We start from the raw sequence: 54,260 nt of genomic DNA on the forward strand, positions 1-54,260 counted from the left end.
AAGTGGATTCCACTGTTTTCGAAAGGGAAGACGTATTACCAGGAGTTCATGACCTATCGGGAAGATGAAACGGTCGTGCCGACGCCGATATTCATATTGACCTTTGATGCGGTGGTCGCGGATGCGCAGGCTAGGAACCATACCTTCCTGGAAATACTGAAAGCGGCCATCCGCCGAAATTCAAGCCCGCTGAAGGAAGTGGGCGCGCCAAAGCTCAACTAGAAGGGCATGCCACCTGCGGCTGCGGGCGAGATGGCATGGCTCCTTCGGCTCATGCCAGACGTGACACGCCCTTGAGGGTGTCTTCCGCGCGTCATCACTCCCCGATATCGTCCGCCCTCGCGTGACCCTTTCACGCGCTTCAGGGGCTCGTCACCTTGGAACTTCGCAAACTGGTCGCCCCTCTCCTGGCGACCGCGCTCATCGCCGCGGTGGGCGGCGGCATCTGGTACTCCAACGCGCGTCTCGGCCAGGACAAGTCCGCCGCCGTCGCCGCTCAGCAGCAGCGTGACCAGCAGGTCACCCTGCGCGGGCTGATCGGCTCCGAGAAGGAAGCCTTCTTCAACGACCCCCGCGTCCAGCAGGCGCTCGCCGCGCGCGGCATCACGGTCGCCGTCGAGAAAGCCGGCTCCCGCACCATCGCCACCCGCGTCGACGCCGCGAAGTACGACTTCGGCTTCCCCTCCGGCGCCCCCGCAGGCCAGCAGCTCAAGGCCGCCGCCAAGGCGCCCAACGTCTACACGCCCTTCTACACGCCCATCGTCTTCGCCAGCTGGAAGCCGATCGCCGAGATCCTCGTCGCCAACGGCATCGCGCAGCGCGAGGGCGACTTCTATTACATCGTCGACCTGCAGCGCCTCATGACCCTCGTCGAGCAGGGCACCCGCTGGCGCGACCTCAAGAAGAGCGAGGCCTTCGCCACTGGCAAGGCGGTGCTGGTGAACTCCACCGACGTCCGCACCTCCAACTCCGCGGCGATGTACCTCGCGCTCGCGAGCTACCTCGCCAACCAGCAGCAGATCGTCCAGAGCCAGGACGAGGTCGAGAAGGTGCTTCCCCTCGTCGCGCCGCTGTTCCTGCGCCAGGGCTTCCAGGAACAGAGCTCCGCCGGCCCCTTCGAGGACTACCTCGCGCTGGGCATGGGCAAGGCCCCGCTGCTCGCCGCCTACGAGTCCCAGATGGTCGAGTTCTGGCTGCGCAACCCCGAGCGCCTCAAGGGCGACATGGTCGTCCTCTACCCGCGCCCGACCGTGTATTCCAAGCATGTGCTCGTGCCCTACAACGACAAGGGCGCGCGCCTGGGCGAGGCGCTCGACACCGATCCCAGGCTGCGCGAGCTCGCGCATGAATACGGCTTCCGCACCGGCGGCGACGTCAAGGGCCCCGAGACCTGGGCCAAGCGCGGCGTGCAGGTGCCGCCGGTGCTCGTCGACGTCGTCGACCCGCCCAGCTATGAATGGCTGGAACGCATGATCCAGGGCGTCGAGGCCCGCTTCAAGTGACGCTCGGCCCAAGGCTCCCCAGGCTCCCCAAGCTCCCCCAGGAGGACCGCATGACCGCTTCGCAGACCCCGGCCACCACCACCACGGCGACCGCCCCGCTGGACACGCTGCAGCCGCCGCAGGCCTTCACGCTCGAGCCGCCCGCGCCGGTGCAGGCCGTGCCCGCCGAGGCCGCCGCCGGCAAGGTCCGCCTCAAGCCCGAGGAGGTCGCCGAACTTGACGGCCAGGTGCGCCAGTTCATCGACGACATCACCACCCACGACAGCCAGCATCCCGCCTTCAAGCAGGCCGTCGAGCGCATCCACGCGATGGGCAGCAAGGACATCGAGGCCGCCGCCTCCGCGTCCAACCGCATGCTCGACCGCCCCGTCGGCTCGCTCAAGAACGGCCTGCTCGATCAGGGCGCGCAGATCGGCCAGTCGCTGATCGACCTGCGCCGCACCGTCGAGGACCTCGACCCCTCGCGCCAGGGCGACCTGTTCTCCGCGCGCAAGCTGCTGGGCTTCATCCCGATGGGCAACCGGCTCGTCGACTACTTCGACCGCTACCAGTCCTCGCAATCCCACCTCAACGCGATCATCGAGGCGCTCAAGGGCGGCAAGGACGAGCTGATGCGCGACAACGCCGCCATCGAGCAGGAGAAGGTCAACCTCTGGACGCTGATGGAGCGGCTCGAGAAATACATCCACATCGGCAAGACCCTCGATGGCCAGCTCGATGCGAAGGCGCGCGAGCTCGAGCTCGTCGATGGCGAGAAGGCCCGCGTCGTGCGCGAGGAGATGCTCTTCTACACGCGGCAGAAGGTCACGGACCTGCTCACGCAGCAGGCCGTGAACATCCAGGGCTACCTGGCGCTGGACCTGATCCGCAAGAACAACCTCGAGCTGATCAAGGGCGTCGACCGCGCGACCACCACCACCGTCTCGGCGCTGCGCACCGCGGTGATCGTGGCGCAGGCGCTCAACAACCAGAAGCTGGTGCTGGACCAGATCTCGGCGCTGAACACCACCACCGGCAACCTGATCGCCGGCACCAGCGAGCTGCTGCGCGACCAGAGCGCCGCCATCCATCAGCAGGCCGCCTCCAGCACCATCGAGATCGCCAAGCTGCAGCAGGCGTTCACCAACATCTATCAGACGATGGACACGATCGCCGACTTCAAGACCAAGGCGCTCGCGTCCATGCAGACCACCGTGACCGTGCTGTCCGACGAGGTCGCCAAGAGCAAGACCTACCTGGACCGCGTGCGGCGCCAGGAGTCCGCCGCGGCGTTGCAGGCCTCCGGCGAGGTCGCCCTGTGAGGCTCCCGATGCGATGGGCCGCGGCGCTGCTGGCGCCGCTGTTGATGTCGGCGCTGGCGCTGTCCGGCTGCGGCAAGCGCGAGGCCGACACGGCCGCCGCCGCGCCGGCCGGCGATGCCGCGCCGGCCGCGTTCACCGTGCTCGCGGGCTCCGAGGTCAAGGACCTGGAGCCGGCGATCGTCGCCGCCGGCCGCGCCGCAGGCGTGACCGTGACGATGAGCTACGCCGGCACGCTCGACATCGTCGAGCGCATCAACGCCGGCGAGCGCTTCGACGCGATCCTGCCGCCCAACGGCGCCTACCCATCGCTCGCGCTCGCCAAGCCCGCGCTGGCGCGCGAGAAGCTCTTCTACTCGCGCATCGCGCTGGGCGTGAAGGCGGCCAAGGTCGCCCAGCTCGGCTGGGGCCAACGCGCGCCGACCTGGGCTGACATCGCCAAGGCCGCCAGCAGCGGCAAGCTGCATTACGCGATGACCAACGCGGCCAGTTCGAACTCGGGCATGAGCGCGCTGTTCGCGGTCGCCGCGGCGTCGTCGGGCAAGACCGAGGACATGGCCGCCTCCGACGTCGACGAAAAGGTCATCACCGCCTTCCTGTCCGGCCAGCGCCTGACGGCCGGCAGCTCGGGCTGGCTCGCCGACGCCTTCGCCAAGGATCCCGGCCCAATCGACGCGATGGTCAACTACGAGGCCGTCATCCTGCGCGCCAACGAGAAGCTGCCGCCCGGGCAGCAGCTGACGCTGGTCTATCCGCGCGACGGGATGATCTCGGCGGACTACCCGCTGATGCTGCTGCGCGAGGAGCGGCGCGAGCCCTACACGAAGCTGGTCGCGGCGCTCAAGGCCGTGACGTTCCAGCGCGACGCGCTCGGCCCGGCCTTCCTGCGGCCGGCCAACCCGCAGGTCGCCGCCGCGCCCGCGCTGCCGACCGCGGCGATCGCGGAGCTCGCCTTCCCGAACAAGCTCGAGGTCATCGACGCGGTGCTGTCGGCCTACCAGGCGAAGTGGCGCAAGCCGTCGACCTCGATCTTCGTGCTGGACATCAGCGGCTCGATGAAGGGCGAGCGCATCGAGCTGATGCGCGAGGCGCTCAAGGTGCTCAGCGGCGCGTCGCAGTCGACGGCGAGCGCGCGCCTGGCCGCCTTCCAGGGCCGCGAGCGCGTGATCCTGATCCCCTTCGACGACCACGTCGACGATCCGATCCTGGTGTCCTTCGACGCCGGCGACATCGAGGGCTCGCGCGCGCGGCTCGCGGGCGTCGCCGACAGCCTGCGGCCGCGCGGCGGCACGGCGGTGTATTCGGCGCTGACGGCGGCGCTCGAGCTCGCCGCGCGCGAACGCGCCGAGCATCCCGACCGCTTCGTCAGCGTCGCGCTGCTGACCGACGGCGAGAGCAACAAGGGCCTGTCCTTCGCCGCCTTCCGGCTGCGCTACGGGCAGGGCGCGCCGGCGCGCGTGTTCCCCATCCTGTTCGGCGAAGGCAATGTCGACGAGATGAAGCAGATCGCGCAGATGACCGGCGGCCGCGAATTCGATGGCCGCAGCTCGCGCCTGGCGCAGGTCTTCCGCGAGATCCGCGGCTACCAGTGAGGGCAGGGGAGCCATGGCCGGCCAACGATCGCTGAAGCTGCGCGCGCTGCTGTTCCTCTACGGCAGCGGCAACATCCTGGGCTGCGCGCTGGCGCTGATCGGACCGGCGCTGCTGTTCGCCGGCGTCATCGACCGCGGCTGGCTGCTGATCACCGCCGGCCTCTACGCCGCCGGCCTGCTGCTGGGCCGCCGCCAGCCCGAGCTCGAGCGCGCGATCGAGGACAGCCTCACCGCCGAGCAGACGATGCAGCGGCTGGACGAGGTCATCGCCCGCGCCGCGCCGCATCTGCCCGAGGAGGTCAAGCCCAGCCTGGGCTCGATCCGCGGCTCCGTGGCCGAGGTGCTGCCGCGCCTGCGCGACACCGGCCTGCACAGCGAGGACCTGTTCACCGTGCGCCAGACGGTGCTGCGCTACCTGCCGGAGACGCTCGCCAACTACGTCGCGCTGCCGCCGGCCTTTCGCGCCAGCCATGCGTTGAAGGACGGCAAGACGGCGCGGCAATTGCTTGCGGAGCAGCTCGCGCTGCTCGAGGCCAAGATGCGCGAGATCGTCGCCAGCGCCGCGTCCCAGGACGCGCAGGCGCTGGTGGCCAACGGGCATTTCCTCGAAGAGAAGTTCCGCCAGCCCGACTTCCTGGTCCGCTGAGCATCGCGAGGCCCGCATGACCCGCACCATCGTCGACATCCCCGCCGCGCAGCTCGCCGAGATCGACCGGCTGTGCAAGCTGATGGGCATCTCGCGCGCTGAGGCGGTGCGGCGCGCGCTGGCCGCCTTCGCCGACGGCCACGCCGCGGTCACGCCCGAGGCGTTCGGGCTGTGGTCGGCGACGCCTGGCGCGTCGATCGACGAGCGCGACCGGCCTCCGCCCGCGCACGGAGCGCCGCGATGAATGCCGTGCTCGACGAGGGCGTGCTCCTCGACTACCTGAACGGCCTGCCGCAGGCGGCGCGCGCGCTCGAGGCCTGCACCCACCGTTCGATCAGCGTGGTGACCTGGCTGGAGGTGATGGCGCGCAGTCCGGCCGCGCTGATCGAGCCCACGCGCGGCTTCCTGCGCAGCTTCGAGCGGCTCTCGATCAGCGAGGCCATCGCCGATGAGGCGCTGCGCCTGCGGCTCGCGTCGCCGTCGCTCGAGCAGTCGCGCGCGATCGCCTGGGCCACGGCCAACGTCAACCAGCTGGTGTTCGTGACCTCGCGCCGCGAAGGGCTGGAGGTTGCGGGCGAGGGCGGCGCACTGGCGCGCAAGGTCGTGATGGCCTACGACGGCGGACGCTGACCGCGGGGCGGGCTGGAACTCGCGCAAGCGCGGCCTGCTGCTGATCGCGCTGGAGCTTACGCTCGTCAACTTCGCCTGGGCCGGCCGCTTCGACGTGCTCTACCTGCAGGTGATCTGGGCCATCGGCTTCAGCATGCTGGTGCTCGCGACGCGCTGCCTGGCCGCGCTCGCCGTGCTGCGTGGATTCAATCTCCATGGCGAGAACTGCTCGCGGTATTCGGTCCGAATCAGGGGATGCGCCTGGGCGTCGACGCGGAGGGCTTCCCGCTGATCTGGCTGATCTGGATCGCGCTGATGCCGCTGCTGTACCCGCCCGTGAAGGCCTTTGCCGCCTACAAGCGGCGCACGCACCGGGGCCTGGGTGAAGTACTTCTGAGGAAAACCCGGCGGAGGGCGCCCCTATGATCGGCGCCCATATGTCCGAGACCGAGAGCCTCCCTCGTCCCCGCCGCCGCAAGGGCAGCGGCGCCGTCACGCTGCGCGACGTGGCGCAACTCGCGGGCGTGGCGCCGATCACCGCGTCGCGGGCGATCAACACGCCGTCGCAGGTCTCGGCCGAGGTGCGCGAGCGCGTCACCGAGGCGGTGCGCAAGACCGGCTACGTGCCCAACCTGCTGGCGGGCGCGCTGTCGTCGATGAAAAGCCGCATGGTCGGCGTCGCGGTGCCGACGATCGCGGGGCCGGTCTTCCTCGACACCGTGCAGAGCCTCACCGAGGCGCTGTTCGAGGCCGGCTACCAGGTGCTGCTCGGCCAGACCGGCTACGACAACGCCCGCGAGGACGCATGGCTCGACGCGATGATCGGCCGCCGTCCCGATGGGCTGGTGCTCACCGGCACCAGCCATTCCGAACAGGCGCGCACGCGGCTGCGCGCCGCCGGCGTGCCGGTGGTCGAGACCTGGGACCAGAGCGACGATCCGATCGACATGCTGGTGGGCTTCTCGCATGTGGCGGTGGGCCGCCAGGTCGCCGCCTGGCTGCATGAGCGGGGCTATCGCCGGCTGGCCGGCGTCGCCGGCAGCGATGAACGCGCGATGCGCCGCTTTCGCGCGTTCCAGGAACAGGCCGGTGCGCTCGGGCTCGCCGGCGTGCCGGTCGCCAGCGTCGCGACGCCGACGACGCTCGGCGGCGGCAGACGCGGATTGGCCGAACTGCTCGCGCGGCCGGAAGGCATCGACGCGGTGTTCTGCAGTTCCGACTCGCTGGCGCTGGGCGTGCTGATCGAGGCGCAGGCACGCGGGCTGCGCGTGCCGCAGGACCTCGCGATCGTCGGCTTCGGCGACCTGGCGCTGGCGCGCGACCTCGAGCCCGCGCTGACCACCGTGCGCATCGACGGCCTGGCCATCGGCCGCCAGGCCGCGCGCTTCATCCTCGACCGCGCCGGCGGCCCCGTCGAGCGGCGCGCCATCGACATCGGCTTCGAACTCGTCCAGCGCGCCAGCGCCTGAGCGCCCACTAACGCGCCTTCGGGACGCCGGCCGCGCGCCGCGGGACCCGGTGTAATCCCTCATCCGCGCCGTCTTGACGCTCAAGACGGTACCGATACCATCGCCGTCATCACAAAGATGGTATCGGTACCACGCCGACATCGGCGGGGCCGGATGCCGTCATGGATGGAGACAAGCGAGATGAATTCGGTGAAGCGGGGCCGTGTGCGGCTCGTGGCATCCGCCGCGGCGGTGCTGGCGTTCGGATCGATGGCCCTGACGGCGCGGGCCGCCGACAACTGGCCCAGCCAGCCGGTGAAGCTGGTGGTGCCGTTCGCGCCGGGCGGCACGTCGGACGTGCTGGCGCGCGAGATCGCGGCGCGGCTGCAGGTCGCGCTCAAGCAGACCATCGTCGTGGACAACAAGGCGGGCGCGGGCGGCGTGCTCGGCGCGGACAGCGTGGCCAAGGCCGCGCCGGACGGCTACACGATGCTGCTGGGCACCATCGCCACGCATGCGATCAATCCGTCGCTGCTGCCCAAGGTGCCGTACAAGGCCGACAAGGATTTCGCGCCGGTCATTTTGCTGGGCAAGATCTCCAACGTGCTGCTGATCGGGCCGGGCTCGCAGGCCAGGTCCGTCAAGGACATCGTCGCCGCGGCCAAGGCCAGGCCGGGCGACCTGACCTTCGCGTCGGCGGGGCAGGGCACGTCGCAGCACCTGTCGGGCGAGATGTTCCGGCTGCTGACCGGGGCGCAGCTGACGCATGTGCCGTACAAGGGCAGCGCGCCGGCGATCCAGGACGTGATGGGCGGCCAGGTGCCGATGAGCTTCGAGACCGTCACCGTCGCGCTGCCGCAGATCAAGGCCGGCAAGGTGAAGGCGCTGGCGGTGACCTCGGCCAGGCGAAGCGCGCAGCTGCCTGACGTGCCGACGCTGGCCGAATCGGGCGTGCCGGGCTTCGACGTGTCGAGCTGGCAGGCGCTCTACCTGCCGGCGGGCACGCCGGCGGCGATCGTGAACCGGCTCAACGCCGAGGTGCAGAAGGTCGTCGCGCAGCCCGAGGTGAAGGCCAGGATGGAGGCGCTGGGGCTGGAGTACGCGCCCAACTCGCCGGCGCAGTTCGCCGAGTTCCAGAAGGCCGAGCAGGCCAAGTGGGCCAAGGTGATCAAGGACGGCAACGTCAAGCCGGATTGATCCGTCTCCCGCACAGCAAGGGAAATCACTCGGCGGGGCGCTCGCCGGGCGCCTCCTAGAATGGGTTTCAAGACCCTCAGAGGAGACAGCATGGTGACGGCCCGACGCGGGAAGAATGCCCCTGGCAGCGACGATCCCGCGCAGCCGAAGGGGCCGCGGGTGCTGAAGAAGTATCCCAACCGGCGGCTCTACGACACCCAGACCAGCAGCTACATCACCTTGGCGGACGTCAAGAAGATGGTGCTGGAGGGGGAGGTCTTCGAGGTCCGCGACGCCAAGTCGGGCGAGGAGCTGACGCGCTCCATCCTGCTGCAGATCATCCTGGAGGAGGAGATGGGCGGGATGCCCATGTTCTCCACGCCGCTGCTGGCGCAGATCATCCGTTTCTACGGACACGCGATGCAGGGGCTGATGGGGGCCTACCTCGAGAAGAACCTGCATGCGTTCGCGGAGATGCAGGCGCGCTTCGCCGAGCAGAGCAAGGGCGCGGGCTTCGATCCGCAGCTGTGGTCGCAGTTCATGAGCGGCCAGGCGCCGATGATGCAGGGCCTGATGGGCAACTACCTGGAGCAGTCGCAGAAGCTCTTCCTGCAGATGCAGGAGCAATTCAAGAACGCCGGGACGATGTTCCCGGGCATGCCCGGCGTGCCCGGCTTCACGCCGCCGAAGAAATGAGCGCCTGAGCTGGGCCGGCGCGCGCGGCTACAGCCCGTGGCGCCGGTGCCAGTCGGCGAGCGACTCGTCGGGGAAGTGCTCGAAGCGCGCGTCGCCGGGCTTGCCTTCCACCTGGACCCAGGGCGCCTTGGAATCGAGCAGGCCGTGCACGTTCTCGGGCGGCTCGGGCAGCGGCGTGTCGATCGCGCTCGCGTGCGGGTGGATCAAGTCGGGCCAGCGGTCGTCGTACATCCAGAGCGCGGTGCCGCAGTGGCCGCAGAAATGGCGCTGGCCGGGGCTCTCCTTGCCGTCGATGACGGCGTGATAGACCTTCAGGTCGCGTTTGCCCTTGAGCAGCTTGAAGCTGCGATGGTCCGCGCCGATGTTGATCGCGTAGCCGCCGGTGCCGGCGGTCTTGCGGCAGATCGAGCAGTAGCAGCGCAGGTAGGGACAGGGCTCGGTCGACTCGACCGTGAAGCGGACGCGGCCGCAGTGGCAGGATCCTTCGAGGTGCATGGGCGGTACTCCTTCTCGTGATCGGGCGGGCAAGCCGGGTGCCGGGCGGGCTCTGCATGGCCGTGGATGCGTCCGCCGCTTAAAATCGCCGGATGAGCGATACCTCCGTCCTGAGCCCGTCCCAGCCTGCAATGCCCGGCACGGCTCCCAAGATCGGCTTCGTCAGCCTGGGCTGCCCGAAGGCCCTCACCGACTCCGAATTGATCCTCACGCAGCTGCGCGCCGAGGGCTACGAGACCTCCAAGACCTTCGCCGGCGCCGACCTGGTGATCGTCAACACCTGCGGCTTCATCGACGACGCGGTCAAGGAATCGCTGGACACCATCGGCGAGGCGCTGGCCGAGAACGGCAAGGTCATCGTCACCGGCTGCCTCGGCGCCAAGGCCGGCGCCACGACGGACAACATGGTCCGCGAGATCCATCCCAGCGTCCTCGCCGTCACCGGCCCGCATGCGACGCAGGAAGTGATGGACGCCGTCCACACCCACGTGCCCAAGCCGCACGATCCCTTCATCGACCTCGTCCCCGAGGCCCGCGGCGTCGCCGGCATCAAGCTCACGCCCAAGCACTACGCCTACCTGAAGATCTCCGAAGGCTGCAACCACCGCTGCAGCTTCTGCATCATCCCGAGCATGCGCGGCGACCTGGTCTCGCGCCCGATCGGCGACGTGCTCTCCGAAGCCAAGGCGCTGTTCGAATCCGGCGTCAGGGAACTGCTGGTCATCAGCCAGGACACCTCCGCCTACGGCGTCGACGTCAAGTACCGCACCGGCTTCTGGGACGGCAAGCCGGTCAAGACCCGCATGTTCGACCTCGTCGCCCAGCTCGGCGAGATCGCCAAGCCCTATGGCGCCTGGGTCCGCCTGCATTACGTCTACCCGTACCCGCATGTCGACGAGGTGCTGCCGATGATGGCCCAGGGCCTCATCCTTCCGTATCTCGACGTGCCGTTCCAGCACGCTCATCCGGACGTGCTCAAGCGCATGAAGCGGCCCGCCAACGGCGAGAAGAACCTCGAGCGCATCCAGCGCTGGCGCGAGATCTGCCCGGAACTGGTCATCCGCTCGACCTTCATCGCCGGCTTCCCCGGCGAGACCGAGGCCGAGTTCCAGTACCTGCTGGACTTCATGCGCGAGGCTCAGATCGACCGCGCCGGCTGCTTCGCCTACTCGCCGATCGACGGCGCGCCGGCGAATGCGCTCGAGGGCGCGCTGCCCGACGAGGTCCGCGAGGAGCGCCGCGCGCGCTTCATGGCGGTGGCCGAGGAGGTCTCGATCGCCAAGCTGCAGCGCCGCATCGGCGCGACGATGCAGGTGCTGGTCGATGCCGCGCCGGCGCTGGGCCGCAAGGGCGGTGTGGGCCGCTCGTACGCGGACGCGCCGGAGATCGACGGCACGGTCCGCCTGCTGCCGCCCGAGAAGGCGAGCAAGCAGCTGCGCGTCGGCGAGTTCACGCGCGCCCGCATCGTCGGCGCCGAGGGCCACGACCTGATCGCGCTGCCGATCTGAGCGGCCACGGGGGCGGCTCAGGCAGGCGTCGTCGGCAGCACCGCCGTTGCGCCTGATGCCACGGCAGACTCGAGCAGAGGCTGGCGCAGGCGCCTCGCGAGCCGGTTGATCATCGCCCCCAACTCGCCGACGGCTTGCTCCTTCGCGGCTGCCCCGGGATCGCTTTCCAGCCGATACGCCATCCTGTGATCAATCCACGCGGTGAAGTGTGGCCAGATGGCGGGGGCCGCCAACAATGCGCCGAACGCCTCCTTGTCGTTGTCACTGAGCAAGGACGTCGTGCGTTCGAGGACGTCCGCCAAACCGGATGGGGCCGGGCCCTTCGCGGCCTGGAGGGGCAGGGCCAGATGATCGGCCCGGATGGCCGCGTGCGCGAAGAGCCCCACCACCAGTTGCCTGCACGGCATTGCTAGCGCTGGCCCCTCGGCGAGGAGCAGGTTGGTGCGCTTCTCGCAGGCGTTCTCCAGCGAAGTGACCCACTGGGGCAGGACCTGGAGCGCTGCATGCAGGGTGTCGGATGCTTGGGGATCGTCCAGCAGGGGGCGGTCGTCCGTGAGATCCACCCAGGAGGTGGATCGGGCGAGGGGAGTCGTTTCAGTCGGCATGGTTGCGAGGCCGTGTGGAGAAGGGTTGTCAGTCGCAATTCGCGGGCGTTCGAGTTCGGTGATCCGATCGCTGCGAGACAATCCGCGCAGCGTCCTTCCGTCGAACAGGAGACTTCGTGAGCAAGCGCGGCCCGTCCACCGAACTGATCCATCACCCGTTCCGCGCGCCCGAGGGCTGGGACGCCGTGCCGGTGCCCGTGCACAAGGCCTCGACGATGCTCTTCAAGGACACGGCGCAGCTGAACACGCCCAGGGCCCGCGACGGCATCAGCTACCGCTATGGACTGCCCGGCACGCCGACGACCTACACGCTGGCCGCGCGCATCGCGACACTCGAACACGCCGAGCACTGCGTGCTCACGCCCAGCGGCCTGGCCGCGATCACGCTGACCAGCCTCGCGTTCCTGAAGCCCGGCGACGAGGTGCTGCTGCCCGACAACGCCTACGGGCAGAACCGGCACATCTCGGGCGGCCTGCTGCGCCGCCTCGACATCACTCACCGCTTCTACGACCCGCTCGACCTGCCCGCCTTCCAGGCGCTGCTGTCCGAGCGCACGAGGCTCGTGTGGATCGAGGCCGCCGGCTCGGTGACGCTGGAGTTCCCCGATGTCATCGGCCTGCTCAAGGCCTGCCGCGCGCACGGCGGGGTGCGCGTCGCGCTCGACAACACCTGGGGCGCGGGCCTCGCGTTCAACGCCTTCGACCTGCTGCCCGAGGCCGAGCCCGGACTGGGCGTGGACCTGTCGATGCAGGCGCTGACGAAGTACCCCTCCGGCGGCGCCGATGTCCTGATGGGCGCAGTCTGCACGCGCGACGTCGCGTTGCATCGCGAACTCGTCGCGATGCACGAGAACCTGGGCTATGGCCTCGGCCAGAACGACGTCGAGGCCGTGCTGCGCGGCCTGCCGACGATCGCGCTGCGCTATCGCGCGCAAGACGCCGCGACGCGCGAGCTCGCCCGCTGGATGGCCGCCCGGCCGGAGGTTGCGAAGGTGTTCCATCCGGCGCTGCCGGATTCCCCGGGCCACGCCCACTGGCGCGAGGTGAGCCCCAATGGCGCCGCCTGCCTGTTCTCGGCGCTGTTCAAGCCGGCGTTCAGCCCTCAGCGCATCGATGCCTTCGTCGACGCGCTGCAATGCTTCGGGATCGGGTATTCGTGGGCCGGGCCGATGAGCCTGGCCGTGCCGCACGACATGAGCCGCAGCCGCTCGCTGGGCCTGCCGTGGACGGCGCAGGAAGGCGGCACGCTGGTGCGCTTCGCCATCGGGCTGGAGGAGGTCGAGGATCTGCGCGCGGACCTCGCCGGGGCGCTGGAGACGCTGAAGGGCTGATGCCCTGCAGCGCGCGGCGAGGGATCGGCGTCATGCCATCGGCCATCGCCGGGCGCTGCATCAGGTCGAGCGGGCGGGCACCTTTTGGGAGCCGCTCGGCGGCAGTGCTCGCATGAGCTCGGCCGCCCGGGCCTGCGCATGGGCGGAGAATTCCTGCTCCAGCGACGGCGTCGCCCGCGCATTGACATGCTCGAACGTCCAACGCAGACGCTCGGGGGCATGGCGGATTGCCCACTGACTCCAGTCGATGTGCGGCCTGGCCGCGCGCAAGGCGTCGACTTCGGCCGCGCTGGCCGTCTCGGCGCGCTGCCTGAGCCGCGGCAGGAGGCCGGGAGCGTCCAGGGTCTGGAACGACCACCGTCCCCGGGTGTCGCAGCGCTGGGCGGCGCTCCAAAGCGCCACGTCCGTCATCAGTCCCTCCAGCAGGCCGGCGGGGGCGCCAGCCTTCCCGCAGGCCCGGAGCGCTTCCGTGGCCTTCTTCCTGGCGCCATCGCCGATCGCGTCGAGCAGCTGTCTCGGATCGGGCGTTGCATCGAGCCCGGTTGGGGCGCCGCTGGTGATATCCGCCTCCAGCCGTTGTCCTCGCGACGGCTGCTGCAGGGCCGACAACCGCTCGCCCACGCGTTGAAAGGCCGCGACACAGGGGTCGTGGCCCCGGCCATCCCATTCATTGACGTCGGTCGCACAGGCGAGCAGGGCGCTGCTGTGGATCGCGATGCGCGCCGCGGCCACGGTGGGCCAACTGGCGTCATCGAGCACCAACTGCACTCGAGGTGCCAGCGCGATGCAGGTCAAGACGTGGCGTGCGAGGCCGGCATCGATGGCCTTGCCGTCCCGCACGAGCGCGTCGAAGTGGACGAGCATCTCGCACACCTCCATGCCGTCGATCTGCTCGCCCGCGCGCCGATCCCTCCAGCGATCCCACGGGTCCGCGTCCGGAGCGGGGAAGGGGGCGCCGGAAGCAGCGGGATTCAGCCAACTGGGGAACAAGTGCAGCATCGCGGTCTCCTTTCAACGGGTTGTTCGATGAAAGGAGGTGAGTTGCCGCCGGGTTGTCGTCCGCATCCCGGGACGACGTGATTCTTGACGGATCAGTCCTTGGCCGGCCCCGAGACCTTGTGCCGCATCAGGCGGCCCTTCTCGCGTTCCCAGTCGCGCTTCTTCTCGGTCTCGCGCTTGTCGTGCTGCGCCTTGCCCTTGGCCAGCGCGATCTGCGCCTTCACGCGGCCGTTCTTGTAATGCAGGTCCAGCGGCACCAGCGTGAAGCCGCGCTGTTCCACCTTGCCGATCAGCCGCCGGATGTCGGCGCGGCTCATCAAGAGCTTCTTCGTGCGGTCCGCCTGCGGATGGACATGCGTGGACGCCGTGCGCAGCGGGTTGATGCGGCAGCCGATCAGGAACAGCTCCCCCTCGCGGATCATGACGTAGCCGTCCGGCAGCTGGACCTGGCCGGCGCGGATCGCCTTGACCTCCCAGCCTTCCAGGACGATGCCGGCCTCGTACTGCTCTTCGATGTGGTACTCGAATCGGGCCCGGCGGTTTTCTGCGATCGACATGCGCTCTCCTACAATCCCGCCATTCTAAGAACCGCCATGAAGCACGTCCGGAAGACAGTCCTCCTTTGGTACTCGCCGCGCGAGATGTACGACCTGGTCACCCAGGTCGAGCGCTATCCGGAGTTCCTGCCCTGGTGCTCGGCCGCCGACGTGCTGGAGCGCCACGACAACGGCATGACCGCCAGGCTGTCGCTGCACTACGCCGGCCTGCGCCACGCGTTCACCACCCGCAACTCGCATGAACCGGTCGAGCGCGTGCGCATGGAACTGGTCGACGGGCCGTTCTCGATGCTCGATGGCGACTGGCATTTCCTGCCGCTGAACCGGCCCGGCACGCCTCCCGGCGACGAACCCAAGGCCTGCAAGATCGAGTTCGAACTGCGCTACGCGTTCTCGAGCTTCGCGCTCGAGGCGGTGGTGAGCCCGGTGTTCGACCGCATCGCCAACACCTTCGTCGACAGCTTCGTCAAGCGCGCCGAGCAGGTCTATGGCGCCCGCTGAGCTGTCCGTCGAGATCTTCTGGAGTCCCGCGCCCGGCGAACTGCGCGAGCAGCGCCTGACGCTGGACGGCGGCGCTACGCTGCGCGATGCGCTCGTGGCGAGCGGCTGGTTCGCGGCGACGGGGCTCGAGGCGCTCAAGGCCGGCATCTGGGGCCGGATGCAGCCGCTCGACACGCCGCTGCGCGAGCGCGACCGCGTGGAGGTCTACCGGCCGCTGACCGTGGATCCGAAGGAGGCGCGGCGTCAGCGCTATCAGGCCACGGGCCGGCGCATCGTCACGCGGCACCGGCCGCTCGGGCGCAAGGCCTGAGCGGTAGCGCCGCATCCCGCGGCGCCAGGAGCAGGGCAGCCAATCGGCCGCTCACCTGCTCAGTCCCTCACATCACTTGCAGTTCGCTTGCAATTCACTTGCAGTTGGCCGTGATGACCGCCTGCATCTGACGTGTGCGATCGGCCCGCATCGCGTCGGTCATCGGCTGCGACTCGCCGCCGGCGGTACCGGTGCGCAGCCGCACGCCCGACTCCAGGATGCGCATCTGGTTCTGCGCTTCGCGGCAGTTCTCGGCCATCGCGTCGTTGCGCGCCTTGTCTTCCTGCGCCTTGCGCTCCCGCTCGATCTTGTCGCGCGAGGATGCCTCGCTGGCGGGCCGGCCCGGCGCGGACGCGGCCGACGCGGCGGCCGAAGCGCCCGTGGCCATCGGGGTTGCCGCGACGCGCGTCGCGTTGGACGGGCGCTGCAGGATGTCCTTGTCCGCGACGTTGGGCGGCGGCGGGCGATCGCTGTATTGCACGCGGCCGTCCGCGTCCTTCCACTTCCATTGGGCCTGCGCGAGGGGCGTCAGCGCCAGCAACGCCAGCGCGCAGATCACGCCGAGAGGGCGTCGCGGGAGAGGGTGAATCTTCATGGGCGTGGAGTGTACTGCCGGGCTTCTCTATAATGCGCCTTTGCGTCTGGAGCTTCCCTCATGCGCCTACTCGGAAAGGCCCTCACCTTCGACGACGTGTTGCTGGTGCCGGCGTTCTCCCAGGTGTTGCCGCGCGACACCAGTCTGGCCACGCAGTTCACGCGTGGCATCCGCCTGAACCTGCCGCTCGTGTCCGCCGCGATGGACACCGTCACCGAGGCGCGCCTGGCGATCGCCATCGCCCAGGAAGGCGGCATCGGCATCGTCCACAAGAACCTGACCCCGCAGCAGCAGGCCGCGGAAGTGGCCCGGGTCAAGCGTTACGAGTCCGGCGTGCTCCGCGACCCGATCACGATCACGCCCGAAACCACCGTCCGCCAGGTCAAGCAGCTGAGCGAGCACCACGGCGTGTCCGGTTTCCCGGTGCTGGTGGGCGCGAAGGTCGTCGGCATCGTCACCAATCGCGACCTGCGCTTCGAGACCCGCATGGACGTGCCGGTCAGCGAGATCATGACCCCGGCCGAACGCCTGATCACGGTGCCGGAAGGCGCGTCGCTGAACGACGGCAAGGCGCTGATGCACAAGCACAAGCTGGAGCGTGTGCTGGTCCTCAACGACGCGTTCGAACTGCGCGGCCTGATGACCGTCAAGGACATCACCAAGCAGACCAACTTCCCGAACGCCGCGCGTGATGCGCACGGCAAGCTGCGCGTCGGCGCGGCGGTCGGCGTGGGCGAGGGCACCGAGGAGCGTGTCGAGCTGCTGGTCAAGGCCGGTGTCGACGCGATCGTCGTCGACACCGCGCACGGCCACAGCAGTGGCGTCATCGAACGCGTGCGCTGGGTCAAGAAGAACTATCCGAACGTCGAGGTCATCGGCGGCAACATCGCCACCGGCGCCGCGGCGCTGGCGCTGGTGGAAGCCGGCGCGGACGCGGTCAAGGTCGGCATCGGCCCGGGCTCGATCTGCACCACCCGCATCGTGGCGGGCGTCGGCGTGCCGCAGATCGCGGCGATCGACTTCGTCGCCACCGCGCTGAAGGGCACCGGCGTGCCGCTGATCGCGGACGGCGGCATCCGCTACTCGGGCGACATCGCCAAGGCCATCGCCGCCGGCGCGAGCACGGTGATGATGGGCGGCATGTTCGCCGGCACCGAGGAAGCCCCGGGCGAAGTGATCCTGTACCAGGGCCGCAGCTACAAGAGCTACCGCGGCATGGGCTCGATCGGCGCGATGAAGGCCGGCTCGGCGGACCGCTACTTCCAGGAAAACGACGAGACGACCAACCCGAACGCGGACAAGCTGGTGCCGGAAGGCATCGAGGGCCGTGTCCCGTACAAGGGCTCGATGGTCGCGATCGTGCATCAGATGGGCGGCGGGCTGCGGGCCTCGATGGGCTACTGCGGCTGCGCCAGCATCGCCGACATGCACGAGAAGGCCGAGTTCGTCGAGATCACCTCGGCGGGCATCCGTGAGAGCCACGTCCACGACGTGCAGATCACCAAGGAAGCGCCCAACTACCGTCTGGAGTGACGCCCTTGTCCGACCCGGCGCAGCGCGATGGCTCGGCCATCGCAGCCTCGACCTCGCATGGCGGCCGCAAGGCCGCCATGTCGTTCATCCTGATCGCGGTGCTGATCGACATGGTGTCGATCGGCCTGATCATCCCGGTGCTGCCGCCGCTGGTCGGAACCTTCACGCACGGCGAGACCGAGCACACGCTGGCGCAGCTGGCGGTGGCCTTCGCCTTCGGTCTCGCGAATTTCTTCGGCTCGCCCATCCTGGGCGGGCTGTCCGACCGCTTCGGCCGCCGCAAGGTGATGCTGATCGGGTTCAGCGGGCTGGCGCTCAGCTTCTTCGTGACGGCGCTGGCCGACGCGCTGTGGATGCTGGTCGTGGTGCGGCTGTTTTCCGGCGCGATGCAGGCCAACGCCGCGGTCGCCAATGCCTACGTGGCCGACATCACCCCGCCCGCGGAGCGCGCCAAGCGCTTCGGGATGCTGGGCGCGGCCTTCGGCATGGGCTTCATCCTCGGGCCGGTGATGGGCGGGCTGCTGGGCAGCATCGACCTGCACCTGCCGTTCTACGTCGCGGGCACGCTGGCGCTGATGAACTGGCTGTACGGCTTCTTCGTCCTGCCGGAATCGCTGGCGCCGGAGCACCGCCGCCCCTTCGACTGGCGCAAGGCCAATCCGGTCGCGGCGCTGGGCCGGCTGCGCGCGCTGCGCGGCGTCGGCCCGCTGATCTACGTGATCGCCTGCTCGGGGCTGGCGCAGCTCGTGATCCAGACCAGCTGGGTCCTCTACAACCAGCACAAGTTCGGCTGGGGTCCGCGCGAGAACGGCCTGTCGCTGTTCGCGGTCGGCGTGATGTCGGTGCTGGTGCAGGGCATGCTGCTGCAGCCGCTGATGCGCTGGCTGGGGCCGCGGCGGCTGGTGCTGATCGGGCTGGTGACCTCGGTGATCACGAATGTCGTCTGGGGCCTGTCGACCGAGGGCTGGATGATGGTCGGCGCGATCTTCCTGAACATCGCCGGCGTGGCCGCGACCCCGGCGATGCAGAGCCTGATTTCCAACGCCGCCGATGCCCGCACGCAGGGCGAGACGATGGGCGCGGTGGCGGCGATCAACAGCCTGATGGCGGTGATCTCGCCGGTGGCGGGCCTGGGCCTGATGGCGCTGGTGGCCGAGCTGCCCAAGACCGACTGGCGCATCGGCGCCCCGTTCTATCTGTGCGCGCTGCTGCAGCTGGCCTCGCTGGGCTTCGCGTGGCGCCACTTCAACATGGGGCCGCCGGCGCAAGCCGCCGCGGCCAAGGCGTGAGCCTCCAAGAATTCCCAAGCATCGCTAGAAGCTGACCATGCACGACAAAGTCCTCATCCTCGACTTCGGCTCCCAGGTGACCCAGCTGATCGCGCGCCGCGTGCGCGAGGCCCACGTCTACTGCGAGATCCATCCCAACGACGTCAGCGACGATTTCATCCGCTCGTTCGCGCCGAAGGCGATCATCCTGTCGGGCAGCCATGCGTCGACCTACGAGGACCACGAGCTGCGCGCGCCGCAGGCGGTGTGGGACCTGGGCGTGCCGGTGCTGGGCATCTGCTACGGCATGCAGACGATGGCGGTGCAGCTCGGCGGCAAGGTCGAGTGGAGCGACCACCGCGAGTTCGGCTACGCCGAGGTCCGCGCGCATGGCCACACCAAGCTGCTGGCCGGCATCCAGGATTTCTCGACGGCCGACGGCCACGGGATGCTGAAGGTCTGGATGAGCCATGGCGACAAGGTCACCGCGCTGCCGCCGGGCTTCGTGCTGATGGCCTCGACGCCGAGCTGCCCCATCGCCGGCATGGCGAACGAGGAGAAGGGCTACTACGCGTTCCAGTTCCACCCCGAGGTGACGCACACGGTGCAGGGCGCCGCGATGATCACGCGCTTCGTGCGCGACATCGGCGGCTGCCGCGGCGACTGGATCATGGGCGACTACATCGAAGAGGCGGTCGCGAAGATCCGCGAGCAGGTCGGCGACGAGGAAGTGATCCTGGGCCTGTCGGGCGGCGTGGATTCGTCGGTGGCGGCGGCGCTGATCCATCGGGCGATCGGTGACCAGCTGACCTGCGTGTTCGTCGATCATGGTCTGCTGCGCCTGAACGAAGGCGACCTGGTCATGGACATGTTCGCGGGCAAGCTGCACGCGAAGGTGATCCGCGTCGACGCGAGCGAGCTGTTCCTCGGCCAGTTGGCCGGTGTGACCGACCCGGAGAAGAAGCGAAAGATCATTGGCGGCCTGTTCGTCGACGTGTTCAAGGCCGAGGCGGAAAAACTCAAGTCCAGCGGCCAGGGAGGCAACGGCGTTGACGGCCGACCGGCCGTCAAGGGCGCGACCTTCCTGGCGCAGGGCACGATCTATCCGGACGTGGTCGAGAGCGGCGGCACCAAGACGAAGAAGGCCACGACGATCAAGAGCCACCACAACGTGGGCGGCCTGCCGGAGCAACTGGGCCTGAAGCTGCTGGAGCCGCTGCGTGAGCTGTTCAAGGACGAGGTCCGCGAGCTGGGCGTCGCGCTGGGCCTGCCGCCGGAGATGGTCTACCGCCATCCGTTCCCGGGCCCGGGCCTGGGCGTGCGGATCCTCGGCGAGGTGAAGCAGGAGTACGCGGATCTGCTGCGCCGCGCCGATGCGATCTTCATCGAGGAACTGCGCAACACGCGCGACGAGGCGACGGGCAAGACCTGGTACGAGCTGACGAGCCAGGCCTTCACGGTGTTCCTGCCGGTGAAGAGCGTGGGCGTGATGGGCGACGGCCGGACCTACGACTACGTCGTCGCGCTGCGCGCGGTGCAGACCAGCGACTTCATGACGGCGGACTGGGCGGAGTTGCCCTACAGCCTGCTCAAGCGCTGCTCGGGCCGGATCATCAACGAGGTGCGCGGCATCAACCGCGTGACCTACGACGTCTCGAGCAAGCCGCCGGCGACGATCGAGTGGGAATGATCGTTCCCCACCAGTGAACAAGGGCCCTGCGGGGCCCTTGTTCATTTTGGTCTTGGAGCGTTATTGCACTGTCGGTTTCAATTGCTCCGCGGTTGGCCAGCGTTCCCATCGTCCGGTCGTGTCTGCCGTGGCAGTGGCTTTGCCGGCCGCCGCCCCCTTGGCGAACAGCCTGACCAGCGGAAGGTCCTTGAAATGAGCATCGCAGGTGAGTACTTCTGCGCCGAGTCGCTGTGCAGTGGCGTAAATCACCGCATCCGCGGTGGCGAGCTTGTGTTGCAGATTGGCCTTCGCCGCGAGCGCGGCGGTTTCGGAATCGAGCAGCTCCACTTGACAGTCCTCCAGCGACTGTTCAAGCCGCTCTCGTTCTTCTCCTGTCAGTTCGCGCAAGGCCCATTTGGAAAGCTCGAGCTGCACGATTGTCGGAACGATGCAGTTTTCCTTGGCTGGGAGCGCAGATGCAATCCGTTGCCCCAAGGGGGTCTGTGAGAAGCACTCGATCCATACAGACGTATCGATCACGATCCGACCAGCCGGACCCGCCGGCTGCATGTTAATAGCGGTCATTGCGATCACGGTAGCCCTCCGTATTGGCGCCTTTGGCAATTCCGAAGAGGTCTTGCGGCGTGACGTGTGGGCAAATGAAGATGCCGTTGCCCCGGCGGATGAACATCAGTTTTTGACCGGACTTCCACTTGAGGGAGTCTCGAAGTTCTTTGGGCAATTCGATGCGGTGGCGGGGAGAAAGTTCTCCGGTTGGCGCGGGCATGTGTCCTCCGTGGCGATCGGTGAAGTGATATGCCGCCGATTCTTCTCTTCCAGTTCTCTTCGAACCACGGCCTTGACGAGTGGCCGGCAGGTCGCGAATGCCCAGGACCTGCGTCACGACGACTCTCATGAGCAGTTGAAGTTCGCCATCGCCGTGAGAAGGGGCTTCGCCCCTTGCTGACACGCGATGTCAGCGCCGCTCACCAGAATCGCGCGATCACTTCGACCGCCCCGATCCAGGAGACCGCCATGGCCGACGACCATCCCATCTACGAGCTGCGCCAGTACAAGATCGTCAAGGGCGAGCGCGAGCGCTTCATGCGGCTCTTCGACGAGGCCTTCGTCGACTCGCAGGAGGCCGTGGGCATGCGGCTCTACGGGCAGTTCGCCGACCTCGACGACCAGGACCGGTTCGTCTGGATCCGCGGCTTCGACGACATGGCCTCGCGCGAGCGCACGCTGACCGAGTTCTACACCGGCCCCGTCTGGCAGGCCCGCCGCGGCGAAGCGAATCCGCTGCTCGTCGACAACGACAACGTGCTGCTGCTGCGCAGCGCCACCGGCGCCTCGACGCCAGGCCGCATCGACATCGCGCGCGAAGCCGGCCGCGCGTCCCCGGGCCGCTCGCCCGGACTGATCGCCTTGCACCTCTGCTACCTGTGGAAGGACCCCGCCGATCCGGAGGACGGCTTCGCGGACTTCTTCGAGCGCGAGCTCGCGCCGGTGATCGAGGCCGCCGGCCTGCCGGTGATCGGCAGCTTCGTCCCCGAGCGCTCGCCGAACAACTTCCCCCGCCTGCCGGTGCGCGAAGGCGAGAAGGTCTTCGCGTGGATGACGCGCGCCGCCGATGCCGATGACTGGGCGCTCAAGTGGAGCGCATGCCGCCATGCCCCCGCCTGGCGCGCGCTGGAGCCACGCTGGCGCGATGCCCAGGAGCGCGCGCCGCAGATCCTGCGGCTGCGACCGAGCGTCGCCTCGGTCCTGCGCTGAGGATCGCCCGGATCGGCATTCCGCGCCGGGATGGCTATGCTCCCCGCCATCCCTTCGTTTCCCGGATTCCTCCCATGCGCAGCGCCTTCTCCATCCTCGCCCTCGTGATCGTGCTGACGATCGTGATGCTCAGCGCGAAGAAGCAGATGGAGGCGATGAAGCCGCGCGCGCCGGCCGCCTCGGCCGCGACGCCTGGATCCGCGTCGCCGGCCCTGCCGCAGCCCGAGGCCGTCGGCCGCCAGGTCCAGGACCTCATGAAGCAGGGCGAGCAGCGCGCCTCGGAGGCCGACCGCCAATGACCGTTCACGCGCTCTTCTTCTGCCTGCGGCCCGACCCGGCTACCGCGGCGAGGCTGAGCGAGGTCTCCGCCGACGTCGCCCGGCGTTTCGGCCTGCGCCTGCGGCCACCCCGCACCGCGCGCCTGCACGTGACCCTGCATCACCTCGGCTGGTATGACGATCAGACCGACCAGGCCGAGGTGATGACCGAAGTGCGCCAGCTCGCCGAAGGCGCCGCCGCCGCGCTGCGGCATGGACCGGTGCGCGTCGATTTCGACCAGTTGCTGAGCTTCACCCGCAAGCCGCGCAACCTGCCGCTGGTGCTGAGCGGCGGCGCGCGCCTCGACGGCGTGCGCGCGATGCGCGCCGCGCTGGGCGAGCGGCTCCACGCGGCGGGCCTGCGGACCGATCCGCACTTCACCCCGCACCTGACGCTGTTCTACGACGACGTCGCCGTCGAGCCGCAGCCCTTCATCGTCCCAGGCTGGACCGCCACCGAGTTCCTGCTGCTGGACAGCCTGCAAGGCCAGTCGACGCACGTCGACCTGGCGCGCTGGCCGCTCGCCTGACTCAGCCCGCCAGCTTCGCCGCGATCTTCGCGACGTGCTCGCCCTGGGTGCGCGCCATCGCCAGCTCGTTCTCGCTGGGCTGGCGCTTGCCGTCGCCGCCGGCGATCGTCGACGCGCCGTACGGGCTGCCGCCCGTGATCTCGCCGAGCGTCATCTGCCGCGCCTCCGAGTACGGCAAGCCCACGATCACCATGCCCAGGTGCAGCAGCACCGTGTGGAAGCTGGTGATCGTGGTCTCCTGGCCGCCGTGCTGCGTCGCGGTGCTGACGAACACGCTGCCCACCTTGCCGACCAGCGCGTTCTTCGCCCACAGCCCGCCGGTCTGGTCGAGGAAGTTCTTCATCTGCGCGGCCATGTTCCCGTAGCGTGTCGGGGTGCCGAAGATCACCGCGTCGTATTGGGTGAGGTCGTCGACCTTGGCCACCGGCGCCGCCTGGTCCAGCTTGAAGCCGCTCTTCTTCGCGACCTCCTCGGGCACCAGCTCCGGCACGCGCTTGACGTCGACGGTCGCGCCGCCGTTGCGGGCGCCCTCGGCGACCGCCTGGGCCATCTGCTCCACATGGCCATAGGACGAGTAGTAAAGGACCAGCACCTTGCTCATGACGTTCCCCGCTGCGTGGTTGAACCAGCGTCGAGGCTAACGGCATGCCCGCCGGGCGCAAGCCCCTCGCCCAGCCCACATGGCGGCGGCAGGGGCTTTCGTCGCGGACGTGAAGCCCGCCGCGCTCAGGCGGGATCGACGATCTCGCGCGCCAGCGCCCGCAGGCTCAGCGGCGCCGAGCCCTCGGCGTGGTTCGAGATCGTCACGTAGGCCGGATGGCCCGCGTCGGCGGTGGCGCGGATCACCTTGGCCAGCACCGCGCGGGTCTCCGGATCGGGATCCATCATCTCGGCGTACTCGCCGTATTTCTTCTCCGCGTCCTCGTAGCCGAACGGGCCATGGACGCGGTGCAGGTTCCAGCGGCAGACCAGCGGCCCGGGCCACATCGCGCGCAGCAGCGGCAACTGCGCCTGGATGGGCGGCAGCTTCGGATGCAGGCCCAGGCAGTAGCGCGCGCCGGTCTCCTTCAGCACCGCGATGAAGTCCGGCGTCAGCCATTCCGGATCACGGACCTCCACCGCCACGACCGCCTCGGGCGCGGCCTCGCGCAGGGAGGGCAGGGCGGCCAGCATCGCGTGCAAGCGGTCGAGCTGCTCCGGCATCCGGTCCAGCATCGCCAGCGGCAAGGGGCTGAGCTGGAACACCAGCGCGCCGATGCGCGCGCCCAGCCCCGCCATCGCCGGCTCGAGGAATTCCTGGATGGCGAGCCGCGGATCGAGGAAGGCGGTGTTGGCCTGACGGCCGCGGCCATCCTCGGCGCGCACCTGCGCGTCGGTGATCACGCTGGGCGCCTTGACCGTGAAGCGGAAGTCCTCCGGCACCTGCAGCGCGTAGCGCTCGTACTGGCTGGCCGTGAGCGACTGGTAGAAGCCGCGGTCGATGCTCACCGCGCGGTGCAGCGGCTGCCGCGCATAAGCGGTCAGGCCGTTGCGCGACAGATTGGATTCGCCATGCCGGCCTTCCCAGACGATGCCCTGCCAGCCGGGATAGCTCCACGACGAGGTGCCGAGCCGGATCCGTGGCGACAGCGCGGCCGCGAGCGCGATCTGCGAGTCATCCACCGGCTGCGGCTGGATGCCGGTCCGGCGGCGCCTGGCGCCGGGCCTGGCCGCCGCGCCATCGCCGAGGCCGTCACCAGCCTCATCGCCATCGTCCCCGGCGGCGGGGGGCGCCGGCGCGGGTGCGGGCGCAGGTGCGGGCGCAGGTGGCAGCAGCTCGCCGAAGAGGTCGTCCTGATGAGCGTCGTGCGCCTGTTCCATGGGCCGGCAGCATAGCGGGCGCGGCTACACTGCCGCGCGAGCTCCGCCATGACCACCGAGTCCTCCCCGATCCTTCCCGCCGACGACTACGCGATGCGGCTTGCCCTCGACCAGGCCCAGAACGCCTGGCTCGTCGGCGAGGTGCCCGTCGGCGCCGTCATCATGCGCGCCGGGCAGGTGATCGCCACCGGCTACAACCGCCCGATCACGACGCACGATCCGACCGCCCACGCCGAGATCGTCGCGCTGCGCCACGCCGCGCAGCTGCTGGGCAACTACCGTCTGCCCGAGTGCGAGCTCTACGTGACCCTGGAGCCCTGCGCGATGTGCGCGATGGCGATGATGCATGCGCGGCTCAAGCGCGTGGTCTTCGCGGCGCCCGATCCGAAGACCGGCGTCGCGGGCTCGGTGCTGGACCTGTTCTCGCACAAGCAGCTGAACCACCACACCGCGCTGCACGGCGGCGTGCTGGCCGAGGCGTCGGCGAAGCTGCTGCGAGAGTTCTTCGCCGAGCGCCGCGAGGCCGCGCGCCAGGCCCGCGACGCGCGCCGCCGCGCCGGCGAGGATGCGCCGCCGGGCCTGGACGCCGGCGGCCTGGGCGCGCTGCCCGCGCTGCCCGAGGTCCAGGAGTTCCCCGACATCCCGGTCGGCGACGCGCACTACCTTCCCTTGAATTTCGATCCCCCGCAGGACGACCCGCAGCGATGAGCTCCCTGACCCTCTACACCCCCTCCGGCGTCCTGGCCCAATCGCAGCCGCTCAAGCGCGCGGCCAAGCGGCTCACGGCGCTCGGCTTCGACGTGGCCATCGACGAAGCCGCGCTGGCGAAGCACCAGCGCTTCGCCGGCGACGACGAGACGCGGCTGGCCGCGCTGCACCGCGTCGCCGAGGCGGCCCCCGCAGTGGCGCTGGCCACGCGCGGCGGCTATGGCCTGACGCGCCTGCTCGACCGCATCGACTGGGCGCTGATGGCGCGCAGCGTCGAGCGTGGCACCCGCTGGGTCGGCCTCAGCGACGTCACCGCGCTGCAGCTGGCGCTGCTGGCCCACACGAAGCAGACGAGCTGGGCCGGTCCGATCGCCTGCGACGACTTCGGCCGCGCCGAGGCGGAAGGCGGCGTCGACGAGATCACGCGCGACTGCTTCCTCGAGGCGATGGACGGCTCGCTCGAGGCCATCGGCTTCCGCACCGAAGCGGGCCTGGACGGCGTCGAGGCGCGCGGCACGCTGTGGGGCGGCAACCTCGCGGTGCTGTGCTCGCTGCTGGGCACGCCGCACTTCCCCAAGATCAAGGGCGGCCTCCTGTTCCTGGAGGACGTCAACGAGCATCCCTACCGCGTCGAGCGCATGCTGCTGCAGCTCTGGCAGGCGGGCGTGCTCGACGCGCAGAAGGCGGTGATCCTGGGCAGCTTCAGCGGCTGGAAGAAGTCGCCGCTGGATCGCGGCTACTCGATGAAGACCTGCGTCCAGGCGCTGCGCGAGCGCGTCAAGGTGCCCATCCTCACCGGGCTGCCCTTCGGCCACGTGCCGACCAAGGTCTGCCTGCCGGTCGGCGCGAAGGCCGAGATGATGGTGGAGGGCCGCGACGTCATCGTCGCCTGGGGCCACGTCGGTCCGGGCCACGATCATGACCACGGCCATGACCACGCGCATCACGGCCACGATGGCGGCCACGACCACCGCCACGACGGCCACGATCACCACTGACCGACGTCACGGGCGGCCGGCGAACAGGGCCGCTATGATGCGCCCCGGCATCGGCCGGCCCCCACGAGAGGCCCGGCCTTGGCAACAATCTGGCAATGCCGCATCCAGACGATGCGGCGTTTGCTTTTTGGAAGGATGACGATGTCGTCGGGGCTGTGGAACGCGTCGCTGCACGCGGCTGGAGGCTGGCGCGGAGCGTGGGCCCCCATGGCGAGGCGGATGGCGGGACTGCTCGCGGCGGCGCTGCTCGCGGCCTGCAACAACAGCCCTTATCCGGCCGGCGCGGCCAAGGACAACACGCTCTACCTGTCCTTCGACGAACGCTCGCCGCGCTACCTCGATCCCACCGCGTCCTACACCGCGCCCGAGTCGGTCTACACCTACCAGATCACCGAGCCGCTCTACGGCTACCACTACCTGAAGCGGCCGTACGCGCTGATCCCGCGCGCCGCCGCGGCGGTGATCAAGCCCTACTACCTGGACGCTGGCGGCAAGCGCCTGCCCGACGACGCGCCCGCCGAGCAGATCGCGCTCAGCGTCTACGACGTGCCGATCCGCCCCGGCGTGAAGTACGCGCCCAGCCCCGCCTTCGCGAAGGACGCGCAGGGTCACTATCTCTACCACCACCTCACGGCCAAGGACCTCGGCGACAAGCGCTCGCCCTGGCAGTTCGAGCACCAGGGCACCCGCGAACTCGAGGCCGCGGACTTCGTTTACGCACTCAAGCGCCATGCCACCACCCGCATCGAGGCGCCGATCTTCGGCCTGTTCTCCGAGCACGTGCTGGGCCTCAAGGAATACGGCGCGCTGATCCGCGAGGAGAACGCCCGGCTGCTCAAGGGCCTGCCGGAGAACTCGCCGGACAAGCCCTTCCTGGACTTCCGCCAATGGCCGCTGGCGGGCGCCGAGGCCGTCGACAAGCACCTGCTGCGCGTGCGCATCAAGGGCAAGTACCCGCAATGGTCGTACTGGATGTCGACGACCTTCATGTCGCCGATCCCGTGGGAGGTGGACCTGTTCTACGCCCAGCCCGGCATGGCCGAACATGGCCTGTCGTGGAACCAGTGGCCGGTGGGCACCGGGCCTTACATGATGACGGAGTACCAGCAGGACCGCCGCCATGTGATGTCGCGCAACCCGAACTACCGCAAGGACGACCTGTATCCGTGCGAGGGCATGCCCGACGACGGTCCCGCGGGTCGCCTGGCCGACTGCGGCAAGCCCATGCCCTTCATCGACAGGATCGTCGCCACGCTGATCAAGGAACGGGTGCCGCGCAAGGAGATGTTCAAGCAGGGCTACCTGGACATCCCCGACCTGGAGCGCGGCGACTGGGGCGTCGAGTTCTACGCCGATGCCAGCGACTCCGCCGAGACCGACGCCTTCTTCCAGCGCCGCGGCTTCATGTTCCCGCGCTCGACCGATCCCAACAACTGGTACCTCGGCTTCAACATGCTGGACCCGGTGATCGGCAAGGGCAGGACGCCGGAGGAGGACACCCGCCATCGCCAGCTGCGCCAGGCGCTGTCGATCGCGATCGACTGGGAAGAGGGCTACGGCCGCATCTTCAAGAACCGCGGCGGCGTCACCGCCTACGGGCCGGTGCCGCCCGGGGTGTTCGGCTCGCGCGAGGCGCAGCCCGGCTTCTTCAATCCGGTCACGCACCGGCTCGTGAACGGCCAGGTCGAGCGCCGACCGCTCGAGGACGCGAAGCAGCTGCTCGCCCAGGCCGGCTACCCCGATGGCCGCGACGCGAAGACCGGCCAGCCGCTGGTGCTCAACTACGACTTCATGCGCACCGTCACGCCCGAGGTGAAGGCCGAGAACGACTGGCTGGTGAAGCAGTTCGCCAAGCTGGGCATCCAGCTCGACGTGCGCGCCACCGACTACAACCAGTTCCAGGAGAAGCTGCGCCAGGGCAAGCACCAGGTGTTCTGGTGGGGCTGGTTCGCCGACTATCCGGACGCCGAGAACTTCCTGTTCCTGCTCTACGGCCCGAACAGCAAGTCGCTGCATGAAGGCGAGAACTCGGGCAACTACGAGAACGCCGAGTACGACCGCCTGTTCAAGCAGGTGCAGGTGCTGGACGACGGGCCGCAGAAGCAGCAGGTGATCGACCGCATGGTCGCGATCACGCAGCAGGACGCGCCGTGGGCCTTCGGCTACTGGGCCTGGACGGGGCAGGCGTATCAGAGCTGGGTGCACAACGGCAAGCCCAGCATCGTGGTCCGCGATCCGGTGCGCTTCTACCGCATCGATCCGGCGCGCCGCGCGCAGCTGCAGGGCGAGTGGAACCGCCCGGTGTGGTGGCCGCTGCTGGTGCTGGTCATCGGCGCGGGCGCGATCGTCTGGACCACGCGCCGCAGCTTCCGCCAGCGCGAGACCGCCACCGCGCGCGCCGGCGCGCCGGCCTTCCCCGCAGAGAACGCCGCGCGCGGCGCCGACTGATGCTCAAGTACCTCGCACGCCGGCTGGTCTACGGGCTGGCCATCCTGGTCGGCGTGAACCTGCTGACCTTCTTCCTGTTCTTCACCGTCAACACGCCCGACGACATGGCGCGCCTGAACATCGGCGGCAAGCGCGTCTCGCAGGTGCAGATCGACAAGTGGAAGGCCGAGCGCGGCTACGACAAGCCGCTGTACTGGGACGCGTCGCGCCAGGGCGCGGCGCGGCTCACCCACACGGTGTTCTGGGAACGCTCGGTCTCGCTGATGCTGCTGGAGTTCGGCCGCTCCGACGCGCGCCAGGCCGTCGACATCGGCCACGAGATCAAGACCCGCATGGGCGTGAGCCTGCAGCTCGCCGTGCCGATCTTCGTGCTGCAGCTGATCGTCAGCGTCGCCTTCGCGCTGCTGCTGACCTTCTTCCGCAATTCGCGCATCGACTTCTGGGGCGTCGTGCTGTGCGTGCTGATGCTGTCGATCTCCAGCCTCTTCTACATCATCGTCGGGCAGTTCTTCTTCTCACGGGTGCTGCGCCTGGTGCCGATCAACGGCTACGAGCCGGGCCTGGATGCGCTCAAGTTCCTGGCGCTGCCGATCGCGCTGTCGCTGCTGTCGCGGCTGGGCGGCGAAGCCCGCCTGTACCGCGCGATGCTGCTCGAGGAGGTCGGCAAGGACTATGTCCGCACCGCCCGCGCCAAGGGCCTGTCCGAGCCGGTGGTGCTGATGCGCCATGTGCTGCGCAACGCGCTGATTCCGATCATCACGAGTGCCGGCGCCTATCTGCCGTATGTGTTCCTGGGCAGCCTGGTGTTCGAGAGCTTCTTCGGCATTCCCGGCCTGGGCGCCTTCGTCATCGACGCGATCACCGGCCAGGACTTCGCCATCGTGCGCACCATGGTGTTCCTCGGCGCGGTGCTCTACATCGCGAGCAACGCGCTGATCGACGTGGTCTACACCTGGGTCGACCCGCGCGTGCGGCTGACCTGACGCGGCCTCGCGCCGATCCGACAAGAGATTCGACATGGGATTCAAGGTCGTCATCCTCTGGACCGACGTGGCGCTGTGGGCGATGTTCGCGGCGCTGGTGTTCTACATCGCGCGGCTGATCCGGCGCCCGCACCTGCGCGCCAACTGGCAGCGGGTGCTGCGCGATCCCGCCGCGCTGAGCGCTGGCATGGTGCTGGCGCTGTTCCTGGGCGTCACGGCGCTGGACAGCCTGCACTTCCGGCGCTCGCTCGCCGAGAGCCCGGCCGGCCAGCAGTTCTACGAGACCCGCACCGAGTCGATCCTGGACCTGCTGCTGGCGCGCCAGATCGGGATGCGCGAGACCAGCTACTCGGCGCCGCTGGCGTACCAGGGCTTCACGCTGGACAGCGTCGCCCACGGCAGCGAGATCGTGCGCGAGTTCCCGCGCCTGGCCTTCGGCGGCGCGCACCTGCAGGATCCGGCGCGCGACTGGTCCGGCGACGTGACGCGGCGCGCGCTCACCGGCCTGGCGCTGGGCGCGCTGGCGGCGGCGCTGATCGCGCTGGCGATGGCGGCGGCGCTGGCGCCGCATCATGGCGGCTTCCGCCGGGGCCTGAAGGACCTGCTGGCCGACCGCACGCACTACCCGTGGCGCGCGGGGCTGGGGACGCTGTCGGCGATCGCGCTGCTGGCCGGGCCGACGATCGCGCTGATGGGCCACTACCACGTCCTGGGCACCGACCAGACCGGCAACGACGTGCTCTACCAGGCGCTCAAGAGCATCCGCACCGCCTTCGTGATCGGCGCGCTGTCGACGCTGGCGACGCTGCCCTTCGCGCTGGTGCTGGGCATCCTGGCCGGCTACCTGAAGGGCTGGGTGGACGAGGCGATCCAGTACTTCTACACGGTGCTGACCTCGGTGCCCAACGTGCTGCTGATCGCCGCCTGCGTGCTGATGGTCCAGGTCTTCCTGGACAAGCACCCCGAAGCCTTCGAGACCGGCGCCGAGCGCGCCGACCTCAAGATCTTCCTGCTCTGCGTCATCCTGGGCGTGACCGGCTGGGCGACGCTGTGCCGCCTGGTGCGCGGCGAGACGCTCAAACTGCGCGAAGCCGACTTCGTCCAGGCCGCGACCGCCTTCGGCGTGCGCGACACGACGATCATGGTCCGCCACATCGTGCCCAACGTGATGCACCTGGTGCTGATCTCGCTGGTGCTCAACTTCTCCGACCTCATCCTGTACGAGGCGGTGCTGACCTACGTCGGCGTGGGCGTGGACCCCGGCATGAACAGCTTCGGCGGGATGATCAACCTGGCGCGCTCGGAGATGAGCCGCGACCCGGTGGTGTGGTGGAGCTTCGTCGCGGCCTTCGGCTTCATGGTGAGCCTGGTGCTGGCCGCCAACCTGTTCGCCGACGGCGTGCGCGATGCCTTCGACCCGCGCGCCCGCAAGCTGCGGCCACAGGTGCTGTCGCTCAAGAAGAAGAACGCCCAGGCCTGAGGAACGCCAGATGCTGAAGATCGACGACCTCCACGTGCACCTGGACGCCGATGCCGGCCTGGTGCGCGCCATCGACGGCATGCGGCTGACGCTGGCGCAGGGCCGCACCTTCGCGCTGGTGGGCGAATCCGGCTGCGGCAAGAGCATGACCGCGCTGGCACTGATGCGGCTGCTGCCGGACAACGGCCGCATCGCGGGCGGCCGGCTCGAACTCGACGGCCAGGACCTCTTCGACCTGAGCGAGGCCCGCATGCGCGACGTGCGCGGCGGGCGCATCGGGATGATCTTCCAGGAGCCGGGCACCAGCCTGAATCCGGTGATGAAGGTCGGCGACCAGATCGTCGAGGCGATCGAGGCCCACACGCCGCTGCGCGGCGAGGCGGCACGCAGGAAGGCCGTCGACTGGCTGCGCCGCGTCGGCATCCCCGAGCCCGAGCGCCGCGTCGACGAGTACCCGTTCCGCCTGTCCGGCGGACAGAAGCAGCGGATCATGATCGCGATGACGCTGGCGGCGGAACCCGACTTCCTGATCGCCGACGAACCCACCACCGCGCTCGACGTCACCATCCAGGCGCAGATCCTGGACCTGCTCAAGGACCTCCAGCGCGAACGCGGCCTCGGATTGCTGCTGATCACGCACGACCTGGGCGTGGTGTCCGGGATGGCCCATCAGGTGGCCTTGATGTACGCCGGGCAGATCGTGGAGGTCGCGCCAGCAGACGAGTTCTTCAACTCGCCCAAGCACCCGTATGCGCGGCTGCTGCTGCGGGCACTGCCAGACGCGCAGCGCCGCGGAGAACCACTGGCCGCCATTCCCGGCACGGTGCCACCGCTTTGGCAACGCTTCGACGGATGCCGGTTCGCGCCCCGATGCGATCGGGTCATGGGTCATTGCGCAGGGACCCGGCCGGAGTTGCAGGCCGCGCCGGGAGACGTTGCGGCGCATGAGGTGAGGTGTCTGCTCTATACGGATCCCAGGGAGACCGTGGGCGGGACGGAGAGCGCCGGCAGTGCCGGTGCCCCTCTGCGCTCACAGTCTTCCCTTCGGTCAGGGTTCGCTTCGAGGGGCACCGGCACCGCCGGCGCCGCGCAGTCGCCATCACTGCTCCTCGAAGTCAAGGACCTGCGCGTGCGGTATCCGCTGGGACGGGGGATGTTCGGAGGAACCAGACGCTGGTTCGATGCGGTGGATGGCGTCTCCTTTGCCATCGAGGCAGGACGGACGCTGGCACTCGTCGGAGAGTCCGGCTGCGGCAAGACCACCTCCGGCAAAGCCATCGTCCAGCTGCTGCGACGCGTCGCCGTGATCGAGGGTCAGGCCTTGCTCCATCCACCAGCCAGCTCCCCAGGATCGGAAGGGCAGGGCGGGGCGCCGAAGGACCTGTTCCAGCTCGACGGGGCCGCGCTGCGCGAAGCGCGCCGCCAGGTGCAGATCATCTTCCAGGACCCCTTCGCCTCGCTGAACCCGCGGCTGCGCGTGCAGGAAGTCCTCGAGGAAGGCCTGCTCGCACTGCGGCCCGAACTCGACGGCCCGGCCCGCATCGCGCTGCTGCACGAACTCGTCGACCAGGTCGGCCTGCGCCGCGACGCGCTCGCCCGCTTCCCGCATGAGTTCTCCGGCGGCCAGCGCCAGCGCATCGCCATCGCCCGCGCGCTCGCGGTCGAGCCGCGCCTGATCGTCTGCGATGAGCCAACCTCGGCACTCGACGTGTCGGTGCAGGCGCAGATCCTGAACCTGCTGCGCGACCTCCAGCGCAGCCGCGGCCTGTCCTTCCTGTTCATCACGCACAACATCGGCGTCGTCGAATACATCGCCGACGAGGTCGCCGTCATGCAGGCCGGCCGGATCGTCGAGTCCGGGCCCTGCGACACGGTGCTCGGCCAACCCCGCGAAGCCTATACCCGGACCCTGCTGGCGGCAGTTCCTCGCGTGGAGCGGCGCACCTCCGCCTGACCCCTTCCGGTCCGTTTTCCATTCCCTTGCATTCCCCCAAAGGGCCGCGTCGCGGCCCTTTTTTCTGCCCGAAACAGACGTTTCCAAACCTCCGCACCGTTCTGGGGCCCGGAGACATTCCTTCAAGGAATGGAAACCCCGAGGGTGGACGCAGAACGGGCCAGAACGTCCTGTTGATCGCCTTTCCGCACGGGCGCGGTGCATGACGAATGGCTGCCGGGGCGATTGGTAATGCGGATGTTTGAAATAGGTGCCGCTTACAGCCTTTTACAGGCGTGATCCGAAGTTTTCGGGCGCTGCGCGCGCGTCGCGCGGCAGCAACGCGGAGCGATGTCCGCCCTTTGGTGTTTACCCGCGAAATGGCGTCCAGAAGTGGCTCCCGCCGCCGCGCATAGGGTGATTACGGGGATTCGTTTTCAAACCGGAAAAGAAACTGCCTCGGCCCCATCCCGGGAACACCGCTCGGAGGGCACTGGCCGATATCCCGGCCGCCCGTGTTCCCGGGGACACAACAACTGGGTTTCTGGTTTTAAGGAGTCTTCATGTTCAAACGCAAGAGCATCAATCTGGCAGCCCTGCTGGCGCTCGGCGCCGCGGCGCTGCCAGTGGCAGCCCAGCAGCAACTCGACCGCGTGGAAATCACCGGCTCGTCGATCAAGCGCATCGACGCCGAGACCTCGCTGCCCGTGAGCGTCATCAGCCGCGAGTCGATCAACAAGTCCGGCGCGTCCAACGTCCAGGAACTGGTCGACCGCCTGAGCTACAACAACGGCGGCGGCCTGGCGCTGGGCCAGTCCATCGGCGACGGCTCCGCCAACGGCCAGGTCGGCGCCTCGCTGCGCGGCCTGGGCCGCGGCCGCACGCTGGTGCTGCTGAACGGACGCCGCCTGCCGGTCTATCCGTTCTCGGGCCAGGGCGTGGACCTGAACTCGATCCCGCTGGCCGCGATCGAGCGCATCGAGGTGCTGCGTGACGGCGCCTCGGCGACCTACGGCTCCGACGCCATCGGCGGCGTCATGAACTTCATCACCCGCAAGGACCTGCAGGGCGGCGACATCAGCGTCGGCTACGAGATGCCGCGCGGCAGCGTGGGCGACGTGTTCTCGGTGGCCGGCGGCGGCGGCGTCGGCGACCTCGGCAAGGACGGCTGGAACCTGCTGGGCACGCTGAACTACCAGAAGTACAACGCGATCCGCGCGGCGGACCGCGCCTACGCGTCCACCGGCAACCGGCCCGACATCGGCGTGGTGAAGGACTCGGGCAACACCTTCCCGGCCAACGCCTTCCTGGCCACCACCGGCCAGTACGTGCCGGGCGCCGCGGGCTTCCCGAACTGCGCGCCGCCTTACTCCTACGCGGGCGCGCGCAACTGCCGCTACGACTTCACCCACTTCATCGACCTGATCCCCGAGTCCGACCGCTACGGCGCGCTGGTCAAGGGCACGCTGGCGGTCAACCAGGACAACACGCTGTTCGCCGAAGTGGCCTACAGCCGCAACGAGATCATCCTGGGCTCGTCGCAGACCCCGTCGACCACCACCGGCAAGCCGGACTACCTGTACCCGGGCGGCGGCAAGTACTACCCGACCGCCGCCGTGGACGCGGTGGCGCCGGGCTACCGCGGTGACCTGGCGCTGTCGTGGCGCATGGTGGACGGCGGCCAGCGCCGCACGCAGGTGACCAACCAGGTGACCCGCACCGTGCTGGGCGCCGAAGGCGCGCTGGGCGGCTTCGACTACAAGGCCGCGTTCGTCTACGCCGAGGGCAAGGCCCGCGAGGACTTCCTCAGCGGCAACTACTCCGATACCCGCCTGGTGCAGGCGCTCAAGACCGGCCTGATCAACCCCTGGGGCCCGAACGACGCCGTCGGCCTGGCCACGCTCAAGAGCGCCGAGCTCTCGGGCAACAACCGCAAGTCCAAGACCAGCAACACCGGCGGCGACTTCACGCTGTCGCGCGAGCTGTTCAACGTGGGCGCCGGCAACCTGGGCGTCGCCTTCGGCGGCGAGTTCCGCAAGGAGAAGTACCTCGACGGCTACTCCGACATCGCCGGTTCCGGCGACGTGGTCGGCGGCAACGGCACGGCCGGCCGCGTCGAAGCCAACCGCGACGTGAGCGGCCTGTTCGGCGAAGCCAACTTCCCGGTGCTCAAGAGCGTCGAGATCAACGCGGCGGTGCGCTACGACAAGTACAGCAGCACGCACGGCGGCTCGCGCGACGGCGCCTTCGACACGAAGGACCTGTCCGCCACCAGCCCGAAGCTGTCGGTCAAGTTCACGCCGATGACCGGCCTTCTGCTGCGCGCCTCGGCCGGCAAGGGCTTCCGCGCCCCGGCGCTGGACAACATGTTCGCGCCGTCGTCGTTCACGAACACGGGCGGCAACTTCACCGACCCCAACTACGACCGCGTCAAGGGCTGCGCCGGGTTCCCCAACACCAACTACTGCGACACGCAGCTGACGGTGCAGCAGAACAGCAACCGCAACCTCGAGCCGGAGAAGTCCAAGACCTTCAACGTCGGCCTGGTGTTCGAGATGATCAAGGACACCACCCTCAGCGTCGATTACTTCGACATGAAGATCACCAACGGCCTGCGCTTCCTGTCGGGCGACGACATCCTGCGTGACTGGTACAAGCACCAGGTGCCGGGCACCTTCACGAGCACGTCGATCTTCTCCGACCGCCTGGTCGTCGATCCGGCCACGGGCTACCTGAACTACGTCCGCGCCTCGTGGGAGAACGTCGGCAAGCTGCGCACCGCCGGCTTCGACTTCAGCGCCCGCGCCCGCATCCGCACCGAGTACGGCTCGTTCACGCCGGGCTGGGAAGCCACGCTGCTGACCAAGAGCGAGGAGTCGATCGTCGGCACCGGCACGACCCGCGACAACCTGGGCAAGTACAACCTGGGCGGCCCGGTCGTGAAACTCAAGCAGACCTTCACGCTGGACTGGGACCAGGGCAACTGGGGCGCCTCGCTGCGCTACTTCCGCCAGAACGGCTACGAGGACTATGACGAGATCGCGCACGTCAAGGCGTACGACCTGTTCGACGTCCAGGGCCAGTACCGCGGCATCAAGGGCGTGACGATCACGGCCGGCATCCGCAACCTGTTCGACAAGAAGCCGCCGGTCACGAACCAGCAGGACTACTTCCAGGTCGGCTTCGACCCGACCTACGCGGCCGTCCAGCAGCGTTCCTTCTACGTCCGCGGCAACTACCGCTTCTAAGGCTGATCTGACTTAGATTAGCGTCCGGACACGGACCCCAGCAGGCCCTTCGGGGCCTGCTTCCGCTTCCGGACCTCTCTTCAGGCTGACCGCGGAACGACCGCATGACCATGGACTATCTGAATCCCGCGCTGGACTTCACCGCCCTGGGCCGCACGCTGCGGACCGAGGGCAGGGTGCTGATCCGCGATTTCTTCGCGCCCGAAGTCGCCGACGCGCTCGACCGCGCGCTGCAGGCGATCGACTGGGAGCTTGTCTACCGCGACCCGCAGGGCGACCAGCGCCTGACGGGCCCCCAGCTGCGGGCCCTGTCGCCCCAGCAGCGCATGCAGCTGACGGAGGGCATCCTCGCGGTCGCGCGCGAGAACTTCCAGTTCTCGTTCTTCTCGGACTCGATGGTCAAGGCGGTGCAGGATGGCCGCTCGGACCTGCTGGCCCGTTTCATGCGCTGGATGGCAGGGGACGACTTCCTGTCGCGCATGCGTGAGCTCAGCGGCGATGCGTCGATCAACGGCGTCTACGCGCAGGCGACGATGTACTCGCGCGGTAACTTCCTGACCACCCACGACGACCACGTGGACCGTGAGGACCGCCGCATCGCCTACGTGATCAACCTCACGCGGCGCTGGCGCCCGGACTGGGGCGGCATGCTGCACTTCACCGCCGAGGACGGGTCGGTGCTGGACACCTTCTTCCCCCACTTCAATTCACTGTCGCTGTTCACCGTTCCGCAGCGACATTTCGTGTCCTACGTGCCGCCATTCGCCATGGCGGAGCGCCAGGCGATCACCGGCTGGCTGATCGCCGCGTGAACGGGCACGGCGCTTGCCGCGTTCGCCCTGTAACCATCTCGGCGCCCGCTTGCGGGTTAGCCCTAGGCCGCCACGGACCGGCGGGAAAGGTCATACCAGTAGAATACCAGGGCTGCTTTCATGACTTCCGGCCGTTGCGTCCGCTGTAACTGCTGGTGATCGGGGCGATGGGCGATGCCCGCATGCTGGGGCAAACCCCATGGCTTGTGACTTGTGCATGTCGTTTATGATCAAGGTCGTGAAAGGTGGTTGAAATCTGTAGTTTTGCTACATTTTCTTGACCGATCCTTGAGACGCCCGCGGCCACAAGCTGACGGGCATTTTTGTTGAGTCGGGTTCGTATCGTGCCCTGGGTTTTCGAGTCTTCGTGTGTCCATCCTGCATTCGGCGGGTCGGCGGTCCGCGGCGCTCCGGCGTTATGGCACCAGCTGCATCCGTCGCTCGCACAGCCGGCAAGACAGGCGCTGCTGACCCCAGGTTGCGGCGCGAACGCCTGATCCGACCAGACGCTGTGTTGAGTCGAACTCCCCTTGTAGCTTCGATGAAAGAAATTCGCAGTTTGATGAAGGAGCGCGCATGAACTTTGCGCAGGATAAAGGCGGTTCCTCGCGCCTGACGGGCTTCGGTCTCGTCGTCTTGGTCCACGTCCTGATCATCGGCGCCCTGGCCAGCGGCCTGGCGACGAAGATCAAGGAGGCGGTGAAGGGTCCGATCGACGTCAAGGTCGTCGAGGAAAAGGTCAAGCCGCCGCCTCCGCCGGAGAAGGTCGTGCCGCCGCCCCCGGACATCAAGGCCCCGCCGCCGCCGTTCGTGCCGCCGCCGGAAGTGGTCGTGACGGCTCCGCCGCCGCCGACCCCCGCCGTGGCGGTGCAGTCGACGACGCCGCCGCCGGCCCAGGAATTCCGTCCGGCTCCGCCGGCCGCGGCACCCGCGCCCCCGGCGCCGCCGTCGGACCGTCCGAAGTCGGCGATCGGCAACTGCTCCAAGATGGCCAAGCCCGAGATGCCGGCCCTCAACTGGAGCGGCACCGCGAGCTACAAGGCGACCTTCACCGTCAAGGGCGGCAAGGTGGTCGACGTGGCCTTCGCGACGCTGCGCGCCGCCAACGACCGCAAGGCCGAACGCGCGCTCAAGAGCGCCATCCAGTCCGCGCTCGCCGACTATCAATGCACGGACGCGGTCCTCGAACAGGAATTCGTGTTCAACATGGAATGATCCGCGGGCCCATCCGCCCGCGGTCGATCGAATACGGGGCGCAGCACCGCGCCCCGGCCTCTCAACCTGAGTTCAAGACTTTTTGCGTAGGAGCTAACTCCATGATCTCTCGTCTGTCTGCCTTGTTTGCGGCCCTCGCGTGCGCCGCGACCCTGGCCGTGTCCCCGCTGGCCGCCCAAGCGCAGGATCAGGCTGCCTCGGCCGCCGCTTCCGCCGCCGACACCGCCCCCGCTCCTGCCGACATCGCTCCCGCCGCCGTTGCCGAAGCGCCCGCCGCCAAGCCGGTCGACAACCCCTACAGCCTGGGCAACATCGTCGCCCACGGCAACGTCGTCGACCAGGCCGTGCTGGTGATCCTGGGCATCATGTCCATGGGCTCCTGGTACATCCTGTTCACGAAGCTGTGGGACACCTCCAAGATCGCCCGTGAAGCCAAGGAAGTCCGCGCCTCGTTCTTCAAGAAGGCCTCCCTGCAGGAAGGCATCAAGAGCCTGAGCGAGACCGGCGCGTTCCGCTTCATCGCCCAGACCGGCGTGGAAGCTTCCGACCACCACGAAGGCGCCCTGACCGAGAACATCGACCACAACACCTGGGTCACGATGAACATCGACCGCGCCGTCGGCGAAGTGAACTCGCGCCTGCAAGGCGGCCTGGGCTTCCTGGCCACCGTCGGCTCGACCAGCCCCTTCATCGGCCTGTTCGGCACCGTGTGGGGCATCCTGCAGGCGCTGACCCAGATCGGCGTCGCCGGCCAGGCTTCGATCGACAAGGTCGCCGGCCCGGTGGGCGCCGCGCTGATCATGACCGCCATCGGTCTGGGCGTGGCCGTTCCGGCCGTGCTGGGCTACAACTGGCTGGTCAACCGCAACAAGTCGGTGATGGGCCAGGTCCGTGCCTTCGCTGCTGACCTGCACGGTGTCCTGATGGGCAGCCGCAAGGTCGCCGGCCGCTAATTCACAGCAGTCCCGGAGACGCAATATGGGGATGAACGTAGGTTCGTCCGGTGGCGACGACGAGGTGGTCTCGACCATCAACACCACGCCCCTGGTGGACGTGATGCTGGTGCTCTTGATCATCTTCCTGATCACCGTGCCGGTGGTGACGCAATCGGTGGGGGTGACCCTGCCGAAAGAGACGAACGTCGTCCGCGTCACCAAGCCGGAAAACATTGAAATCGCGGTGACCAAGGATGGCGACATCTACTGGGGCGTGCAGCCGATTCCGGATACGGAAACGCTGGTCACGCGCCTGAAGAAGGTGGCGGTTCTGAATCCTCAGCCGGAAGTCCACATCCGTGGCGACGAGAAGTCGCGCTACGAGAACGTGGGCAAGGTGATGGTCGCGTGCCAGCGCGCGGGCATCATGTCCATCAAGTTCGTCACCGAGCCGCCGGCTCGTGGTGGCTGAAGGAGCTGAAGAATGGGTATGAATGTCGGAAGCTCCAGCGGTGGTGAAGATCCCGAAACCATGCTGGACGTCAACACGACGCCGCTGATCGACGTGATGCTGGTGCTGCTGGTGATGCTCATCATCACCATCCCGATCCAGCTGCATTCGGTCAACCTGGACATGCCGCCGCCCAACAACAACCCGCCGCCGCAGGATCCGGTCGTCCACGAAGTGGCGATCGACTTCGACGGCACGGTGTTCTGGGATGGCAACGCGGTTCCGAACCACGCGGCCCTCGAGGCCAAGATGGCCGAGGTGGCGGCGACGCCGGACCAGCCGGAAGTGCACATCAAGCCGAACAAGCTGGCCGAGTACGGCTATGTCGCCAACGTGATGGCGTCGGCGCAGCGCCTCGGCGTCAAGAAGATGGCGATGGTCGGGAACGAGCAGTTCCTGAACTGAGACCGGATGGCCGTCTGATCGATGTCTGAACGAAACGCGCTGCCCGCGAGGGTGGCGCGTTTTTCTTCGTAGGAGAGCAAGCGAATGAAACTCAAACTGCTGGCAACCGCCGCCGTCGGCGCCGCCGCGCTGATGCTGGGCTCCACGCCGCAAGGCAGCCTGAGCGTCCTGTCCCAGGCTGCCGCGCAGGTGCGCCCGCAAGTCGGCGGCGCGCTCAAGGCCGCGTCCGACCTGCTGAAGGCTGGCAAGGCGCAGGAGGCGATGGCCAAGATCCGCGAAGCCGAGGCCGTGCCCGGCCGCAACGCGGACGAGAACGCCACCCTGGAAGGACTGCGCCTGTCCGCCGCGTCCCGCCTGGGCGATGCCGACGGCATGGCCAAGGCCTATGACGCGCTGAGCGCCGCCGGCAAGATGCCCGCGGCCAACAAGCTGCTGACGATGGAAGCCATCGCCGGCACCTACCTGCGCGCGGGCAACGGCGCCAAGGCGCTGGAGTGGGTCAACAAGTACAACGCGGCGGGTGGCAACAGCCCGACGATGAAGCAGATCCAGAGCGCCGCGCAGCTGCGGTCGGGCGACGTGTCGACGGTCCTCAAGGACACGATGGCCGAGATCGCCGCCGACGAGAAGGCCGGCCGCGCGCCCTCGCAGGAGAAGCTCAACACCGCGCTGTGGGCCGCCAACAAGAAGGGCGACGGCGCGACCGAGTCGGCGCTGATCCAGAAGCTGCTGAACTACTACCCGACGCAGAAGCTGTGGGCGCAGTCGCTGGGCACGCTGCAGAGCAAGAAGGGCTTCGCCGCCGGCCGCTACCAGGTCGACGTGCTGCGCCTGAAGCTGGTGACCGACAACATGCAGGGCGCCGCCGACTACATGGAGCTGGCGCAGCTGGCCGGCGCCGCCGGCTACCCCGACGAAGGCAAGAAGGTCCTGGACAAGGGCTTCGCCGCGGGCGTCCTGAAGCCGACCGATGACAACGGCCGCCCGAAGCGTCTGGCGGATCTGCTGGACAAGCGCATCGCCGAGGCGAAGGCCGGCGCGGCCGCCGCCGAGCAGGCGGCCCGCAGCGCCCGCGAGGGCGACGAGCTGGTGAAGGTGGGCTTCGCGCAGGTGCAGCGCGGCCAGGCCGCCGCCGGCATCAAGCTGATCGAGGAAGGCATCGCCAAGGGCAACCTGAAGCGTCCGGACGACGCCAAGCTCTACCTGGGCGTGGCGCAGTTCCTGGGCGGCGAGAAGGCCAAGGCGCAGGCCACCTGGCGCACCGTCAAGGGCACCGACGGTTCGGCCGACCTGGCCGGCCTGTGGTCCGTCTACGCGCGCAGCGCGAAGAACTGAGGGTCCCGCGGGCTGTTTCGCCAGCCCGCCGGCCATCAAGCAAAAGGCCTCCCGGCTCGCGCCGGGAGGCCTTTGTCATTGAGCCTGTCTCAGCTCACTTCGGCGCCATGCGGATCGCGCCGTCCAGGCGGATCACCTCGCCGTTGAGCATGTCGTTGGTGATGATCTGGTGGACCAGCTTGGCGTAGTCCTCGGGACGGCCCAGGCGCGACGGGAAGGGCACGCTGGCGGCCAGCGCGTCCTGCACCTCCTGCGGCATGCCGAACAGCATCGGCGTGCCGAAGATGCCAGGGGCGATCGTCATGTTGCGGATGCCGTTGCGGGCCAGGTCGCGCGCGATCGGCAGCGTCATGCCGACCACGCCGCCCTTGGAGGCCGCGTAGGCCGCCTGGCCCATCTGGCCGTCGAAGGCGGCCACCGAAGCGGTGGAGATCATCACGCCGCGCTCGCCAGTGGCTTCGGGCTCGTTCTTGCTCATGGCCTCGGCGGCCAGGCGGATCATGTTGAAGCTGCCGATCAGGTTGACGGTGATCACCTTCGAGAAGGTGGCCAGCGGATGCGCGCCGTCCTTGCCGACGGTCTTGGCCGCCGGGGCGATGCCGGCGCAGTTCACCAGGCCCATCAGCTTGCCCAGCGACACCGCGACGGTCACCGCCGCCTGCGCGTCGACCTCCTGGCTGACATCGCACTTGATGAACACGCCGCCCAGCTCCTTCGCCAGCGCCTCGCCGCGCTCGACCTGCAGATCGGCGATGACGACGGTCGCGCCCTCGCGCGCCAGCATGCGGGCCGTGCCTTCGCCCAGACCCGACGCGCCGCCGGTGACGATGAAGACCTTGTTCGCGATGTCCATGGGATGTCTCCTTCCACGTTGTCCGTGAGTTGTCGAAGTCGCGGGCTGGTTGCCGTTGACGTAAACGTCAATTGTCGGGGAAAAAATGGCGGCCTCGCGGGCCGCCTCGTTCAATCGCCGCGGCGATCGAGCGCCGCCGTTCAGCTCAGCGCGGCGAGCGCGCGCGCGGTGATCTCGTCGACCGTGCCGATGCCTTCGATGCGGCGGTACTGCGGGGCCTGCGCATCGCCGGAGGCGGCCCAGCTCGAGTAGTAGTCGACCAGCGGACGGGTCTGCGACTGATAGACCTCCAGGCGCTTGCGCACGGTCTCTTCCTTGTCGTCCTCGCGCTGGATCAGGTCCTCGCCGGTGACGTCGTCCTTGCCGGCAACCTTGGGCGGGTTGAACTTGGTGTGGTACGTGCGGCCCGAGCCCACGTGCACGCGGCGGCCGCTCATGCGCTCGATGATGGCGGTGTCAGGGACGTCGATCTCGAGCACGAAATCCAGCTTCACGCCGGCCGCCTTCATGGCGTCGGCCTGCGGGATGGTGCGGGGGAACCCATCGAAGAGGAAGCCGTTGGCGCAGTCCGGTTGCGCGATGCGTTCCTTGACCAGGCCGATGATGATGTCGTCGCTGACGAGGCCGCCAGCGTCCATCACCTTCTTCGCGGCCACACCCAGTTCGGTGCCGGCCTTGACGGCGGCGCGCAGCATGTCCCCGGTGGAGATCTGCGGGATGCCGAACTTTTGGCAAATGAAAGCGGCTTGAGTGCCTTTGCCGGCGCCGGGCGCGCCCAGAAGAATCAATCGCATGGGTCTCCTCGATACGTGGAGAGGGCGCGCCGCACGGGTCGACGCGCCCTCGAAAACTGCGGGCGAGGATAGCATGCGCTGGCCTACGGCCTGCTGACGCGGCACCGGAATGAATTGAGGTGTAACCCTGTCGGGCCATGCGCCCGGACAGCCGGGAACCCCGATGGCGAGGGCTCCGGCGGGCTTCGGCCGCCGATCGGCCGCCGATCAGCAGCCGATCAGCAGCCAATTGGCCGCGGTTGCGCCGTCCCTCCGCGGCGCGTCATCGGCCCATCAGCGGCCCATCAGCCGCCGCACCCGCTCGAGGTCCTCGGGCGTGTCCACGCCGGGGCCCGGACGCTCCGCGCTGACATGCACGGCGATGCGCTCGCCGTGCCAGAGCACGCGCAGTTGCTCGAGCGCCTCGATCTGCTCCAGCGGCGAGACGGCCAGCGTCGGGAAGCGCCGCAGGAAGCCGGCCCGGTAGGCGTACAGACCCACGTGGCGGAGCACCGCGTCCGGCTTGACGCGGGCGCCGCCGCCGGGCGCATCACGCCACCACGGGATGGGAGCGCGGGAGAAATACAGCGCCAGGCCTTGCGCGTCGGTGACCAGCTTGACGACGTTCGGGTTCGCGAACTCGGCGTCGTCGTCGATCGCGTGAGCGACCGTCGCCATCGCGCATTGCGGCTTCGCGGCCAGCAACCCGGCGCAGGCGCGGATCATCTCCGGCGCGATCAGCGGTTCGTCGCCCTGCACGTTCACGACCAGCGCGTCGTCGGGCAGGCCGAGCAGCTCGACGGCCTCGGCCAGGCGGTCGCTGCCGCTGGCGTGGTCGGCGCGGGTCATCAGCGCGCGGATGCCGTGGGCCTCGCAGGCGTCGCGCACCTGCGCCGCGTCGGTCGCGACGACGACCTGCGCCGCGCCCGCCAGCGCGGCGCGCCGCGCGACCTGGACGATCATCGGCGCGCCGGCGATGTCGGCCAGCGGCTTGTTCGGCAGCCGCGTCGAGGCCAGCCGCGCGGGGATGACGATGTGGAATCCGGCGCTCACGCCGCGTCGCCCTCGCCGTCGGTGGCACGGGCCTCGTTGGCCAGCATCACCGGGATGCCGTCGCGGATCGGGAAGGCCAGGCGGTCGGCGGGGCACACCAGCTCGCGCTCCGGCAGCCCGGTCGCCACGGCATTGCGGCGGTCTTCCAGCGGGCCCTTGCAGACGGGGCACACCAGCATCTCAATCAGTCGATGGTCCATGGGGGAGCAGCCGCCGCAGCTCGCGCTGCAGCGCCTCTTCAAAAGCGGGTTCGGGGCGGAAGTCTAGCGCCACCACCCAGATGCGGCAGCCCTGCAGCGCCTCGGGACGCAGCTTGACGGCGTCCTTCTCGGTGATGACGACCTCGTCGGTGCGGGCCCAGGGCAGCGGGTCCAGCCTGGCGTGATCGGGCAGCGCGAGGGCACGGAAGTTCAGGCCCTGTTCGCCGAGCATGTCGAAGAAGCGCTGCGGCCGCGCGAGTCCGGCCGCGGCGAGCAGCGGCTTGCCGCGCAGCGCATGGAGCCGGTCGAGCCGCGCCGGCTCGCCGCGCCACCAGTCGGCCAGCGCCACCGCGCCGGCCAGATGCCGGGTGCCGACGAAGCCGGGCAGGGCGGTGCTGGGCCGGCCGGTGCTGTAGAGCACCAGCGTGTCCGGCGACGAACCGGGCGGCGGCGGCAGCGCGCGCGCCTGTCGCAGCGGCCCGGCCGGCAGCAGCCGGCCATTGCCCAGGCCCCGCTCGTCGAAGACCAGCAGGCTCAGTTGCCGGGGAAGCCGCCAGTGCTGCAGTCCGTCGTCGGACACCAGGACCTGGAGGTCGGGGCGGGCCTCGAGCAGGGCTCGGGCGGCTGCGATGCGGTCGCGGCCCACGGCCACCGGCACGCCGGCGCGCAACTTGATCAGCAGGGGTTCGTCACCGGCGTCCTCGGCGCGGTCGCCATCGGCGATGACGCGGACCTGGTCCTCGTCCTCACGGCCGTAGCCGCGCGAGATGACGCCAGCCCGCAATCCCAGGCGCTTGAGTGTCTCCAGGACAGCCAGCGTCGTCGGTGTCTTGCCGGCGCCGCCGACCACCCAGTTGCCGACCACGATCACCGGCACGGGCAGCGACTCGCTCTTCTTCAGGCCGAGGCGGTACAGCGCCACGCGCAGCCGCAGCACCAGCCCATGCAGCGCGGCCAGCGGCCGCAGCAGATGGGCGAGGCGGTCGTCATCGCGCCAGGCGCGCTGCAGCCGGTCCTCCAGGGCCGGCCGGGTCATGTCCGGTCCCGGGCCATGGCGGTCACTGGGGCTTGTTGGCCGCGAAGGTCAGTCGCGTGAGGTTGGCGCGGCGGGCCGCGTCCATCGCGTTGACCACCGCCTGATGCGGCGTCGCCGCGTCGGCGGAGATGATCACGACCGGCTCCTGCTTGCCTTGCGCCGCCTGCTGCAGCGCACTGGTCAGCAGGTCCACGCTGCGGCCCTCGACCGCGCTGCGGTCAATCGCATAGCGGCCGTCGGCCGAGATCGCCACGATGATCTCCGCCGGCCGGTCCTTGAGCTGCTGGGCGTCGGCGGTCGGCAGCGTGAGCTGGAGCTCGGTGAACTTCGAGTACGTCGTGGACAGCATCAGGAAGATGAGCACCACTAGCAGCACGTCGATGAACGGGATCAGGTTGATCTCCGGCTCCTCGCTCTGACGGCGGCGGAACTTCATGCCTTGGCCTTGCCTTGCGCGGGGGCGGCGACCGGCGGCGGCACGGTGACCGGGCCGCTGCTCGCGGCGCCCGTGCCGGGCATCGCGCGATTGGCCAGGTGGGTCAGCAGGCGCTCGCTGGCCTGCTCCATGTCGACGATGTAGGCCTCGATGCGGCCGCGGAAGTAGCGATAGAACATCAGCGACGGGATCGCGACGATCAGGCCGAACGCGGTGTTGTACAGGGCGATCGAGATGCCGTGCGCCAGCAGCGCCGGGTTGTTGCCGTTCGGGCTCTGGCTGCCGAAGATCTCGATCATGCCCACCACGGTGCCGAGCAGGCCCAGCAGCGGCGCGGCCGCGGCGATCGTGCCCAGCGTGTTCAGATAGCGCTCCATCTGGTGGATCGCATGGCGTCCAGCCAGCTCGAAGGCCTGGCGCAGGCGGGCTTCGCCGGCGCGCGGATCGGCCTGGGAGGCGCGCAGCCCGGCGGCCAGCACCTGGCCCAGCAGCGAGTTCTCGGCCAGCTTGCCCACGACTTCCCCGCTCGGGATCTGCAGCTGGGTCACGCCCAGCACTTCCTCGATCAGGCTGGGCGGCGCCACCCGGGCGGCCCGCAGGCTGACGACGCGCTCGATGATCAGCGCCAGGGCCACCACGGAACACAGCAGCAACGGCCAGATCGGCCAGCCGGCGGCTTGTATGATCGAAAACAAGGCTTTCCCTCCGTTCGGGCATCTCCGGCCCGGCGGCGCATTATGGCGCCACGCCGCCCTCGCGCAGCCCACCTTGGACTCTCATCACAAGCCCTTACAAACATCCACCGATCCTGTGGATAACTTTGTGGGCAACTGCCTGTGGAACCGCGCCAGGGCCCATCGGCAAACGGGAAGGATTAGCCTGCTCAAAAAACAGGCAGGAAAAAGCTTTTGAAAAACAAGCGCTTATCGATCTGTGACGCGGGCATGACAGCCCGAACGGCCCGCGGAGCCAGTATTGGCGCGGCTGTGGAGTTCCGGACCCGCGCCAATGCTGGGTTTGCACATGATTGACGCCCCGAAACCCGCATCGCCACGAATGGTCTGGGGGGTAGCGGCCCTGTTGACGGCCCTTTCCGACGCATTGCAGTCCCGGTTCCCCGTGGTGGCGGTGCAGGGCGAGCTCTCCGGATTCACGCGCGCCGCCAGCGGCCATTGCTACTTCAGCCTGAAGGATGCCGAGGGCCAGCCGGCGATGCTGCGCTGCGCCATGTTCCGCCGGGCGGCGGGGCTGATGGACTTCGCGCCGCGCGACGGCATGACGGTGGAACTGCGCGGCCGGCTGGACCTGTACGGCCCGCGCGGCGAGCTGCAGTTCATCGTCGAGGCGATGCGGCGCTCCGGCGAGGGCGCGCTCTACGAGCAGTTCCTGCGCCTGAAGGCGCGGCTGGAGGCGCAGGGCTGGTTCGACGCGGATCGCAAGCGCCAGCCGCCGCCCTACGCGCGGCGGATCGGCGTCGTCACGTCGACCGCCGGCGCCGCGCTCCACGACGTGCTGACCGCCTTGAGACGGCGCGCGCCGCATGCGCGCGTCTTCATCTATCCGACGCTGGTGCAGGGCGCGGACGCGCCGCCGGCGATCGCGCGGGCCCTGGCGATCGCCAACGAGCGCGCGGACGCCGAGGTGCTGCTGCTGGTGCGCGGCGGCGGCTCGCTGGAGGACCTCTGGGCCTTCAACGACGAGCGGGTCGTCCAGGCGGTCGGCGAGTCGGCGCTGCCGGTGATCTGCGGTGTCGGGCACGAGACCGACATCACGCTGGCCGACTTGGCCGCGGACCTGCGCGCGCCCACGCCCACGGCGGCGGCGGAGCTGGCCACGGTGGCCCGCCAGCAGTGCCTGGAGACGCTGGACGCGCTGGAACGCCAGCTGCTGCGCCGCGTCGAGCAGCGCCTGGATGGCGCGGCGCAGCGGCTCGACCGGCTGGCCTTGCGCCTGGCCCGCCCCGGCGACGCGCTGGCCCGGCAGCGGCGCCGGCTGGATCTGCTCGCGCAGCGCCTGGGCCAGGTGGCACCGCGCACGGCCGGGCTCCAGACGCAGCGGCTGCGGCACCTCGAACAGCGGCTCGGCCAGGTGGCGCCCCGCGCCGCGGCGCTGGCGTCCCAGCGGCTGGGCCATCTGGAGCAGCGGCTGGACCGCGCGCTCCCGCAGCAGGCGCAGCGCGCCGCCCATCGGCTGGAGTCGCTCGAGGCGCGATTGCAGGCGCTCGATCCGCGTCAGGTGCTGGCGCGCGGCTATGCCTGGCTCGATGATGGCCAGGGGCGGGCGCTCAGCTCGGTGGACCAGCTCCGCGAGGGTCAGGACTTGCGCGCGGTGCTCGCCGACGGCGAGGCCGATCTGCGGGTCGGGCGCGTCGCGCGCCGCGACGGCTGAGGGGCGGGCGGCGCCCTGGGGCGGCGGGGTACGCGTGCTCCCGGCAGGGGCTTGATTTCGCTGCCTACAATCACCCGCGACATCCGTCCCACCACCAACCGATTAGGAGTCCCTCATGGAACACGTCCTGCCCGAGCTGCCGTACGACAAGAAGGCACTGGAGCCGCACATCAGCGCCGAAACCTTCGAGTACCACCACGGCAAGCACCACAAGGCCTACGTGGACAACCTGAACAACCTGCAGAAGGGCACCGAGTTCGAGAACAAGACGCTGGAAGAGATCGTCAAGACCTCCAGCGGCGGCATCTACAACAACGCCGCCCAGATCTGGAACCACACCTTCTTCTGGAGCTGCATGAAGCCCAACGGCGGCGGCGCGCCGACCGGCAAGCTGGCGGACGCGATCAACGCCAAGTGGGGCAGCATCGACGCCTTCAAGGAAGCCTTCCAGAAGAGCGCGGTGGGCAACTTCGGCTCGGGCTGGACCTGGCTGGTCAAGAAGCCCGACGGCTCGGTCGACATCGTCAACACCGGCGCGGCCGGCACCCCGCTGACGACCGCCGACAAGGCCCTGCTGACGATCGACGTGTGGGAACACGCCTACTACATCGACTACCGCAACGCGCGTCCGAAGTTCGTCGAGACCTTCCTGAAGAGCCTGGTCAACTGGGACTTCGCGCAGGCCAACTTCGGCAACTGACGCCCCGGCGCCCGCCACCCGGGCGCTGAAGGACGAACGGCCCGGGAGCGATCCCGGGCCGTTGCCGTTTCAGGGGACGGGTCCGGGCGTGCGGACCTTCGGGCTCACTTGGGCCAGGGGCCGCCGCGGAGCTTGGCGCCGGCCTTCAGGCCGCGCTTGTCGAACCAGCCCTTGTTCATCTCCAGCACGTAGCGCACCGGCTTGGCCGAGCAGTGCGAGGTGTCGGACAGCGGCTGCATCTCGACGATGTTGACGATGGTGCCGTCGTCGGCGACGAACGCGGCCGACAGCGGGATCAGCGTGTTGCGCATCCAGAAGCACTGCTGGGCGGGCTGCTCGAAGACGAAGATCATCCCGGCGTTCTGCGCCATCTCCTTGCGGGCCATCAGGCCGATGGCGCGCTGCTCGTCGGTGCGCGCGACCTCGGCGTGGATCAGGTGCATGCCGGCTCCCAGTTCGACGACCGGCAGTCCGGTCTGCGGAATCTGCTGGGCCGCCGCCGGAGCGGCCGCCAGCATCGCGGAAATCGACAGGAGGGCCGACAGGGCGGCGGACGATGCGGCGCGTTTGATATTGAGCATGTTGCAACCTCGAGGTTTCGCGGATTATCGCGGCCATGTTGCCCGCCCCCGCCGCCATGGCCCGTGCCGGCGCCCTGGGCGCCGATGCCGCTCCCGCCAATCGCCCTGGCCCCGACACGTCACTGACGGGCCGCGCCGCTCGCGGCCGGGACGCCGAGGCCTTGAGCGCGTTCACCGAATGGCGCACGGACGCGGACGGCACGCGTCTGGCCCGCTCCCGTCTCAAGCTCTCCGGCATGCATTGCGCGGCCTGCGCCGGCCTCATCGAGGCGCTGTTGCAGGCGCGGCCGGGCGTCCGCTCGGCGCAGGTGAATCCGTCGACGCAAGCCCTGACCCTGGACTGGTCACCGGCGGCGGTCACGCTGGACGAACTCCGTCACTCGCTGGCCGGCGCCGGCTACGACTTCGCGCCGGACCTTGCCGGCCCCGCGCGCGACCTGCGCCGCCGGGAGCATCGCCAGGCGCTGTGGCGGTGGTTCGTCGCCGGCTTCCTGATGATGCAGGTGATGATGCTGGCCTGGCCGTCCTACGTGGCCGCGCCGGGCGAGATCCCGCCCGATCAGACCGCGCTGCTGCGCTGGGGGCAGTGGGTGCTGACGCTGCCGGTGATGCTGCTGTCGGCGGGTCCCTTCTTCCGGGCCGCGTTCATGCAGTTGAAGGGGCGGCGCCTGGGCATGGACGTGCCAGTCGCGCTCGGGCTCGCGGTGGCCTTCGCCGCCGGCAGCGGCGCGACGCTGGATCCCGGCGGACCGTTCGGCCACGAGGTCTATTTCGATTCGATCACGATGTTCGTCAGCTTCCTGCTGGGCGCGCGCTACCTGGAGCTGCGCGCGCGCCATCGCGCCGCCGAGGCGCTCGAGCAGGCCGCCGACGCGCTGCCCGGCAAGGTCGAACGGCTCGCACCCGACGGCATGGCGGACTGGGTCGACATCGATCAACTGGCACCGGGAGATCTTGTGCGGGTGGCCGCCGGCCAGCGCATCCCGGCCGACGCCAGCGTCGAGAGCGGGCATGGGGCCGCCGATGAGTCGCTGCTCACCGGCGAATCGCGCCCGGTGTCGAAGGCGCCCGGCGATGCGGTGCTCGCCGGCAGCCTGAACCTCGCAGGCGCGCTGACGCTGCGCGTGCTCAGGACGGGCGAGTCCACCCGGCTGGCCGGCATCCGCCAGCTGATGGCGCAGGCCTTCGAGGATCGGCCCGCGACGCTTCGCATGGCGGATCGCGTCGCCGGCTGGTTCCTGCTGGCCGTGCTGGCGCTGGCGGCCGCGGCGGCCGTCGCCTGGCAGTTCTTCGATCCATCGAGAGCGGTGTCGGTCGCCGTGTCGGTCCTCATCGTGACCTGCCCCTGCGCGCTGTCGCTGGCGGCCCCGGCGGCCTGGATCGCCGCCGCGGGCGCATTGGCGCGGCGCGGGCTGCTGCTCACGCGCCTGGATGCCATCGAAGCGCTCGCGCAGGTCGACCGGATCGTCATGGACAAGACCGGGACGCTCACCGATCCCGCGCCGCGGATGGCTCGCCAGTGGCCGCCAGTGCTCGATGCCGAGGCGACGGCGGCCGCGAAGGCGCTGGCGGGCGCGTCCCGTCATCCGCTGTCGCGCGCGCTGACGGACACGTTGACGGACACGTTGGGGGCGCCCACCACACCCACTCCCGGCGGCTGGTCGTCGATCGAGGAGTTCAGCGGTCGAGGGCTGCAAGGCGTCGACGCGCGAGGACGCTCCTGGCGGCTCGGATCGCCACGCTGGGCAACGGCAGGGACGGCTCCCGAAACCGATGCGATCGAGGACGCGCAGATCGTCCTCGGTTGCGAAGGCCGGGCCCGCGCGGCCTGGACCTTCGGCGAATCCTTGCGCGAAGGGGCGGCGGCCGCGCTCGGCGCCTGGCGGGCGATGGGCAAGGAGATCGACCTGTTGTCGGGCGATGCGCCGTCGCGGGTCGCCGCGATCGCGGCGCGCGCCGGCCTCGTGCGCTGGCGCGCCGCCGCGGGTCCGGAAGAGAAGCTCGAGCATGTCGCCGCGTTGCAGTCGCGCGGGCATCGCGTGCTGATGATCGGCGATGGCATCAACGATGCGCCGGTGCTCGCGCGCGCGCAGGTGTCCATCGCGATGGGGCAGGGCGCCGACCTGGCCAAGGCCAGGGCCGACGCGCTGCTGCTGTCGGACCGGCTCGACGCGGTCACCGCCGCGCTGCGCCTGGCGCGCCGGACGCGGCGCGTCGTGCGGCAGAACCTCGCCTGGTCGGCGCTCTACAACGCCGTCTGCGTGCCGATGGCGCTCCTGGGCTGGCTGCCGCCCTGGGCGGCGGGGCTGGGCATGGCGATGAGTTCGCTGCTGGTGGTCTGCAATGCCGCTCGACTCGGCCGCGCCGCCGCGGCGCATCGCTGACGCGCCGGAGCCTGCGGCATGGACATCCTCTATCTCCTGATCCCGCTCTCGGTGGTGCTGGTGCTGCTGGTGCTGGCGGTGTTCGGCTGGGCCGTGAACGACGGCCAGCTCGAGTCGCTCGATCGCGAAGGACAACGAATCCTCGAGGACGACGCCCAAGCTTGATCGCCATCAACACGCGCCTGTGTGTGCCGCCAAACAATCGCCGCCATTCGCGCGACGAGCGCCACAAGGAGCCGATATGCCAAGCACGAGAGGGTCGACGGGAGGAGGGGCCGCGGGGCCCAGTTATGAAGACGGGGTCGTCCGCGCATTCGCGCTTGCCGCGGTGCTGTGGGGCGTGGTGGGCATGCTGGTCGGCGTCGTCATCGCCGCGCAGCTCGCCTGGCCCGAACTGAATCTCGGCATTCCCTGGCTCAGCTACGGCCGCCTTCGGCCGCTGCACACCAACGCGGTGATCTTCGCCTTCGGCGGCTGCGTGCTGATGGCTACCGCCTTTCACGTCGTCCAGCGCACCTGCCATGTCCGCCTCTTCGCGCCGACGCTGGCGTGGTTCACCTTCTGGGGCTGGCAGCTGGTGATCGTGCTCGCCGCGATCACGCTGCCGCTGGGACTGACCACCGGCAAGGAATACGCCGAACTCGAATGGCCGATCGACATCCTGATCGCCGTCGTCTGGGTCGCCTATGCGATCGTCTTTTTCGGCACCGTCGGCGTGCGCCGCGTGCGCCACATCTACGTGGCCAACTGGTTCTTCGGCGCCTTCATCATCGCGGTGGCGCTGCTGCACATCGTCAACAGCGCCGAGATCCCGGTGTCGCTGACCAAGAGCTACTCTGCCTACGCGGGCGTGCAGGATGCGATGGTGCAGTGGTGGTACGGGCATAACGCGGTGGGCTTCTTCCTGACCGCCGGCTTCCTGGGGCTCATGTACTACTACATCCCCAAGCAGGCCAACCGGCCGGTCTACAGCTACCGGCTCTCGATCGTCCACTTCTGGGCGCTGATCTTCACCTACATGTGGGCCGGCCCCCACCACCTGCACTACACGGCGCTGCCCGACTGGGCGCAGAGCGTGGGCATGCTGTTCTCGCTGGTGCTGCTGGCGCCGAGCTGGGGCGGGATGATCAACGGCGTGATGACGCTCAGCGGCGCCTGGCACAAGCTGCGCGACGACCCGATCCTGAAGTTCCTGATCGTGGCGCTGTCGTTCTACGGCATGTCGACCTTCGAGGGGCCGATGATGTCGATCAAGACCGTCAACGCGCTGTCGCACTACACCGACTGGACCATCGGCCACGTGCACAGCGGCGCGCTGGGATGGGTGGGCTTCATCTCGATGGGGGCGCTGTACCACCTGATCCCGCGCATGTACGGCCGCATCGAGATGTACTCGAAGCGCGCCATCGAACTGCACTTCTGGATCGCCACGCTGGGCATCGTGCTCTACATCGCCGCGATGTGGATCGCCGGCGTGATGCAGGGCCTGATGTGGCGCGCGGTGAACGCGGACGGCACGCTGACCTGGACCTTCGCGGAGAGCGTCAAGGCGACCTATCCGTTCTACGTGGTGCGGCTGATGGGCGGCCTGCTGTATCTGAGCGGCATGTGCCTGATGGCCTGGAACGTCGTGATGACGGTCCGCGCCGGCCAGCCCGCCCGCCATCCCATTCCCGGTGCCGCGCTCGCGGCCGCCGCCTGATCGCACGGACCCCGAGGAGCACGTCATGGCCCAATCCCATGCCCCCGCCGCCGGCCACGAGCGCATCGAGACCAGCAACTTCCTGATGATCGTGCTGGTGCTGCTGACGGTGATCGTCGGCGGCATCGTCGAGATCGTCCCGCTGTTCTTCCAGCGCTCGACCACGCAGCCGGTCGAGCACCTGAAGCCCTACACGCCGCTGCAGCTCGCCGGCCGCGACGTCTACATCCGGGAGGGTTGCTACAACTGCCACTCCCAGATGATCCGGCCGCTGCACGCCGAGACGCTGCGCTACGGCCACTACTCGGTCGCCGGCGAGTTC

General features: G+C 69.1%; 57 protein-coding genes (2 of these 57 running past the window's edge). 40 read left to right on the forward strand and 17 right to left on the reverse strand.

Going from position 1 to position 54,260, the window contains the following annotated elements:
• The 11 genes from ACEN96_RS09655 to phaR form a co-directional block, all read left to right on the forward strand.
• Nucleotides 1–222: the end of an ATP-binding protein gene (locus ACEN96_RS09655; RefSeq protein ID WP_495587803.1), read on the forward strand. The gene continues 1,671 nt to the left of window position 1, outside the view; 222 of the gene's 1,893 nt are visible here — the last part of the coding sequence; the start codon falls outside the window, past its left edge; its stop codon occupies nucleotides 220–222.
• 155 nt (nucleotides 223–377) lie between these two features.
• Nucleotides 378–1,502, forward strand: a complete 1,125-nt coding sequence (locus ACEN96_RS09660) for a hypothetical protein (RefSeq protein WP_495587804.1) — start codon at nucleotides 378–380, stop codon at nucleotides 1,500–1,502.
• A gap of 50 nt (nucleotides 1,503–1,552) precedes the next feature.
• Nucleotides 1,553–2,803, forward strand: coding sequence for a toxic anion resistance protein (locus ACEN96_RS09665; protein WP_495587805.1), 1,251 nt, complete (start codon nucleotides 1,553–1,555; stop codon nucleotides 2,801–2,803).
• Nucleotides 2,804–2,811: 8 nt separating this feature from the next.
• Nucleotides 2,812–4,392 carry a vWA domain-containing protein gene (locus ACEN96_RS09670; RefSeq protein ID WP_495587806.1) on the forward strand — a complete coding sequence of 527 codons (1,581 nt, stop codon included), beginning with the start codon at nucleotides 2,812–2,814 and terminating at the stop codon, nucleotides 4,390–4,392.
• Between the two features lie 13 nt (nucleotides 4,393–4,405).
• Nucleotides 4,406–5,038, forward strand: a complete 633-nt coding sequence (locus ACEN96_RS09675; RefSeq protein WP_495587807.1) for a hypothetical protein — start codon at nucleotides 4,406–4,408, stop codon at nucleotides 5,036–5,038.
• 16 nt (nucleotides 5,039–5,054) lie between these two features.
• Nucleotides 5,055–5,282: a ribbon-helix-helix protein, CopG family gene (locus tag ACEN96_RS09680; protein ID WP_495587808.1), complete on the forward strand. Its 228-nt coding sequence runs from the start codon at nucleotides 5,055–5,057 to the stop codon at nucleotides 5,280–5,282.
• Entirely contained in the window at nucleotides 5,279–5,668 is a 390-nt protein-coding gene (locus ACEN96_RS09685) for a PIN domain-containing protein (protein WP_495587809.1), read from the forward strand. The genes ACEN96_RS09680 and ACEN96_RS09685 overlap by 4 nt, the downstream gene beginning before the upstream one ends.
• Before the next feature lie 234 nt (nucleotides 5,669–5,902).
• Nucleotides 5,903–6,073, forward strand: coding sequence for a hypothetical protein (locus tag ACEN96_RS09690; protein ID WP_495587810.1), 171 nt, complete (start codon nucleotides 5,903–5,905; stop codon nucleotides 6,071–6,073).
• A gap of 11 nt (nucleotides 6,074–6,084) precedes the next feature.
• Nucleotides 6,085–7,116: a LacI family DNA-binding transcriptional regulator gene (locus ACEN96_RS09695; RefSeq protein ID WP_495587811.1), complete on the forward strand. Its 1,032-nt coding sequence runs from the start codon at nucleotides 6,085–6,087 to the stop codon at nucleotides 7,114–7,116.
• Between the two features lie 180 nt (nucleotides 7,117–7,296).
• Nucleotides 7,297–8,292 (forward strand): Bug family tripartite tricarboxylate transporter substrate binding protein, encoded by a 996-nt coding sequence (locus tag ACEN96_RS09700; RefSeq protein WP_495587812.1) that lies wholly within the window; start codon nucleotides 7,297–7,299, stop codon nucleotides 8,290–8,292.
• Between the two features lie 90 nt (nucleotides 8,293–8,382).
• Nucleotides 8,383–8,967: a polyhydroxyalkanoate synthesis repressor PhaR gene (phaR, locus tag ACEN96_RS09705; protein WP_495587813.1), complete on the forward strand. Its 585-nt coding sequence runs from the start codon at nucleotides 8,383–8,385 to the stop codon at nucleotides 8,965–8,967.
• Nucleotides 8,968–8,994: 27 nt separating this feature from the next.
• Here phaR and ACEN96_RS09710 read toward each other — a convergent pair whose 3' ends face one another.
• Nucleotides 8,995–9,462 (reverse strand): GFA family protein, encoded by a 468-nt coding sequence (locus ACEN96_RS09710; RefSeq protein ID WP_495587814.1) that lies wholly within the window; start codon nucleotides 9,460–9,462, stop codon nucleotides 8,995–8,997.
• Between the two features lie 92 nt (nucleotides 9,463–9,554).
• Between ACEN96_RS09710 and rimO the strand changes: the two genes are divergently transcribed.
• Complete coding sequence (gene rimO / locus ACEN96_RS09715; RefSeq protein ID WP_495587815.1) at nucleotides 9,555–10,970, forward strand: 30S ribosomal protein S12 methylthiotransferase RimO; 1,416 nt, start codon at nucleotides 9,555–9,557, stop codon at nucleotides 10,968–10,970.
• 17 nt (nucleotides 10,971–10,987) lie between these two features.
• Here rimO and ACEN96_RS09720 read toward each other — a convergent pair whose 3' ends face one another.
• On the reverse strand, nucleotides 10,988–11,656 hold the full coding sequence (locus ACEN96_RS09720) for a hypothetical protein (protein ID WP_495587816.1): 669 nt from the start codon (nucleotides 11,654–11,656) through the stop codon (nucleotides 10,988–10,990).
• Nucleotides 11,657–11,691: 35 nt separating this feature from the next.
• Here ACEN96_RS09720 and ACEN96_RS09725 point away from each other — a divergent pair, with 35 nt between their 5' ends.
• The gene (locus ACEN96_RS09725) at nucleotides 11,692–12,906 is read left to right on the forward strand and encodes a PLP-dependent transferase (protein ID WP_495587817.1); all 1,215 of its coding nucleotides are present in this window, start codon (nucleotides 11,692–11,694) and stop codon (nucleotides 12,904–12,906) included.
• 60 nt (nucleotides 12,907–12,966) lie between these two features.
• On the opposite strand, the gene ACEN96_RS09730 is transcribed toward ACEN96_RS09725, so the two are convergent.
• Nucleotides 12,967–13,905, reverse strand: a complete 939-nt coding sequence (locus ACEN96_RS09730; protein ID WP_495587818.1) for a hypothetical protein — start codon at nucleotides 13,903–13,905, stop codon at nucleotides 12,967–12,969.
• Nucleotides 13,906–13,997: 92 nt separating this feature from the next.
• Nucleotides 13,998–14,462: an SsrA-binding protein SmpB gene (smpB, locus tag ACEN96_RS09735; RefSeq protein WP_343640098.1), complete on the reverse strand. Its 465-nt coding sequence runs from the start codon at nucleotides 14,460–14,462 to the stop codon at nucleotides 13,998–14,000.
• Between the two features lie 36 nt (nucleotides 14,463–14,498).
• Here smpB and ACEN96_RS09740 point away from each other — a divergent pair, with 36 nt between their 5' ends.
• Nucleotides 14,499–14,963, forward strand: coding sequence for a type II toxin-antitoxin system RatA family toxin (locus ACEN96_RS09740; RefSeq protein WP_495587819.1), 465 nt, complete (start codon nucleotides 14,499–14,501; stop codon nucleotides 14,961–14,963).
• Entirely contained in the window at nucleotides 14,950–15,273 is a 324-nt protein-coding gene (locus tag ACEN96_RS09745) for an RnfH family protein (protein WP_495587820.1), read from the forward strand. The genes ACEN96_RS09740 and ACEN96_RS09745 overlap by 14 nt, the downstream gene beginning before the upstream one ends.
• Nucleotides 15,274–15,367: 94 nt before the next feature.
• Here the strand turns inward: ACEN96_RS09745 and ACEN96_RS09750 are convergent, their stop codons facing one another.
• The gene (locus tag ACEN96_RS09750) at nucleotides 15,368–15,868 is read right to left on the reverse strand and encodes a DUF4124 domain-containing protein (protein ID WP_495587821.1); all 501 of its coding nucleotides are present in this window, start codon (nucleotides 15,866–15,868) and stop codon (nucleotides 15,368–15,370) included.
• A gap of 60 nt (nucleotides 15,869–15,928) precedes the next feature.
• Here ACEN96_RS09750 and guaB point away from each other — a divergent pair, with 60 nt between their 5' ends.
• The 3 genes from guaB to guaA are packed head-to-tail and all read left to right on the forward strand — an operon-like array spanning nucleotide 15,929 to nucleotide 20,359.
• Complete coding sequence (gene guaB / locus ACEN96_RS09755; protein WP_495587822.1) at nucleotides 15,929–17,401, forward strand: IMP dehydrogenase; 1,473 nt, start codon at nucleotides 15,929–15,931, stop codon at nucleotides 17,399–17,401.
• 5 nt (nucleotides 17,402–17,406) lie between these two features.
• On the forward strand, nucleotides 17,407–18,690 hold the full coding sequence (locus tag ACEN96_RS09760; RefSeq protein WP_495587823.1) for an MFS transporter: 1,284 nt from the start codon (nucleotides 17,407–17,409) through the stop codon (nucleotides 18,688–18,690).
• 37 nt (nucleotides 18,691–18,727) lie between these two features.
• Nucleotides 18,728–20,359 carry a glutamine-hydrolyzing GMP synthase gene (gene guaA / locus ACEN96_RS09765; protein WP_495587824.1) on the forward strand — a complete coding sequence of 544 codons (1,632 nt, stop codon included), beginning with the start codon at nucleotides 18,728–18,730 and terminating at the stop codon, nucleotides 20,357–20,359.
• A gap of 60 nt (nucleotides 20,360–20,419) precedes the next feature.
• Here the strand turns inward: guaA and ACEN96_RS09770 are convergent, their stop codons facing one another.
• Nucleotides 20,420–20,923 carry a type II toxin-antitoxin system VapC family toxin gene (locus tag ACEN96_RS09770; RefSeq protein WP_495588587.1) on the reverse strand — a complete coding sequence of 168 codons (504 nt, stop codon included), beginning with the start codon at nucleotides 20,921–20,923 and terminating at the stop codon, nucleotides 20,420–20,422.
• A complete protein-coding gene (locus tag ACEN96_RS09775) occupies nucleotides 20,910–21,242 on the reverse strand; it encodes an AbrB/MazE/SpoVT family DNA-binding domain-containing protein (protein WP_495587825.1) in 333 nt (110 codons plus the stop codon). Before ACEN96_RS09775 ends, ACEN96_RS09770 begins: the two co-directional genes overlap by 14 nt.
• A 131-nt stretch (nucleotides 21,243–21,373) precedes the next feature.
• Between ACEN96_RS09775 and ACEN96_RS09780 the strand changes: the two genes are divergently transcribed.
• From ACEN96_RS09780 to ACEN96_RS09790, 3 genes are all read left to right on the forward strand, one after another.
• On the forward strand, nucleotides 21,374–22,114 hold the full coding sequence (locus ACEN96_RS09780) for an NIPSNAP family protein (protein WP_495587826.1): 741 nt from the start codon (nucleotides 21,374–21,376) through the stop codon (nucleotides 22,112–22,114).
• A 74-nt stretch (nucleotides 22,115–22,188) separates the two neighbouring features.
• Entirely contained in the window at nucleotides 22,189–22,413 is a 225-nt protein-coding gene (locus tag ACEN96_RS09785) for a hypothetical protein (RefSeq protein ID WP_495587827.1), read from the forward strand.
• Nucleotides 22,410–22,961 carry a 2'-5' RNA ligase family protein gene (locus ACEN96_RS09790; RefSeq protein ID WP_495587828.1) on the forward strand — a complete coding sequence of 184 codons (552 nt, stop codon included), beginning with the start codon at nucleotides 22,410–22,412 and terminating at the stop codon, nucleotides 22,959–22,961. Before ACEN96_RS09785 ends, ACEN96_RS09790 begins: the two co-directional genes overlap by 4 nt.
• Before the next feature lies 1 nt (nucleotide 22,962).
• Here the strand turns inward: ACEN96_RS09790 and wrbA are convergent, their stop codons facing one another.
• A complete protein-coding gene (gene wrbA / locus ACEN96_RS09795; protein WP_495587829.1) occupies nucleotides 22,963–23,562 on the reverse strand; it encodes an NAD(P)H:quinone oxidoreductase in 600 nt (199 codons plus the stop codon).
• A 125-nt stretch (nucleotides 23,563–23,687) separates the two neighbouring features.
• Nucleotides 23,688–24,821: a DUF72 domain-containing protein gene (locus ACEN96_RS09800; RefSeq protein ID WP_495587830.1), complete on the reverse strand. Its 1,134-nt coding sequence runs from the start codon at nucleotides 24,819–24,821 to the stop codon at nucleotides 23,688–23,690.
• 48 nt (nucleotides 24,822–24,869) lie between these two features.
• Here ACEN96_RS09800 and tadA point away from each other — a divergent pair, with 48 nt between their 5' ends.
• The 13 genes from tadA (at nucleotide 24,870) to ACEN96_RS09865 (ending at nucleotide 41,832) form a co-directional block, all read left to right on the forward strand.
• Nucleotides 24,870–25,529, forward strand: coding sequence for a tRNA adenosine(34) deaminase TadA (gene tadA / locus ACEN96_RS09805; protein WP_495587831.1), 660 nt, complete (start codon nucleotides 24,870–24,872; stop codon nucleotides 25,527–25,529).
• Nucleotides 25,526–26,527: an LD-carboxypeptidase gene (locus ACEN96_RS09810; RefSeq protein WP_495587832.1), complete on the forward strand. Its 1,002-nt coding sequence runs from the start codon at nucleotides 25,526–25,528 to the stop codon at nucleotides 26,525–26,527. The genes tadA and ACEN96_RS09810 overlap by 4 nt, the downstream gene beginning before the upstream one ends.
• Nucleotides 26,528–26,746: 219 nt before the next feature.
• A complete protein-coding gene (locus ACEN96_RS09815) occupies nucleotides 26,747–28,975 on the forward strand; it encodes an ABC transporter substrate-binding protein (RefSeq protein ID WP_495587833.1) in 2,229 nt (742 codons plus the stop codon).
• A complete protein-coding gene (locus tag ACEN96_RS09820; protein WP_495587834.1) occupies nucleotides 28,975–29,958 on the forward strand; it encodes an ABC transporter permease in 984 nt (327 codons plus the stop codon). Before ACEN96_RS09815 ends, ACEN96_RS09820 begins: the two co-directional genes overlap by 1 nt.
• Nucleotides 29,959–29,992: 34 nt before the next feature.
• Nucleotides 29,993–31,438, forward strand: coding sequence for an ABC transporter permease (locus tag ACEN96_RS09825; protein WP_495587835.1), 1,446 nt, complete (start codon nucleotides 29,993–29,995; stop codon nucleotides 31,436–31,438).
• 10 nt (nucleotides 31,439–31,448) lie between these two features.
• Nucleotides 31,449–33,392, forward strand: a complete 1,944-nt coding sequence (locus ACEN96_RS09830; RefSeq protein WP_495587836.1) for an ABC transporter ATP-binding protein — start codon at nucleotides 31,449–31,451, stop codon at nucleotides 33,390–33,392.
• A gap of 542 nt (nucleotides 33,393–33,934) precedes the next feature.
• On the forward strand, nucleotides 33,935–36,619 hold the full coding sequence (locus ACEN96_RS09835; protein WP_495587837.1) for a TonB-dependent receptor: 2,685 nt from the start codon (nucleotides 33,935–33,937) through the stop codon (nucleotides 36,617–36,619).
• A 104-nt stretch (nucleotides 36,620–36,723) separates the two neighbouring features.
• Nucleotides 36,724–37,431 (forward strand): 2OG-Fe(II) oxygenase, encoded by a 708-nt coding sequence (locus tag ACEN96_RS09840; RefSeq protein WP_495587838.1) that lies wholly within the window; start codon nucleotides 36,724–36,726, stop codon nucleotides 37,429–37,431.
• A gap of 576 nt (nucleotides 37,432–38,007) precedes the next feature.
• A complete protein-coding gene (locus tag ACEN96_RS09845) occupies nucleotides 38,008–38,646 on the forward strand; it encodes an energy transducer TonB (RefSeq protein ID WP_495587839.1) in 639 nt (212 codons plus the stop codon).
• Between the two features lie 101 nt (nucleotides 38,647–38,747).
• Nucleotides 38,748–39,599, forward strand: coding sequence for a MotA/TolQ/ExbB proton channel family protein (locus ACEN96_RS09850; RefSeq protein ID WP_495587840.1), 852 nt, complete (start codon nucleotides 38,748–38,750; stop codon nucleotides 39,597–39,599).
• 25 nt (nucleotides 39,600–39,624) lie between these two features.
• Nucleotides 39,625–40,053, forward strand: a complete 429-nt coding sequence (locus ACEN96_RS09855) for an ExbD/TolR family protein (protein WP_343640136.1) — start codon at nucleotides 39,625–39,627, stop codon at nucleotides 40,051–40,053.
• Nucleotides 40,054–40,065: 12 nt separating this feature from the next.
• The gene (locus tag ACEN96_RS09860) at nucleotides 40,066–40,497 is read left to right on the forward strand and encodes an ExbD/TolR family protein (RefSeq protein WP_495587841.1); all 432 of its coding nucleotides are present in this window, start codon (nucleotides 40,066–40,068) and stop codon (nucleotides 40,495–40,497) included.
• A gap of 84 nt (nucleotides 40,498–40,581) precedes the next feature.
• Nucleotides 40,582–41,832: a hypothetical protein gene (locus tag ACEN96_RS09865; RefSeq protein WP_495587842.1), complete on the forward strand. Its 1,251-nt coding sequence runs from the start codon at nucleotides 40,582–40,584 to the stop codon at nucleotides 41,830–41,832.
• Between the two features lie 94 nt (nucleotides 41,833–41,926).
• On the opposite strand, the gene ACEN96_RS09870 is transcribed toward ACEN96_RS09865, so the two are convergent.
• The 7 genes from ACEN96_RS09870 to ACEN96_RS09900 form a co-directional block, all read right to left on the reverse strand.
• Nucleotides 41,927–42,685, reverse strand: a complete 759-nt coding sequence (locus ACEN96_RS09870) for a 3-hydroxyacyl-CoA dehydrogenase (RefSeq protein WP_495587843.1) — start codon at nucleotides 42,683–42,685, stop codon at nucleotides 41,927–41,929.
• A 140-nt stretch (nucleotides 42,686–42,825) separates the two neighbouring features.
• Nucleotides 42,826–43,479 carry an adenylate kinase gene (adk, locus tag ACEN96_RS09875; RefSeq protein WP_495587844.1) on the reverse strand — a complete coding sequence of 218 codons (654 nt, stop codon included), beginning with the start codon at nucleotides 43,477–43,479 and terminating at the stop codon, nucleotides 42,826–42,828.
• Between the two features lie 273 nt (nucleotides 43,480–43,752).
• Nucleotides 43,753–44,511, reverse strand: a complete 759-nt coding sequence (gene kdsB, locus ACEN96_RS09880; RefSeq protein WP_495587845.1) for a 3-deoxy-manno-octulosonate cytidylyltransferase — start codon at nucleotides 44,509–44,511, stop codon at nucleotides 43,753–43,755.
• Nucleotides 44,508–44,711, reverse strand: coding sequence for a Trm112 family protein (locus ACEN96_RS09885; protein ID WP_495587846.1), 204 nt, complete (start codon nucleotides 44,709–44,711; stop codon nucleotides 44,508–44,510). The genes kdsB and ACEN96_RS09885 overlap by 4 nt, the downstream gene beginning before the upstream one ends.
• On the reverse strand, nucleotides 44,692–45,747 hold the full coding sequence (gene lpxK / locus ACEN96_RS09890; RefSeq protein ID WP_495587847.1) for a tetraacyldisaccharide 4'-kinase: 1,056 nt from the start codon (nucleotides 45,745–45,747) through the stop codon (nucleotides 44,692–44,694). Before lpxK ends, ACEN96_RS09885 begins: the two co-directional genes overlap by 20 nt.
• Before the next feature lie 22 nt (nucleotides 45,748–45,769).
• Nucleotides 45,770–46,183 (reverse strand): ExbD/TolR family protein, encoded by a 414-nt coding sequence (locus tag ACEN96_RS09895; protein WP_343640148.1) that lies wholly within the window; start codon nucleotides 46,181–46,183, stop codon nucleotides 45,770–45,772.
• Nucleotides 46,180–46,878, reverse strand: a complete 699-nt coding sequence (locus tag ACEN96_RS09900) for a MotA/TolQ/ExbB proton channel family protein (protein ID WP_495587848.1) — start codon at nucleotides 46,876–46,878, stop codon at nucleotides 46,180–46,182. Before ACEN96_RS09900 ends, ACEN96_RS09895 begins: the two co-directional genes overlap by 4 nt.
• 328 nt (nucleotides 46,879–47,206) lie before the next feature.
• On the opposite strand from ACEN96_RS09900, the gene xseA reads away from it, so the two are divergent.
• The gene (gene xseA, locus ACEN96_RS09905; protein WP_495587849.1) at nucleotides 47,207–48,571 is read left to right on the forward strand and encodes an exodeoxyribonuclease VII large subunit; all 1,365 of its coding nucleotides are present in this window, start codon (nucleotides 47,207–47,209) and stop codon (nucleotides 48,569–48,571) included.
• Between the two features lie 115 nt (nucleotides 48,572–48,686).
• Entirely contained in the window at nucleotides 48,687–49,271 is a 585-nt protein-coding gene (locus ACEN96_RS09910) for a superoxide dismutase (RefSeq protein WP_343640156.1), read from the forward strand.
• A 104-nt stretch (nucleotides 49,272–49,375) separates the two neighbouring features.
• On the opposite strand, the gene ACEN96_RS09915 is transcribed toward ACEN96_RS09910, so the two are convergent.
• Nucleotides 49,376–49,852 (reverse strand): DUF192 domain-containing protein, encoded by a 477-nt coding sequence (locus ACEN96_RS09915; protein ID WP_495587850.1) that lies wholly within the window; start codon nucleotides 49,850–49,852, stop codon nucleotides 49,376–49,378.
• 35 nt (nucleotides 49,853–49,887) lie between these two features.
• On the opposite strand from ACEN96_RS09915, the gene ACEN96_RS09920 reads away from it, so the two are divergent.
• The 4 genes from ACEN96_RS09920 to ccoO all read left to right on the forward strand — a co-directional run.
• Nucleotides 49,888–52,236 carry a heavy metal translocating P-type ATPase gene (locus tag ACEN96_RS09920; protein ID WP_495587851.1) on the forward strand — a complete coding sequence of 783 codons (2,349 nt, stop codon included), beginning with the start codon at nucleotides 49,888–49,890 and terminating at the stop codon, nucleotides 52,234–52,236.
• 18 nt (nucleotides 52,237–52,254) lie between these two features.
• Nucleotides 52,255–52,401 carry a cbb3-type cytochrome oxidase assembly protein CcoS gene (ccoS, locus tag ACEN96_RS09925; RefSeq protein WP_495587852.1) on the forward strand — a complete coding sequence of 49 codons (147 nt, stop codon included), beginning with the start codon at nucleotides 52,255–52,257 and terminating at the stop codon, nucleotides 52,399–52,401.
• Between the two features lie 76 nt (nucleotides 52,402–52,477).
• Nucleotides 52,478–53,938: a cytochrome-c oxidase, cbb3-type subunit I gene (ccoN, locus tag ACEN96_RS09930; protein WP_495587853.1), complete on the forward strand. Its 1,461-nt coding sequence runs from the start codon at nucleotides 52,478–52,480 to the stop codon at nucleotides 53,936–53,938.
• 25 nt (nucleotides 53,939–53,963) lie between these two features.
• A protein-coding gene (ccoO, locus tag ACEN96_RS09935; protein ID WP_495587854.1) for a cytochrome-c oxidase, cbb3-type subunit II crosses the window boundary here: on the forward strand, nucleotides 53,964–54,260 show its start. 330 nt of this gene lie beyond the right edge of the window; 297 of the gene's 627 nt are visible here — the first part of the coding sequence; its start codon is at nucleotides 53,964–53,966; its stop codon lies off the right edge, out of view.

Source organism: Roseateles sp. Mitsp63 (genome assembly GCF_059491535.1).

Bases quoted from the DNA above. Each gene is read 5' to 3' on its own strand.
- ACEN96_RS09665 (WP_495587805.1), top strand. From the start codon at position 1,553: ATGACCGCTTCGCAGACCCCGGCCACCACCACCACGGCGACCGCCCCG.
- ACEN96_RS09670 (WP_495587806.1), top strand. From the start codon at position 2,812: ATGCGATGGGCCGCGGCGCTGCTGGCGCCGCTGTTGATGTCGGCGCTG.
- ACEN96_RS09675 (WP_495587807.1), top strand. From the start codon at position 4,406: ATGGCCGGCCAACGATCGCTGAAGCTGCGCGCGCTGCTGTTCCTCTAC.
- ACEN96_RS09680 (WP_495587808.1), top strand. From the start codon at position 5,055: ATGACCCGCACCATCGTCGACATCCCCGCCGCGCAGCTCGCCGAGATC.
- ACEN96_RS09685 (WP_495587809.1), top strand. From the start codon at position 5,279: ATGAATGCCGTGCTCGACGAGGGCGTGCTCCTCGACTACCTGAACGGC.
- ACEN96_RS09690 (WP_495587810.1), top strand. From the start codon at position 5,903: ATGCGCCTGGGCGTCGACGCGGAGGGCTTCCCGCTGATCTGGCTGATC.
- ACEN96_RS09695 (WP_495587811.1), top strand. From the start codon at position 6,085: ATGTCCGAGACCGAGAGCCTCCCTCGTCCCCGCCGCCGCAAGGGCAGC.
- ACEN96_RS09700 (WP_495587812.1), top strand. From the start codon at position 7,297: ATGAATTCGGTGAAGCGGGGCCGTGTGCGGCTCGTGGCATCCGCCGCG.
- phaR (WP_495587813.1), top strand. From the start codon at position 8,383: ATGGTGACGGCCCGACGCGGGAAGAATGCCCCTGGCAGCGACGATCCC.
- ACEN96_RS09710 (WP_495587814.1), bottom strand. From the start codon at position 9,462: ATGCACCTCGAAGGATCCTGCCACTGCGGCCGCGTCCGCTTCACGGTC.
- rimO (WP_495587815.1), top strand. From the start codon at position 9,555: ATGAGCGATACCTCCGTCCTGAGCCCGTCCCAGCCTGCAATGCCCGGC.
- ACEN96_RS09730 (WP_495587818.1), bottom strand. From the start codon at position 13,905: ATGCTGCACTTGTTCCCCAGTTGGCTGAATCCCGCTGCTTCCGGCGCC.
- smpB (WP_343640098.1), bottom strand. From the start codon at position 14,462: ATGTCGATCGCAGAAAACCGCCGGGCCCGATTCGAGTACCACATCGAA.
- ACEN96_RS09740 (WP_495587819.1), top strand. From the start codon at position 14,499: ATGAAGCACGTCCGGAAGACAGTCCTCCTTTGGTACTCGCCGCGCGAG.
- ACEN96_RS09745 (WP_495587820.1), top strand. From the start codon at position 14,950: ATGGCGCCCGCTGAGCTGTCCGTCGAGATCTTCTGGAGTCCCGCGCCC.
- ACEN96_RS09750 (WP_495587821.1), bottom strand. From the start codon at position 15,868: ATGAAGATTCACCCTCTCCCGCGACGCCCTCTCGGCGTGATCTGCGCG.
- guaB (WP_495587822.1), top strand. From the start codon at position 15,929: ATGCGCCTACTCGGAAAGGCCCTCACCTTCGACGACGTGTTGCTGGTG.
- guaA (WP_495587824.1), top strand. From the start codon at position 18,728: ATGCACGACAAAGTCCTCATCCTCGACTTCGGCTCCCAGGTGACCCAG.
- ACEN96_RS09770 (WP_495588587.1), bottom strand. From the start codon at position 20,923: ATGACCGCTATTAACATGCAGCCGGCGGGTCCGGCTGGTCGGATCGTG.
- ACEN96_RS09780 (WP_495587826.1), top strand. From the start codon at position 21,374: ATGGCCGACGACCATCCCATCTACGAGCTGCGCCAGTACAAGATCGTC.
- ACEN96_RS09785 (WP_495587827.1), top strand. From the start codon at position 22,189: ATGCGCAGCGCCTTCTCCATCCTCGCCCTCGTGATCGTGCTGACGATC.
- ACEN96_RS09790 (WP_495587828.1), top strand. From the start codon at position 22,410: ATGACCGTTCACGCGCTCTTCTTCTGCCTGCGGCCCGACCCGGCTACC.
- wrbA (WP_495587829.1), bottom strand. From the start codon at position 23,562: ATGAGCAAGGTGCTGGTCCTTTACTACTCGTCCTATGGCCATGTGGAG.
- ACEN96_RS09800 (WP_495587830.1), bottom strand. From the start codon at position 24,821: ATGGAACAGGCGCACGACGCTCATCAGGACGACCTCTTCGGCGAGCTG.
- tadA (WP_495587831.1), top strand. From the start codon at position 24,870: ATGACCACCGAGTCCTCCCCGATCCTTCCCGCCGACGACTACGCGATG.
- ACEN96_RS09810 (WP_495587832.1), top strand. From the start codon at position 25,526: ATGAGCTCCCTGACCCTCTACACCCCCTCCGGCGTCCTGGCCCAATCG.
- ACEN96_RS09815 (WP_495587833.1), top strand. From the start codon at position 26,747: ATGGCGGGACTGCTCGCGGCGGCGCTGCTCGCGGCCTGCAACAACAGC.
- ACEN96_RS09820 (WP_495587834.1), top strand. From the start codon at position 28,975: ATGCTCAAGTACCTCGCACGCCGGCTGGTCTACGGGCTGGCCATCCTG.
- ACEN96_RS09825 (WP_495587835.1), top strand. From the start codon at position 29,993: ATGGGATTCAAGGTCGTCATCCTCTGGACCGACGTGGCGCTGTGGGCG.
- ACEN96_RS09830 (WP_495587836.1), top strand. From the start codon at position 31,449: ATGCTGAAGATCGACGACCTCCACGTGCACCTGGACGCCGATGCCGGC.
- ACEN96_RS09835 (WP_495587837.1), top strand. From the start codon at position 33,935: ATGTTCAAACGCAAGAGCATCAATCTGGCAGCCCTGCTGGCGCTCGGC.
- ACEN96_RS09840 (WP_495587838.1), top strand. From the start codon at position 36,724: ATGACCATGGACTATCTGAATCCCGCGCTGGACTTCACCGCCCTGGGC.
- ACEN96_RS09845 (WP_495587839.1), top strand. From the start codon at position 38,008: ATGAACTTTGCGCAGGATAAAGGCGGTTCCTCGCGCCTGACGGGCTTC.
- ACEN96_RS09850 (WP_495587840.1), top strand. From the start codon at position 38,748: ATGATCTCTCGTCTGTCTGCCTTGTTTGCGGCCCTCGCGTGCGCCGCG.
- ACEN96_RS09855 (WP_343640136.1), top strand. From the start codon at position 39,625: ATGGGGATGAACGTAGGTTCGTCCGGTGGCGACGACGAGGTGGTCTCG.
- ACEN96_RS09860 (WP_495587841.1), top strand. From the start codon at position 40,066: ATGGGTATGAATGTCGGAAGCTCCAGCGGTGGTGAAGATCCCGAAACC.
- ACEN96_RS09865 (WP_495587842.1), top strand. From the start codon at position 40,582: ATGAAACTCAAACTGCTGGCAACCGCCGCCGTCGGCGCCGCCGCGCTG.
- ACEN96_RS09870 (WP_495587843.1), bottom strand. From the start codon at position 42,685: ATGGACATCGCGAACAAGGTCTTCATCGTCACCGGCGGCGCGTCGGGT.
- adk (WP_495587844.1), bottom strand. From the start codon at position 43,479: ATGCGATTGATTCTTCTGGGCGCGCCCGGCGCCGGCAAAGGCACTCAA.
- ACEN96_RS09885 (WP_495587846.1), bottom strand. From the start codon at position 44,711: ATGGACCATCGACTGATTGAGATGCTGGTGTGCCCCGTCTGCAAGGGC.
- lpxK (WP_495587847.1), bottom strand. From the start codon at position 45,747: ATGACCCGGCCGGCCCTGGAGGACCGGCTGCAGCGCGCCTGGCGCGAT.
- ACEN96_RS09895 (WP_343640148.1), bottom strand. From the start codon at position 46,183: ATGAAGTTCCGCCGCCGTCAGAGCGAGGAGCCGGAGATCAACCTGATC.
- xseA (WP_495587849.1), top strand. From the start codon at position 47,207: ATGATTGACGCCCCGAAACCCGCATCGCCACGAATGGTCTGGGGGGTA.
- ACEN96_RS09910 (WP_343640156.1), top strand. From the start codon at position 48,687: ATGGAACACGTCCTGCCCGAGCTGCCGTACGACAAGAAGGCACTGGAG.
- ACEN96_RS09915 (WP_495587850.1), bottom strand. From the start codon at position 49,852: ATGCTCAATATCAAACGCGCCGCATCGTCCGCCGCCCTGTCGGCCCTC.
- ACEN96_RS09920 (WP_495587851.1), top strand. From the start codon at position 49,888: ATGTTGCCCGCCCCCGCCGCCATGGCCCGTGCCGGCGCCCTGGGCGCC.
- ccoS (WP_495587852.1), top strand. From the start codon at position 52,255: ATGGACATCCTCTATCTCCTGATCCCGCTCTCGGTGGTGCTGGTGCTG.
- ccoN (WP_495587853.1), top strand. From the start codon at position 52,478: ATGCCAAGCACGAGAGGGTCGACGGGAGGAGGGGCCGCGGGGCCCAGT.